Origin of the sequence: Moraxella nasibovis, assembly GCF_029581575.1 — a bacterium.
Lineage (GTDB): Bacteria > Pseudomonadota > Gammaproteobacteria > Pseudomonadales > Moraxellaceae > Moraxella > Moraxella nasibovis.
Map to the genome: position 1 here is coordinate 1,265,067 of NZ_CP089975.1, position 57,671 is coordinate 1,322,737.

The 57,671-nt window shown below is 47.2% G+C and carries 50 protein-coding genes, 1 other RNA gene and 1 pseudogene (1 of these 52 only partly in view); 25 read left to right on the forward strand and 27 right to left on the reverse strand.

The window, feature by feature from the left end:
* Positions 1-57 precede the first annotated feature (57 nt).
* The 4 genes from trmA to hrpA form a co-directional block, all read right to left on the reverse strand.
* Complete coding sequence (gene trmA, locus LU290_RS06060; protein WP_277807721.1) at positions 58-1,179, reverse strand: tRNA (uridine(54)-C5)-methyltransferase TrmA; 1,122 nt, start codon at positions 1,177-1,179, stop codon at positions 58-60.
* A 356-nt stretch (positions 1,180-1,535) separates the two neighbouring features.
* Positions 1,536-2,681: a beta-ketoacyl-ACP synthase III gene (locus LU290_RS06065; protein WP_277807722.1), complete on the reverse strand. Its 1,146-nt coding sequence runs from the start codon at positions 2,679-2,681 to the stop codon at positions 1,536-1,538.
* Between the two features lie 246 nt (positions 2,682-2,927).
* Positions 2,928-3,428 (reverse strand): thiol peroxidase, encoded by a 501-nt coding sequence (gene tpx, locus LU290_RS06070; protein WP_277807723.1) that lies wholly within the window; start codon positions 3,426-3,428, stop codon positions 2,928-2,930.
* 58 nt (positions 3,429-3,486) lie between these two features.
* A complete protein-coding gene (gene hrpA / locus LU290_RS06075) occupies positions 3,487-7,659 on the reverse strand; it encodes an ATP-dependent RNA helicase HrpA (protein WP_370688522.1) in 4,173 nt (1,390 codons plus the stop codon).
* A 266-nt stretch (positions 7,660-7,925) separates the two neighbouring features.
* Here hrpA and LU290_RS06080 point away from each other — a divergent pair, with 266 nt between their 5' ends.
* From LU290_RS06080 to LU290_RS06090, 3 genes are all read left to right on the forward strand, one after another.
* Positions 7,926-8,678, forward strand: coding sequence for a hypothetical protein (locus tag LU290_RS06080; RefSeq protein ID WP_277807725.1), 753 nt, complete (start codon positions 7,926-7,928; stop codon positions 8,676-8,678).
* Positions 8,679-8,811: 133 nt separating this feature from the next.
* Positions 8,812-10,080, forward strand: a complete 1,269-nt coding sequence (locus LU290_RS06085; RefSeq protein ID WP_277807726.1) for a beta-propeller domain-containing protein — start codon at positions 8,812-8,814, stop codon at positions 10,078-10,080.
* A gap of 32 nt (positions 10,081-10,112) precedes the next feature.
* Positions 10,113-10,427, forward strand: coding sequence for a hypothetical protein (locus tag LU290_RS06090; RefSeq protein ID WP_277807727.1), 315 nt, complete (start codon positions 10,113-10,115; stop codon positions 10,425-10,427).
* A 4-nt stretch (positions 10,428-10,431) separates the two neighbouring features.
* Here LU290_RS06090 and LU290_RS06095 read toward each other — a convergent pair whose 3' ends face one another.
* Positions 10,432-11,373, reverse strand: coding sequence for a purine nucleoside phosphorylase YfiH/LACC1 family protein (locus LU290_RS06095; protein WP_277807728.1), 942 nt, complete (start codon positions 11,371-11,373; stop codon positions 10,432-10,434).
* Positions 11,374-11,377: 4 nt separating this feature from the next.
* Positions 11,378-12,406: an RluA family pseudouridine synthase gene (locus tag LU290_RS06100; RefSeq protein ID WP_277807729.1), complete on the reverse strand. Its 1,029-nt coding sequence runs from the start codon at positions 12,404-12,406 to the stop codon at positions 11,378-11,380.
* 196 nt (positions 12,407-12,602) lie between these two features.
* On the opposite strand from LU290_RS06100, the gene LU290_RS06105 reads away from it, so the two are divergent.
* Together LU290_RS06105 and LU290_RS06110 are read left to right on the forward strand one after the other, a co-directional pair.
* Positions 12,603-13,676 carry an outer membrane protein assembly factor BamD gene (locus tag LU290_RS06105; RefSeq protein ID WP_277807730.1) on the forward strand — a complete coding sequence of 358 codons (1,074 nt, stop codon included), beginning with the start codon at positions 12,603-12,605 and terminating at the stop codon, positions 13,674-13,676.
* A gap of 97 nt (positions 13,677-13,773) precedes the next feature.
* A complete protein-coding gene (locus tag LU290_RS06110; RefSeq protein WP_277807731.1) occupies positions 13,774-15,864 on the forward strand; it encodes a DNA primase in 2,091 nt (696 codons plus the stop codon).
* 23 nt (positions 15,865-15,887) lie between these two features.
* Here the strand turns inward: LU290_RS06110 and LU290_RS06115 are convergent, their stop codons facing one another.
* From LU290_RS06115 to xthA, 5 genes are all read right to left on the reverse strand, one after another.
* Positions 15,888-16,556, reverse strand: a complete 669-nt coding sequence (locus LU290_RS06115) for a glutathione S-transferase (RefSeq protein ID WP_277807732.1) — start codon at positions 16,554-16,556, stop codon at positions 15,888-15,890.
* A gap of 138 nt (positions 16,557-16,694) precedes the next feature.
* On the reverse strand, positions 16,695-17,189 hold the full coding sequence (locus LU290_RS06120; protein WP_277807733.1) for a flavin reductase family protein: 495 nt from the start codon (positions 17,187-17,189) through the stop codon (positions 16,695-16,697).
* 107 nt (positions 17,190-17,296) lie between these two features.
* The gene (locus tag LU290_RS06125) at positions 17,297-18,331 is read right to left on the reverse strand and encodes a methionine synthase (RefSeq protein ID WP_277807734.1); all 1,035 of its coding nucleotides are present in this window, start codon (positions 18,329-18,331) and stop codon (positions 17,297-17,299) included.
* 223 nt (positions 18,332-18,554) lie between these two features.
* Entirely contained in the window at positions 18,555-19,532 is a 978-nt protein-coding gene (locus LU290_RS06130; protein WP_277807735.1) for a putative oxygenase MesX, read from the reverse strand.
* A gap of 210 nt (positions 19,533-19,742) precedes the next feature.
* Positions 19,743-20,558: an exodeoxyribonuclease III gene (xthA, locus tag LU290_RS06135; protein WP_277807736.1), complete on the reverse strand. Its 816-nt coding sequence runs from the start codon at positions 20,556-20,558 to the stop codon at positions 19,743-19,745.
* A gap of 133 nt (positions 20,559-20,691) precedes the next feature.
* Here xthA and LU290_RS06140 point away from each other — a divergent pair, with 133 nt between their 5' ends.
* Positions 20,692-21,147, forward strand: a complete 456-nt coding sequence (locus LU290_RS06140) for a hotdog domain-containing protein (RefSeq protein ID WP_277807737.1) — start codon at positions 20,692-20,694, stop codon at positions 21,145-21,147.
* 171 nt (positions 21,148-21,318) lie between these two features.
* Here the strand turns inward: LU290_RS06140 and LU290_RS06145 are convergent, their stop codons facing one another.
* The 3 genes from LU290_RS06145 to LU290_RS06155 form a co-directional block, all read right to left on the reverse strand.
* The gene (locus LU290_RS06145) at positions 21,319-22,185 is read right to left on the reverse strand and encodes an SDR family oxidoreductase (RefSeq protein WP_277807738.1); all 867 of its coding nucleotides are present in this window, start codon (positions 22,183-22,185) and stop codon (positions 21,319-21,321) included.
* A gap of 246 nt (positions 22,186-22,431) precedes the next feature.
* Entirely contained in the window at positions 22,432-23,388 is a 957-nt protein-coding gene (sohB, locus tag LU290_RS06150) for a protease SohB (protein ID WP_277807739.1), read from the reverse strand.
* A gap of 187 nt (positions 23,389-23,575) precedes the next feature.
* Positions 23,576-25,438: a potassium/proton antiporter gene (locus LU290_RS06155; protein WP_277807740.1), complete on the reverse strand. Its 1,863-nt coding sequence runs from the start codon at positions 25,436-25,438 to the stop codon at positions 23,576-23,578.
* Between the two features lie 514 nt (positions 25,439-25,952).
* Between LU290_RS06155 and aspS the strand changes: the two genes are divergently transcribed.
* Genes aspS through LU290_RS06170 form a run of 3 tightly spaced genes read left to right on the forward strand, consistent with a single transcriptional unit; the run spans position 25,953 to position 29,436 of the window.
* The gene (aspS, locus tag LU290_RS06160) at positions 25,953-27,749 is read left to right on the forward strand and encodes an aspartate--tRNA ligase (protein ID WP_277807741.1); all 1,797 of its coding nucleotides are present in this window, start codon (positions 25,953-25,955) and stop codon (positions 27,747-27,749) included.
* Positions 27,750-27,763: 14 nt separating this feature from the next.
* Positions 27,764-28,687 (forward strand): lysophospholipid acyltransferase family protein, encoded by a 924-nt coding sequence (locus LU290_RS06165; protein WP_277807742.1) that lies wholly within the window; start codon positions 27,764-27,766, stop codon positions 28,685-28,687.
* Positions 28,684-29,436, forward strand: coding sequence for a glycosyltransferase (locus tag LU290_RS06170; protein ID WP_277807743.1), 753 nt, complete (start codon positions 28,684-28,686; stop codon positions 29,434-29,436). Before LU290_RS06165 ends, LU290_RS06170 begins: the two co-directional genes overlap by 4 nt.
* Before the next feature lie 58 nt (positions 29,437-29,494).
* On the opposite strand, the gene LU290_RS06175 is transcribed toward LU290_RS06170, so the two are convergent.
* Positions 29,495-29,665: a hypothetical protein gene (locus tag LU290_RS06175; protein WP_277807744.1), complete on the reverse strand. Its 171-nt coding sequence runs from the start codon at positions 29,663-29,665 to the stop codon at positions 29,495-29,497.
* A 189-nt stretch (positions 29,666-29,854) separates the two neighbouring features.
* Positions 29,855-31,351: a DUF3360 family protein gene (locus tag LU290_RS06180; protein WP_306417095.1), complete on the reverse strand. Its 1,497-nt coding sequence runs from the start codon at positions 31,349-31,351 to the stop codon at positions 29,855-29,857.
* Between the two features lie 428 nt (positions 31,352-31,779).
* Between LU290_RS06180 and LU290_RS06185 the strand changes: the two genes are divergently transcribed.
* The 4 genes from LU290_RS06185 to LU290_RS06200 all read left to right on the forward strand — a co-directional run bounded on the left by LU290_RS06185 (position 31,780) and on the right by LU290_RS06200 (position 36,512).
* The gene (locus LU290_RS06185) at positions 31,780-31,980 is read left to right on the forward strand and encodes a DNA gyrase inhibitor YacG (RefSeq protein ID WP_277807746.1); all 201 of its coding nucleotides are present in this window, start codon (positions 31,780-31,782) and stop codon (positions 31,978-31,980) included.
* A gap of 31 nt (positions 31,981-32,011) precedes the next feature.
* A complete protein-coding gene (locus LU290_RS06190) occupies positions 32,012-33,181 on the forward strand; it encodes an aspartate aminotransferase family protein (protein WP_277807747.1) in 1,170 nt (389 codons plus the stop codon).
* Positions 33,182-33,318: 137 nt separating this feature from the next.
* Positions 33,319-34,905: a phospholipase D-like domain-containing protein gene (locus tag LU290_RS06195; RefSeq protein ID WP_277807748.1), complete on the forward strand. Its 1,587-nt coding sequence runs from the start codon at positions 33,319-33,321 to the stop codon at positions 34,903-34,905.
* 221 nt (positions 34,906-35,126) lie between these two features.
* Positions 35,127-36,512 carry an MFS transporter gene (locus LU290_RS06200; RefSeq protein WP_277807749.1) on the forward strand — a complete coding sequence of 462 codons (1,386 nt, stop codon included), beginning with the start codon at positions 35,127-35,129 and terminating at the stop codon, positions 36,510-36,512.
* A 295-nt stretch (positions 36,513-36,807) separates the two neighbouring features.
* On the opposite strand, the gene rpiA is transcribed toward LU290_RS06200, so the two are convergent.
* The 7 genes from rpiA to LU290_RS06235 all read right to left on the reverse strand — a co-directional run bounded on the left by rpiA (position 36,808) and on the right by LU290_RS06235 (position 42,156).
* Complete coding sequence (gene rpiA / locus LU290_RS06205; RefSeq protein WP_277807750.1) at positions 36,808-37,473, reverse strand: ribose-5-phosphate isomerase RpiA; 666 nt, start codon at positions 37,471-37,473, stop codon at positions 36,808-36,810.
* Between the two features lie 138 nt (positions 37,474-37,611).
* Positions 37,612-37,708: signal recognition particle sRNA small type (gene ffs, locus LU290_RS06210), an RNA gene on the reverse strand.
* 94 nt (positions 37,709-37,802) lie between these two features.
* Positions 37,803-38,306: a SixA phosphatase family protein gene (locus tag LU290_RS06215; protein ID WP_277807751.1), complete on the reverse strand. Its 504-nt coding sequence runs from the start codon at positions 38,304-38,306 to the stop codon at positions 37,803-37,805.
* A gap of 5 nt (positions 38,307-38,311) precedes the next feature.
* Positions 38,312-39,625, reverse strand: coding sequence for an NAD(P)H-dependent glycerol-3-phosphate dehydrogenase (locus LU290_RS06220; RefSeq protein WP_277807752.1), 1,314 nt, complete (start codon positions 39,623-39,625; stop codon positions 38,312-38,314).
* Between the two features lie 92 nt (positions 39,626-39,717).
* Positions 39,718-40,287, reverse strand: coding sequence for a nitroreductase family protein (locus tag LU290_RS06225; protein WP_277807753.1), 570 nt, complete (start codon positions 40,285-40,287; stop codon positions 39,718-39,720).
* A gap of 36 nt (positions 40,288-40,323) precedes the next feature.
* Positions 40,324-41,421 (reverse strand): cell division protein ZapE, encoded by a 1,098-nt coding sequence (zapE, locus tag LU290_RS06230; protein WP_277807754.1) that lies wholly within the window; start codon positions 41,419-41,421, stop codon positions 40,324-40,326.
* A 90-nt stretch (positions 41,422-41,511) separates the two neighbouring features.
* On the reverse strand, positions 41,512-42,156 hold the full coding sequence (locus LU290_RS06235) for an alpha/beta hydrolase (protein ID WP_277807755.1): 645 nt from the start codon (positions 42,154-42,156) through the stop codon (positions 41,512-41,514).
* Between the two features lie 390 nt (positions 42,157-42,546).
* On the opposite strand from LU290_RS06235, the gene LU290_RS06240 reads away from it, so the two are divergent.
* Entirely contained in the window at positions 42,547-42,897 is a 351-nt protein-coding gene (locus LU290_RS06240; RefSeq protein ID WP_277807756.1) for a hypothetical protein, read from the forward strand.
* 85 nt (positions 42,898-42,982) lie between these two features.
* Here the strand turns inward: LU290_RS06240 and LU290_RS06245 are convergent, their stop codons facing one another.
* Positions 42,983-43,639, reverse strand: a complete 657-nt coding sequence (locus tag LU290_RS06245) for a phosphoadenosine phosphosulfate reductase domain-containing protein (RefSeq protein WP_277807757.1) — start codon at positions 43,637-43,639, stop codon at positions 42,983-42,985.
* Positions 43,640-43,826: 187 nt separating this feature from the next.
* Here LU290_RS06245 and sat point away from each other — a divergent pair, with 187 nt between their 5' ends.
* The 9 genes and pseudogenes from sat (at position 43,827) to LU290_RS06290 (ending at position 51,556) form a co-directional block, all read left to right on the forward strand.
* Positions 43,827-45,086, forward strand: coding sequence for a sulfate adenylyltransferase (gene sat / locus LU290_RS06250; protein WP_277807758.1), 1,260 nt, complete (start codon positions 43,827-43,829; stop codon positions 45,084-45,086).
* A gap of 278 nt (positions 45,087-45,364) precedes the next feature.
* Positions 45,365-45,568 (forward strand): hypothetical protein, encoded by a 204-nt coding sequence (locus tag LU290_RS06255; protein WP_277807759.1) that lies wholly within the window; start codon positions 45,365-45,367, stop codon positions 45,566-45,568.
* Between the two features lie 57 nt (positions 45,569-45,625).
* Positions 45,626-45,943, forward strand: coding sequence for a hypothetical protein (locus tag LU290_RS06260; protein ID WP_277807760.1), 318 nt, complete (start codon positions 45,626-45,628; stop codon positions 45,941-45,943).
* A gap of 302 nt (positions 45,944-46,245) precedes the next feature.
* Complete coding sequence (locus tag LU290_RS06265) at positions 46,246-47,310, forward strand: sulfate ABC transporter substrate-binding protein (protein WP_277807761.1); 1,065 nt, start codon at positions 46,246-46,248, stop codon at positions 47,308-47,310.
* A 193-nt stretch (positions 47,311-47,503) separates the two neighbouring features.
* Complete coding sequence (gene cysT / locus LU290_RS06270; protein ID WP_277807762.1) at positions 47,504-48,385, forward strand: sulfate ABC transporter permease subunit CysT; 882 nt, start codon at positions 47,504-47,506, stop codon at positions 48,383-48,385.
* 87 nt (positions 48,386-48,472) lie between these two features.
* Positions 48,473-48,958: a GNAT family N-acetyltransferase gene (locus LU290_RS06275; RefSeq protein WP_277807763.1), complete on the forward strand. Its 486-nt coding sequence runs from the start codon at positions 48,473-48,475 to the stop codon at positions 48,956-48,958.
* Between the two features lie 74 nt (positions 48,959-49,032).
* Positions 49,033-49,881 (forward strand): sulfate ABC transporter permease subunit CysW, encoded by an 849-nt coding sequence (gene cysW, locus LU290_RS06280; protein ID WP_277807764.1) that lies wholly within the window; start codon positions 49,033-49,035, stop codon positions 49,879-49,881.
* A gap of 75 nt (positions 49,882-49,956) precedes the next feature.
* Positions 49,957-50,664 (forward strand): annotated as a pseudogene (locus LU290_RS06285) (sulfate/molybdate ABC transporter ATP-binding protein); the annotation flags it as partial.
* A 106-nt stretch (positions 50,665-50,770) separates the two neighbouring features.
* Positions 50,771-51,556, forward strand: coding sequence for a hypothetical protein (locus LU290_RS06290; RefSeq protein ID WP_277807765.1), 786 nt, complete (start codon positions 50,771-50,773; stop codon positions 51,554-51,556).
* Between the two features lie 204 nt (positions 51,557-51,760).
* Here the strand turns inward: LU290_RS06290 and LU290_RS06295 are convergent, their stop codons facing one another.
* Complete coding sequence (locus LU290_RS06295) at positions 51,761-53,485, reverse strand: amino acid ABC transporter ATP-binding/permease protein (protein WP_277807766.1); 1,725 nt, start codon at positions 53,483-53,485, stop codon at positions 51,761-51,763.
* The gene (gene cydD / locus LU290_RS06300) at positions 53,482-55,263 is read right to left on the reverse strand and encodes a thiol reductant ABC exporter subunit CydD (RefSeq protein WP_277807767.1); all 1,782 of its coding nucleotides are present in this window, start codon (positions 55,261-55,263) and stop codon (positions 53,482-53,484) included. The genes LU290_RS06295 and cydD overlap by 4 nt, the downstream gene beginning before the upstream one ends.
* 279 nt (positions 55,264-55,542) lie before the next feature.
* On the opposite strand from cydD, the gene LU290_RS06305 reads away from it, so the two are divergent.
* Entirely contained in the window at positions 55,543-56,544 is a 1,002-nt protein-coding gene (locus LU290_RS06305; RefSeq protein ID WP_277807768.1) for an ion transporter, read from the forward strand.
* A 103-nt stretch (positions 56,545-56,647) separates the two neighbouring features.
* Positions 56,648-57,124: an MgtC/SapB family protein gene (locus LU290_RS06310; RefSeq protein ID WP_277807769.1), complete on the forward strand. Its 477-nt coding sequence runs from the start codon at positions 56,648-56,650 to the stop codon at positions 57,122-57,124.
* A 187-nt stretch (positions 57,125-57,311) separates the two neighbouring features.
* On the opposite strand, the gene LU290_RS06315 is transcribed toward LU290_RS06310, so the two are convergent.
* Positions 57,312-57,671, reverse strand: the 3' portion of a protein-coding gene (locus LU290_RS06315) for an efflux transporter outer membrane subunit (protein WP_277807770.1). 1,236 nt of this gene lie beyond the right edge of the window; only the last 360 of its 1,596 coding nucleotides appear in the window; its start codon lies off the right edge, out of view — the gene reads right to left on this strand; the stop codon is at positions 57,312-57,314.

A 57,671-nucleotide genomic window follows, 5' to 3' on the forward strand; every position in this document is an offset into this window, starting at 1 on the left:
ATGCTTTTACAAACTTCCGCCTAAATTTACACAAAACAGAGCCATCACTGACCACCATCAAGCACGGCGAGTCAGCCACACGCCACTTTCAATGTGGTGTGTGTAGGGAAACTGGTCAAACAGCGCCATGCGTTTGATGTCGTGCGTTTGCGTGAGCGTTTGTAGATTGTCAAACAGCGTGTCTGGATTGCACGAAATGTAGATGATGTTGTCAAAATTTTGCAAAATCTTTAAAGTTTCGCCATCAATGCCTGCTCTGGGCGGATCAACAAACACCGTATTAAAGGCATAATTGTTCATCTCAATGCCAGCCTCCGCCAGCCGTCTAAATTCACGCTTGCCTGCATGAGCCTCGCTAAATTCTTCGGCAGAAAGCCTTGCAATGTCAATGTTGGCGATGTTGTTTTTGGCAATCGCCCATTTGGCGGCATGGACGGACGATTTGGCAAGCTCGGTCGCCAGCACTTTTTGAAAATATTTGGACAGTGGCAAGGTAAAATTGCCATTACCGCAGTACAATTCAAGCAAATCTTGTTTATTTTCAATGCCGTCCGCCACATCGCAGGCAAAGTTTAACATCTGCGTGCAAACAAAAGCATTGGGCTGGCTAAATCCGCCTTCAATCTGCCGATAATAAAAGTCGGTTTCTACACCTTTGATATCGACTGTCATTTTTTCGGTAACAAAATCATCAGACAAGACAATTTTTTGCCCACGACTGCGACCGATGATTTTTACGCCCAATTTATCCGCCAAAGACTGTGCCACGCCCTGCCATGCTTCGTCTAATTTTTTGTGATAAATGAGCGAGACAAGCATTTCGCCGTGTAGCGTGCTTAAAAAATGCACTTCAAAAATCCGCTCTGACAACAGCGAATTTGCCTTTAATTCATCAAGCAGCACCGGCATCAGCTCGTTAATCTGGCGACTGGCGATGGCAAATTCATCAAGACGCACCACCGTTTTTTTGCCCGCCTCATCACGCTCAAACATCGCATAAAACAGCTCATCGTCCGTATGCCAAATGCGAAACTCGGCACGCATACGAAAATGGCTGACTGGCGATGGATACACTTCAAGTGCAGGCGGATTAAATGGTGCAAATTGCTCGCCAATTCGGGCGATTTTTTCGGATAATTGGGCTTGATAAGTCTGGTCGTTCATCACAAGTGCGGTCATGTTCGGTTCTTAAATTAAAAAATGGCAAAATTACCACAGAATTATGTGAAATTGTAGGTTGGGCTCTTCTTGCAAAAACCCAAAAAAATCAATGTGTTATGCCAAAAATTTTGGGTTTTACTGTCGTTCAATCCAACCTACAAAAGTTATATTACTTTACTGATTTGTCTGGCTTACAGTTAATCCTTTATTATAACACAGCCTGATTGATGCTAAGGATTTTTATCCAAAGATTTTTTAAGGCGGTATCTACCATATGGATTATGTTAAATAAATTTGATGAACCAAAAAATAAGAGCGAAACTACTCGCCCTTATTTGATGATTTCCACGATGGTGGATTGGTGTGAATATTTATCACACTTTTTTGACAATCACCGAACCGATGGAATAACCTGCCCCAAACGAGCAAATCACCGCCAAATCGCCACTTGCCACGCCGTCTTGACAGCGGTGAAAGGCAATCATCGGACTTGCCGAACTGGTGTTACCAAATTCGTCAATCACCATCGGAGCAAGTGATTTGTCGGCGTCCTTACCCATCACGGTACGCAAAATCAAATCAATCATGTTAATATTGGCTTGGTGTAGCCACAGTTTTTTGACTTGGTCGGTGCTGATGTGGTTTTCTGCCAAATGCGTGCTGATGATTTCAGAGACTTTTGGGCAAACTTCACGGAATACTTTTCGACCTTCTTGTAAAAACAGCTTGTCGGTGACAGGCTCGTCCAAATCTGGGTACATGGCGGATTTGGTGTGCAAAAACTCACTTCTGTCCATAAAGCCAAATTCGTTTTTGATGTTGGTGGAAAACTGCGTCCACAGTTTGCTGTCAATGATTTCGTAGCCTTTGGGTGTGTCCAGCTCTTCAATGATGGTCGCTGCCGCCACATCGCCAAAGATGAAATGACTGTCTCGATTTCGCCAGTTTAGATGGGCGGACGTAATCTCGACATTGACCACGGCAATGCGTTTGCCAAGCCCTGCTTTAATCATGCCGACCGCTTGGGCAATACCAAAAGTCGCCGCACTGCACGCCACATTGGTATCAAAGGCAAAACCGCCTACCATACCCACAGCGTGCTGAATCTCAATGGCGATGGCAGGATAGACACGCTGAAAATTAGAACAAGCACAGATAATGCCGTCCAAATCTTTGCCTTCTAAGCCTGCATTAGCAAGGGCTTGGTTAAGTGCATCTACGCCCATCTCTGCCATGATGGATAGCTCCTCACCCAGCTTTCTGGCAGGGACTGTCGGCGCCATAATCTTAGGGTCTAAAATGCCTTTTTTATCAATGACATAGCGAGATTTAATGCCCGATGCCTTTTCAATAAATTCTACCGTAGAATGCTGCAAAGCGACCTTCTCGCCTGCCTCAATCGCTGCGGCATTTTCACGGTTGTAGTCATCAACATAAGTGTTAAACGCCGTTACCAGCTCGTCATTGCTGATTTTGTCTTTTGGGATATGCAGACCTGTAGCGGTCAGATAAATTGCCATATTGAGTCCTTAATTTTGCTTTTAAAATTGGTTTTAACTTTGCCTAGTTTATCACAAAAAGTGTAAGCATTTGTAAAATTTTATCACAACTTCTAAAAATTAGTGAACATTTTTACACTAAATTTACCATTTTTTTTAAATCAACCGACCAACTCTTAATATTTTTTGGGCTTGACCGCCTTGACGCACCAATAAAAAAGCCATGCCACATCGCACGGCTTTTTTGGGGATTTTTTTAATAATCCATTAGGCAAGCACTGCCAACGCAGCTTCATAATTTGGCTCGTTTTTGATTTCACTCACCAGCTCACTGTGTAATACAACATCATTTTCATCAAGCACGATGACCGCACGAGCCGCCAAGTTTGCCAATGCACCAGAAGTGATGGCAACGCCCAGCGTTTCAAGCAAATCAAAATTGCGGAAAGTTGAAAGTGTCTTCACCGCCTCAATGCCCTCTGCCCCACAAAAACGAGCCTGAGCAAATGGCAAATCTGCCGAAATACACAACACCACGGTATTATCAAGCTCGGCAGCTTTTTGGTTGAACACACGCACCGAAGTGGCACACACGCCCGTATCAATGCTTGGGAAAATGTTCAAAACTTTACGCTTACCAGCAAAATCCGCTAGGCTCACCGCAGACAAATCGCTTGCTACCAGATGAAAATCAGCGACCGTCTCGCCTGCTTTTGGAAAATTGCCTGCGATGGTGATGGCATTGCCACCCAAAGTTACTTGTGTCATAAAAGCCTCCAATAAAAATGACAAAAAGTTAAGGTTAAAAGAAAATGAATTAAAAATCCTACTTAGTATTTAGGCTTGCCCACAGTTTTTCAAGGCGTTTGTCCGAGATGGCAAATTTGGTTTTCATTGGCTGTGCAAACAGATTGATGCGATATTCCTCCACCGCCCAGCGATATTCGGCAATTTTTGGATCATGCACACGGTTGGCAAGTCGCTCCATATGCACATCAAGCGCATACACGCCATCAAGATCGGCATCTACATTATGCGTCAGACGATCAAGGCGAACATTGAGTGCTTGCAAATAACGGGGGTATTCTCGCCAATGCGCCACATCTGTGCGATAAATAAAGTCCGACAAGCTCAAATCATCAAGCTGATCTTCCACATCTTCAATGCTCTCGCCAAAAATCTCACCATCAAGCATGAGCAGCTTACCACGAGCCGTCTGCCAGCTGGTATAGATGTCTTTGAGCGTCTTTAATACCGCCTGCCCTGCCAACAAAAACTCCGCCAACACCGTCTGGCAAGTCTGGGCAAATTCACTCTCATCAAAAGGCAAATGCTCCACCAGCCAAGCGGTTTCATCATCAATCAGACCGCCAATGTGCAAGCGAGCCGCTTCACTGCTGCTGTCAATAAAGCGTGGTGCGTGGTCATACAAACACGCCTGCAAAGTGGCATCAACAACAATGGCTTTGAGTTTTTCTAAATCGCCAAGCGGTGCAAAGGCAAGTTTAAAGGCTTTGTCAATCTGTCCTGTGAGCTGTTTTTGCTTAGCTCCCAGCTTAGATTTGATCAAAGCAAGTATGCCGTTTTTGTGCGTATGTAGGGCGGATTTTAGCTCGGTAAATTGGGCGATGGACACCGCCACGCCTGCCTTATCCGCCTTTAACGCGGAAAATTCTTGCATGACCACGCCTGATGTGTGCTTGTTACGGACAAAGTTAAAATGTGCTGGAAACTGATGGTGCAAGCCCTCTTCTATCATCACCTCTTGGCGAATCACACTGGTATGGCGAGATTTTAGGCGTGCCAAATCACGGCTTTTTTCAATCACATGATTTTTGTCATCTACCACACAAATCAGCGGGCGCAAATAATCATCTACCTTAGACGGCTCAAAATCATTGGGACTGACACGCACGCCAAGCCTTAATAAATTATCCGTCAGCTGGTCAAGCAAACCCACGCCGCTATTGACGCTCAGCTTAGCAAAAATCTTATCGGTCGTATCAGGAATTGGTACAATCTGACGGCGCAATTCTTTTGGCAAGGTTTTAAGCAGTTGTAAAACCAGCTCATATCGCCAACCTGCAATCCCCCAAAGCAGTGCCACCGCATCAATCTGCGACAACGCCTTGACTGGCACACGCACAGTAACGCCATCGTCATCAGAACTTGGGTCAAACACATAAGATAACGGCAATTTTAGACCGCCCATTTGCCAACTTTCAGGAAACTCATGATTGGCATTGACCGCTTCATTTAAAACATCGTCATCACTAAAAAACAAGAAATTCGGATCTTCGCTCGCTTTTTCGTGATAAAACTCTTCAAACGCCTTGCGACTGGCGATATGACTTGGGATTTTTTCATGATAAAACTGATACAACCGCTCTTCATCAACAAGCAAATCCCGACGACGAAGTTTGTCTTCGATACGCTCCACATCTTTGATTTTGGCGGTATTATGCGTCAAAAACTTGGCAGAAAATCCATAATTGCCCTCCACCAGTGCATCACGAATAAAAATCTCTCGTGCGTGCTCAATGTCCACAGGCTCATAGTTTGTCAACTCTTTGGCAACCACCACCAGCCCAAACAAGCTGATTTGCATATAAGCACGCACACGCCCTGTTTTTTTCGACCAATGCGGTTCAAAGTAATGGTATTTCAACAAATCGCCTGCTGCCGACACAATCCATTCTGGCTCAATCTTGGCATTGCACCGCATATAAACCTGCGAAGTCTCCACCACTTCAAACGCCATCAACCAATCCACGCCCTTTTTATGCAAAGTACTGGCAGGAAAAATGCGAGCCTTTTGACTTCTTGCCATCAAATACTCGCCCAGTGCGTCCGTCTTATGTGCCAAAAAAGACAGCAACGCCGTCAATAACGCTCGATGAATGTTGGCATATTGTACCGCCGCCTGATCTACCACGCCGTTTGTGCTGATGGCTTTTAGAGCAGACAGACTAAGACTGCTTTTGTTTTTGGTTGCTTTGGTTTTATTCAGCGACAGACGCACGCCTTTTTTGGTATCAGCCTTTACCAAACTGCGGTCATCTTGATGATTGTCCGCCTTATCATCGGTTTTTTTAATTTCAAAACCAAGCTCTGCCATCATGCCTGATAACTGCTCGTGCGTCTTTTGCCATTCACGAATGCGAGTGGCACTCAGATAATGCTTTTTGGCAAAATTTCGCCGTGCGTTACTGCTTAGCACTTGATAGTCATTCAACTCATGTGTGCCAAACAACGCCTGATACAGCTCCAAATAAAACAAAAAGTCCGAATGCTCACGGCGGAATAATGCGTGCTTTTGATCAGCCTGCATTTGCTTGTTGCTTGGACGCTCACGCACATCTTGTACCGCAAGTGCCGAGACAATGATGAGCATGTCAGACAAACAATCAAAATGATCGCCTGCAATGAGCATTCTTGCCAGTCGTGGGTCAATCGGCATTTTTGCCATCATCTGACCGATTTTGGTTAAGGCGGTGGGCGTTGATTTGCGTTTTTTGATGGCAGTCTTGGTCGGTGCGTCTGTGATCGCCCCAAGTTCAAGTAGCAGTTTTTTGCCGTCATTCACCAGACGAAAATCAGGCGGCGTGATAAAGTCAAATGCCGACACATCGCCAAGATTTAGCCTTGTCATCTGCAAAATGACGCTTGCCAGATTGGTACGCAAAATCTCAGGCTCGGTAAATTCTGGACGAGCATTAAAATCTTCTTCAGAATACAGACGAATGCACACGCCATCGCCAATACGACCACAGCGACCCTTACGCTGATTGGCGGCAGCTTGGCTGATTGCCTCGATGGGCAGTCTTTGAATGCGAGAGCGGTAATTATAACGACTGATACGAGCAAATCCCAAATCAATCACATAGCGAATGTTCGGCACGGTCAAAGCGGTCTCGGCGACATTGGTAGCAATGATGATTCGCCGACCCTTGCCCGATGGCTGAAAAATCCGCTGCTGCTCAGCAAAGCTTTGTCTGGCAAACAACGGTAACACTTCGGTGTGAGCAGGTGCGTGCGTGGTTAAGATGTCTTGTAATTCACGGATTTGGGCTTCTGTACTGGCAAAAATCAAAATGTCCGCTTGGTGCGGATGTCCTTTTTTGGCAGCATCATCAAAACACTCTGCCACTGCCGCCGTCAATGCTCGTGGCAAATTATCCTCTGCCTCATCAAACGCATCGTCATCGTGACTGCTGATGATCTGATCGGTCAAAGGACGATAACGCACCTCCACAGGATAGCTGCGCCCCTCCACGCTAAATACAGGGGCAGGCACGCCATCTTTGGCAAAATAATTGGCAAATCGCTCGGTATCTAAGGTTGCCGAGGTGATGATGACTTTTAAATCTTCTCGTTTTGGTAGCAGACTCTTTAAATAACCCAAAATAAAATCAATATTCAGACTGCGTTCATGTGCCTCATCAATGATGATGGTATCATAGCGAGTCAAAAACCGATCCGTACCCAACTCGGCAAGCAAAATACCATCCGTCATCAGCTTGACAATGCTGTGCTGACCGCCTTCTTCGGTAAATCGCACCTTAAAGCTCACCGTCTGCCCCAAACGCTCGCCCAGCTCATCAGCGATACGACTTGCCACCGAGCGTGCCGCCAGTCGGCGTGGCTGAGTATGTCCGATTTGCCCTGTCGTACCACGACCTGCCAGCATGGCAAGTTTGGGTAGCTGCGTGGTCTTACCTGAGCCTGTCTCGCCTGCCACGATGATGACTTGATGATCTTTGATGGCTTGTATTAAGACTTCCGCTTCTTTGGTGACGGGCAAGTCAGGATTGAGCTTTTCGCCAAGATCGCTAGGAATGGCGTTTTGTCTGGCGATGACTGCTTGGGCGGAGCGTTCGGCAATCTCATCAAATCTGGCTTGCTTTTTGACTTTTTCATCGCCGTGAGCGTGTTTGATTTCTTGGCGAAGTCGGTTTAAATAGTGGCGATCTTTGGCTAAAATGGCTAACTCTTTCATCATGGATTCTTTTGTATTCATTCAAATTTTACTTCATTTATTATAGATGCTGATGGATGGGATAAACTTGGGTCGGCGCTTGGATTTGATTTTTGAAAAATTGATGTGTTATTGTAATGCACTTTGGCAAGGCGTGCAAATCTGTGCTAAAATATGGCGTTAAAGCAGGCTTTATTTTTTGATTGGGCTTATAATCAAGATTCGATTGTCATATCAAAAGCAATCAAAATAAAGCCTTGCCATCGAATAAACCAGCCCAAGCCAACATGTCAAATTCACACGCCATGAGCCAGTCAAACGCCCAAATACTCAACGACACCACGCCAAGCCCTCTGGCGGTACTGGTCATCATTTTGATGGTCGTGCTGATTCATGCTTTCGCCATCATCATCGCCATGTCCGCAAAGCCAGCACCTAAGATGCCAGTGAATGTCTTGGAAGCGCAAATTCTCTCGGCGGCGGACGCCAAGCGCATGAGTACTCAGAATCAAGCACGCATGAGCACTCAAAGCACCCAAGAAAATCCTACTAATAATGCGGTCGTGCGCCCAAAATTTCAAGAACGCCGCCCTCAACCATCATCAAGCTCGCCTGTTTTTCAAAGCTCGTCGGAGTCGTCTTTTGGCAGCGACGAAAGCTTTTATCATGATTTTGACAGCCCATCTTACCCAGACATTGAAAAACAAGCCCAAAGTCAAGACAGCACCTTGACCGAGCAAACGGAACAAGAAAATTCAGCCAAACCATCCGTATCAAGCGACGACATCAAAAAAGCCAAGACCTCAGCTGCCTCACGCGTCATCGCCGCATGGCAAAATCACGACGATGTTGGCGGCAAGACACTCACCGTCACCATCACACTCGATGATGCGGGCAATGTGACCAATGTTCGCATTGGCAAAGGCGACCAAGAGCTTGCTCAAAGTGCGACAGCAGCGATTTATGACAGCGCCCCATTTAGTGAATTGGCAGGTATCAGCAAAAGCCTGACCATTCAGTTTGTCAGCAAGCTACAATGAGACCACTCAATGAGACCGCTTTGGCTAAAATGGCGTTTTAAAAGGTGTTTTAGTCAATCAGCTTATACACCAATCAACTTACCAAACAAATCATCTTAGGATTTGCAAACTCATCAGAATAAAGGAAAGTCACATGAGCATCACCACATCGCCACTTAAGATCATCGCATTTGGCGTCATGACAAGCTTTGCCTGTGTCAGTCACGCTGAAGATTTGGTGCTTGAAGTTAGCAAAGTAGGCATCACCAACCCCCATCAGATCGCTTTTATTCCCTTTACAGGCAATACCGCCATCAGCCCGCTGGTGCTCGATCAGCTGGCGCAAACCGATCTTAAAGCCAGCGACGATAAGCTCCCCTCCAAGGCGACCAGTGTCGATGCGGTGCTCGCCAATATTCACGCATGGCGCAACACAGGCTATCGCTATGTGGTGCTTGGCGACAGTCGTAGTATTTTGGGCAATAAAGTCGCCACCAACTTTCAAATCATCGACCTAAACACCGCCAGACAGCTGGGTGCAAATCACACGCACATCTCAGGTGCCAGCCAAGCCGAGCTTAATACCGCCGCCAGCGACATCAGTAGCAAGATCTATCAAGCCATCACAGGCAAAGCCTCTGATCTGGTCGGGCGCATCGCTTATGTCGAAGAAACTGGCGATCTTCGCCAAAAAACCTCTCACCTAAAAATCATCGATGTCGCAAGCAAAACCACTCGCACCATCGACACCGTTCAAGGCGCCATCTTGACACCCACTTTCTCACCAGATGGCAGCCAGCTTGCCTATACGGTGCTAGAAAATGACGCCCTACCTGTCATCTATCTATATCAGCTAGAAAGCCAAGTCAAAAGTCTTGCCACGCCATTTAAGGGGCATAATCTCTCGCCAAGCTTTTCACCCGACGGCAGCGCCTTGCTGTTTTCAGGCAGCCATGACAACCACAACCCCAACATCTATCGCCTCGACCTAAACGCCAACAGACTCACCGCCATCACCACTCTTGCAGGCGCTGAGAACTCACCTTCTTATCTGTCTGGCAATCAAATCATCTTCACCGCCGACAATGGCACACGCACCCAGAGCATCTATCGCATGGCGCTAGGCTCAAGCCCTACACGCATCACAACTGGCAGCAGCCCAAGGGTCAGCCGAGACGGCAGCCAGCTTGCCTACACGCAAGGCTCAAATCTCATCGTCTCACATGTAAACGGCTCAAACCCAAAAACCATCGCCAGCATCGGCACCGAAGGCACGGCAAGCTTTTCGCCCAGCGGTCAAAGCGTGGTCTATGCCAGCCATGGCAAAAGCAGCCAGCTTGTCATCAAAAACCTAGCCAGTGGACAGACCACCATCTTGCCCACCACAGGCATCGTCAAAGACCCTGCATGGTCCGCTCAATGACAATCCAAGCTTTCAAGCAGACGAGATGACAAATGACGCAAGACGATACGGCAAATCCGATGGTTAATTTGACAATCAATTTAGCAATGAATCTGGCAAAAAAAGCCTGCCCATTTCTACTGGCAGGCTGCATGGTGGGCTGTCAGCACATTCAAGTGGCTCGCAGCCCCATTCCTGTTACCTTGACACCAAACGCCGCCCAAAAAGCCGCCTTAGCAAGCAATCACAGCACTCCCTCGCACGACCCCATCATTCTTAGCCCCACCAACCAACCCATCAAAAACAAATCCGACGCCAAAAAGATACCGAACACGACAGAGTTTTTTTTGCTAGAAAGTTGGTTTTAGGCGGTCAGGTAAGTCTCACCACCACGGTCGCCATGCGTCCTGTGGCAGGTTTTTTGGCGTGCGTCTGAGCCCGATAAGAATAAAACCGAGCGTCCCGATAGGTGCATGGCACTTGCTCATTGACCACATTTACGCCAAGTTTTTGTAGCTCAAGTCTGGTTAATTGGTGCAAATCAATCAGACATTTATCTGCCGTCTTGCCATCGGTAATGATGGCAGAAGTTAAGGCATTTTCATCAAGTGTCGTCAGCTGTTTTTGGCAAACTTGACGCACGATGTCTTGCCCCAGCGTACGAGTAATTTCATAAGATGGCTGTTGAATGTGCGCACCGATCACGGCAGAAAAACTCACATTAGGGTGTGTTTGTCGCATTTTTTGTAGCGTATGAGCAATGATGCCATTGGTCAGCCCCTGCCAGCCTGCATGGATACAGGCGATTGGCACATCGGCTTGTTCATCGTTATTCAAATCATTATCCAAATTAGCATCCAAATCGGTATTCAAATCTGTATCTGGAAAAATCGCCACTGGCACACAGTCTGCCGTCATGATGGCAAGCGCTTGCCCTGCCGTCTTTGTCAAAATTGCGTCTGCATTCGGCGCGCTCAAAGAATGTCCAGACGCATTGTCCAAGTCCCAAACCACATCGCTGTGCGTTTGGTTTAACCAAAAAATCCCATCTACCTGCCCAAAATTTTGCAAAGTATCTAAGAGCTTGGCACGGTTGGCAAGCACCGCTGATGCGTCATCGCCCACATGTAGCCCTAAATTAAAATCGCCATAAATGTCATCATCAGCAAATTTATCAAACACGCCTGCCACAGTCTGCACCACCAAAATGCGTGGCGTATGATGCAGGATAAGCAGATTGTTTAGACCATTATTGTTTAGACCATTGTTACCGTCCGCCTGCGTCATGCTGTGGGTATTTACGCTGTCATTCATGCCATCAATCCTGCTTTAACACATCAATCAAATCTTTCATGTCATCAGGCAAATCGGCACAAAACTCCATTTTTTCGCCTGATTTTGGGTGAATAAAGCCCAATCTATAAGCATGCAATGCCTGACGGCTAAAACCCTGCACCGCTTGGCGACACGCTTCTGACAGACCCGACTTAATGGGCTTACCATAGACCGCATCGCCCACCAAAGCAAAGCCCAAATGCGACAAATGCACACGAATCTGATGCGTCCGCCCTGTCTCCAAACGCACATCTAATAGGCTGTATCTCTCGCCCAAACCCTGCGCCTTTAAAATGTGTGTTACCGCAGGCTTGCCAGAATCACGCACCGCCATCTTGGTACGCTGGGTTTGATGGCGAGCAATGGGCAAATCAATGGTTGCATGACGCAAAATGTCGCTTGGCACGCCTTGGCAGACGCACTGGTAATGGCGATAGACGCTTTTGTCTTTTAATTGCTCAGTCAAATCAAGCTGTGCCGACTTACTGCGTGCCACCACCAAAAGCCCAGTCGTGTCCTTATCAATACGATGCACCAGCCCTGCTCGTGGCAGATGGGCATTGTCTGGATAATGATATAATAAGGCATTGACCAGCGTGCCAGTGCGATTGCCCGCCCCTGGATGCACAACCAACCCTGCAGGCTTATTGATGACAATCACATCATCATCTTCATACACCACATCCAGTGCGATGTTCTCTGGCAAATCCGCCGAGTGGTCTTCTAGCACCGCTTGCAATGTCAGCACATCATCTGCTTTGACACGGTATTTGGGCTTTTGTGGGGCTTGATTGACCAAAAGCTCGCCATTTTCAATAAAGCTCTGCACCTGCACCCGAGAAAACTCAGCAAACACCGTTGTCGCAAGTTTATCCAAACGCAGACCAGACTCGTCCGCCGTCACCACATGGCTCAAAGCAACCGTCTGCCCATCTGTGCTGTGGTCCGCTACACCAAAGCCATCGTCCAATTCGCCATCAATTTCATCAGGCAAGTTTGTATCTATCATCATTTTTAAATTACAATTTTAAGTGACAAAAATTACCTAACACTTTATCACATTTGTGTGTTTTTTTCTGACAAATTTAGCATAAAAAATCCACAAAATTCCTGCAAAAACCGACAATTATTGTTTTTTTCATGACAAATTGTGGTAAACTAGCCCTAATTCACCTACATCAACCCATTTTAAAGATTGCGGAGCTTTCATGAAATCATTACAACTAAAACTCATCACCGCCCTAGTCGCCAGCAGCATGGTCATGACAGGCTGCACCACTTTAAAAGGCGCATTTGGCAAAAAAGAAGAAGTCATCGCCACCGCCGAGAAGTCCGATGTCAGCTACTATCAAGACGCCCAAAACGCCCTTGATAAGGGTCGCAATCGTGAAGCGATCACCGCTTTGACGAACATCCGCACTTTCTATCCGACAGGTCGCTATGCTGAGCAAGCACTGCTTGACTTGATCTACGCTCAGTACCAAGCCGGCGACTTTGAGGCGGTCACGCAGAGCACGGCAGAGTTCATGCGCTCATACCCCACCAGCCGTAGCATCGATTACGCTTTGTATGTGCAAGGCGTGACGCACATGGGCGGCTCGCCAAAGTCTTCACGCCTGTTTAGAATGGATCAGTCACAGCGTGACACTTCATGGCTACGACTGGCTTTCAACGATTTTCACTCTCTGGTCAGCAATTTTCCAAACAGCCAATACGCCCCGGATGCCGCTCAGCGCATGATTACCCTTTATAATGATTTTGCTGAGCATGAGCTGACCGCTGCCCGCTGGTACATCAAGCGTGATGCGTATTTGGCGGCTGCCAACCGAGCCAAATGGGTGTTTCAATACTACCCACAGTCTGAGGCTGTGCCTGAGGCAATGGCGATTTTGGCATACAGCTATGACAAACTTGGCATGAGCGACACCGCCAATCAATACAAAACCCTGCTGCAAATCAACCACCCACAATACCTAACTGGCGCAGGCGAGGTACGCTTGCCAAACCAAGGGGCGTCATCATGGGGCAAACGCACACTGTCCATGATCACGCTTGGCAAACTAGGACGCAGCAAAGACAGCTTTGAGGCGACTGACAGCAGCTACACAGGTGCAACACGCACCCAAGTCGTGCGTCAGGCGGCAGGTCTGACCCTACCTCAGATCAGCGAAAGCCAAGACATCGAAAGCACCCCTACCACCGAGCGACGCTTACCGCAAATCGGACTAGGTCTGCCTAAGCAGGAGGCTGATGCAGGTCGCACCAATGAAGTGCCACGCTGACAGACAGCCCTTCATTCGCCATACAGCCAATCCCATAAAAACATTTATGGGATTGATTGTCTTTTTGGATTAAAAACCCAGCAACGAAAGGTGCGTCATGCGAGTTCCTGAATCTGTCATAGAGCAGCTAAATAGCCAAGCCGATTTGGTGGGCATGATTCGCCGCCACACCGTTTTAAAGCCTGCTGGGCGTGAATTTAAAGGCTGCTGCCCATTTCATGGCGAAAAAACACCGTCCTTTTATGTCAATCCACAGACCAATTTATACTATTGCTTTGGCTGTGGCGCTAAGGGCAATCCCATCACCTTTTTAAAAGAATTTGAGCGCCTAAGTTTTGTCGAGGCGCTGACCGTTTTGTCTGAACAAACAGGCATTGACCTGCCCAAAGACGATGCCTTTGAACAGTCCATCAAATACAAAAAAACCACCAAGCCCAAAACCACTGCCAAAGCAAATCGTCAGCCCAGCACCGACCAATCAACCACAGTTCATCAGTATTCTAACAACGATCAATCCTTTGGCGGGCAAACACTGTCCGATATTGACGATGTCTATCGTGATGATGCGGTTTACCATGACTATCTAAGCGGTAATCACACAGCCGCCTTTGATAATGACACCAGTCCTAACGCACCCACGCATGATGAGTCAGATGCACAAGGCGATTTGTACAGCTTACTTGGTAACATCTGCCGATTTTATCAGCACAAGCTGCACCAAAATCCTGCGGCGATGGCGTATTTTGCCTCTCGTGGCTTGACCCAAGAGACCATCACTACTTTTGAATTGGGCTACGCACCAAGCGGCTGGCAACACCTAGAAGAAGCCTTTCCACAGGACATCGAAGGCTTAAAAATCCTTGGTCTGACTCGCACTTCACAAAAGGGGCGAGATTTTAATCTGCTTAGAGACCGAGTCATTTTCCCCATCAAAGACAAGCAAGGGCGTGTGGTGGGCTTTGCTGGACGAGCCTTGGGCGATGAAATGCCAAAATACATCAACTCGTCAGAATCGCCCGTCTTTCAAAAGCAGTTCATCTTATACGGATTGTACGAAGCCCGCCAAGCCAAAGCCAGCAGCTACATGATGGTGGAAGGCTACATGGATGTCATCGCCTTGTATCAGGCGGGCATTTATGGGGCGGTCGCACCGATGGGTACTGCCGCCAACGAAGGACAAATCGCCAGTTTGTTAAAATACAACGACAGCCTGACCATGTGTTTTGATGGCGATGGCGCAGGACAGCGTGCCGCTTGGCGTGCCTTGGAAGTCGCTGCCCCCATCTTAGCCGACGGCAAGCAGCTCAAATTTCTCACCCTGCCAGACAATCATGACCCAGATACCTACCTCCAAGCACACGGTGCGGATGCCATGCGCCTGCAGATGGAAGAGGCTCTTAGCACCTCAGATTACATTTTTAATGTATTAAGCCTGCGCTATGATTTAAGATTTCCTGAAAATAAAGCGGCGGCAATGGCAAAGCTTAAAGAGCTGACCGCCAAATTTCCCAAAGGGTCGAGCTTTAAATGGTGGCTAAACAACGACATCTATCAAAAGCTTGGCGCCAAAGACCAAAAAACTCGCTATGTCATCGATAAGGCAAACTACGAAGCCAGCGTCAATCGCAACATTTTGCTGTATCTGTGCCTGCTATACGCACCGCACCTGCTTGATGACGACCCGTTGTCTAGAATCTTGACCAAATCTGGCGTGGTCGATGTGCATGTCGATTTCATCGAACGCCTTGAAAAGCATGAGCTACACTTGCCAGAATTACCCACATGGCACAGCATTGGCGACGATGCCCTAACCGAGCTTGTCAGCACCATCACAAAGCTTGGCAAACTTGGTGACGCCATCTCGCCGCTGACCAAAAGCGACGACCCACAAGTGATCAATGGGCAGGCGCATTTTATCATGGCAAGCCTACCCAATGATGCCCTGCAAGATGTACTGGCCGAATCATGGCGGGGGTTTTTTGGGCAGATGACCGCCGAACGATTTGAAAATATCGGCTTGTTTTTTGATGAGCTGCTTTGTCAAAAACTGCTTGAAATTTTCAAAAAACAACACGAGCAAAGCAAAAACATCATTCTTTCAGAGATTCATAAGCGCCGCCTGCTTGCCTTGCAGCACTGGGACAAAGCCCAAAAGAGCAAACTTGCCACCGCTTTGGATAAAAGATAGCAGCTGCCATTTGTACCAAGCCATCAGGCAAACAGCGCACCGCCCTTAGCAACCGCTGCTTGATGCTCAGCTCTTGCCTCGCAGTCTGCCATCCAGCGTCTGATGTGCTGCCAGTCGCCAAGCCCGCCACGGCTTTGTAATGCCTTTGCGGCAAAATAAGTCTGAATGTCTGCGCCTGTAAACTGACCTGCCAGCCACTGTCTTTGTGCCAAATGCGCATCGAGCAAACCAAAGCTTTGACGAATGTTGCCTGAAATCATCAAAGATTCCACCTTATTGGCAATCGCCTTTGCCACAGGGCGCACTAAAAATGGCGATTTGGTGGCGACTTTTGTCATCACCAGCCGCATCACCAAAGGCGGCATCATTGAGCTTTCAGCAAAATGCAGCCAAAAAGCATAATCCTCCCAGTGCGACGCATCGGGCGACAGCTTGCCTTGTGTGTCATAATATTTGAGCAGATATTCAATGATAAATCCCGACTCGGCAAGCGTACACCCTCGAACATCATCCACCAAAATGGGCGCCTTACCCATCGGGTGAATGCCCATCATCTCTTTGGGCGCAAGAAAATTGGCGTTACGCGTGTGAGTGACAAGCTCATAAGGCGTGCCATACAGCGCTGACAGCTCCTCAAGCAGCCACAAAATACGAAACGAGCGAGAGTGATTTAGGTGATGTAAAGTCAGCATGATGCCTCCAGACTCAATCAATGTCTAAAAAATAAAAAAGCAAAGCTCATTTTACCACGAAATCTTGGCGATGGCACGCAGACAGCCGATCCTAAAAAAACACCCCAAGCTTAACTTAGGGCATTGATGGCAAGGCACTCACACGATCGCCGTCTGCTCACAAGTCTTGTGATAACTTCGATTAAAATAAGTTAAAGCCTCGTGGCTGTCGCTGTGCTTGATGTCGATGATTTCACAAATCATCACGCCATGCGTACCAACCTCTTTAATCTCTTGAATCTTACAATCAAAACCAATCAAAGCATCGGACAGTAGCGGCGCACCTGTTGTCAAGGTCTCCCAAGTGCCATGCTCAAAGCGCTCATCAGAGTTGAGTCGTGATGCAAAGGTGTTGGAAAGGTGTGACTGCTCAGCGGCCAAGGTATTGACCATCAGCACCCCATTTTTGACAAAATTATCATAAAAACCAATGCTTGTATTCATGCACACGAGCAAAGTCGGCGGTGAGTCGGTCACGCTTGCCACCGCTGATGCCGTAAAGCCATGTCTGCCTGCTGCACCATCGGTCGTCACCACATGCACCGCCGTGGTCAGCTTTGCCATGGCGTCTTTAAAATCTGCTACATCTACCATTGTTATTTTCTTAAAATTTATTTTATTTATCAATCAAAACCTTTCACCCTTCGACAAGCTCAGAGTGAACGGTCTTGGTGGCTTTTAAAACCAAATACTATGAATGATTATTTACCTGCAAGCTCATTGCGGATAATTTCGGCACCTTGAGTCAAGGCGTTTAATTTACCACGAGCCACGGTGCGAGAAAGCGGTGCCATACCGCAGTTGGTGCTTGGGTATAGATTGTCCGCATCGACAAATTGCAAGGCTTTACGCAAAGTATCCGCCACTTGCTCTGGCGTTTCGATTTCGTTGGTCGCCACATCAATCGCCCCAACCATGACTTTTTTGCCACGAATCAGCTCAATCAAATCCATTGGCACTTTTGAGTTTTGGCATTCTAGCGACACGATGTCAATGCTTGATTTTTGTAAGAATGGGAAACTTTCTTCGTATTGACGCCATTCGCTCCCTAGCGTTTGTTTCCAGTCGGTGTTGGCCTTGATGCCGTAACCATAGCAGATATGCACCGCAGTTTGGCATTTTAAGCCCTCTACCGCACGCTCAAGCGCCGCCACGCCCCAATCGCTCAATTCATCAAAAAACACATTAAACGCAGGCTCGTCAAACTGGATAATATCCACGCCAGCCGCTTCTAATTCTTTGGCTTCTTGGTTTAGGATTTCGGCAAATTTCCACGCCAATTTTTCACGACTCTTATAATGACCGTCATACAGCGTGTCAATCATCGTCATCGGGCCAGGCAAAGCCCATTTAATCAGCTTATCAGTATGCTGACGCAAGAATTTGGCATCTTCCACAAACACCGAATTTGGACGAGACACTTCACCCACCACGCTTGGCACGCTCGCATCATAGCGGTTGCGGATACGCACGGTTTCTCGCTTGTTAAAATCCACGCCGTCCAAATGCTCGATGAATGTCGTTACAAAGTGCTGACGAGTTTGCTCGCCGTCGCTCACAATGTCAATGCCTGCACGCGTTTGCTCAGCCAGCGACACCAAAAGTGCGTCTTGCTTGGCTTGCAATAATTCTTCGCCCTCAAATTTCCAAGGCGACCATAGCTTTTCAGGTTCGGCAAGCCAAGACGGTTTTGGCAAACTGCCTGCGGTAGAAGTTGGGAGTAAAATTTTGCTCATGATGTTATCCTAAAAATGTTTAAAAATATCTGCTCTGGTTTAAAAAGTGCGACAAAAAGAAAATCATTCGTGGTGAGCTTGGCAAACCTAAGATTTTTCCACCCTTCGACAAGCTCAGGGCGAACGGAAAATCTTATTAACACACCTGATTAAACCACCAAAATATCAATCTTTTAAAAACCCAAATCAGCCGACTCATCATCGGCTGACTTGATGTTATGAATTATTTTTCGGCAAGCCAAGCGTCCAAAATCTCTTTGTAAGGCTTGATGAATTTTTCTTCGGCAAGTTTGCCCTGCTTAATCGCAAGCTCGGTACGCTCCACACGGTCGTATTCTACCAAAGTCAGCGAATAATCGTCATAATTTAAGCTGCCTTTATAAGTCTCGCCTGCAAACGAGTTGGCATTATAAATCTCTGGACGATAGATTTTTTGGAAGGCTTCCATCGTCGCAATCGTGCTAATCAGCTCAAGATTGGTGTAATCGTTCAGCAAATCAGCCGTTTCATCATAGTAGAATGCATACGGAGCAACCGAGCCTTTTGGCATGAAGTAACGCACTTTTAAGCCCATTTTTGCAAAATACTCATCGGTCAATGAATAGTCATTTTGCACATATTCCACGCCCAAAATCGGATGCACATTGGTCGTGCGATGATAAGTGCGAGTGGTCGCCACGCTCAGGCAAAGCACTGGGGCTTTTTCATTACGAGCCTTGTATTCTGGCGAGTTTAGCACATATCTGTACAATTTGCCGTGCAACTCGCCATAGCCCTCTGGCACAGTAAAGCTCGGCTTGTCTTTGTTATGGTCAAGCAGTAGCACGCTAAAATCATAATCACGCACAAATGATGAAAAACTGTTGCCGATGATGCCGCCAGTGGTTTTGCCTGTTTTGTGGTCGGTGACATAAGTTTTTAGCCATTCAAGTACTGAAAAATACTCACCCTTGCCCTCTACATCGATGTCGATAGAAACGATTTCAAGTTGCACCGAATAACGGTCGTTGGTTGGGTTGTCCCAGTTTGCCAAATCGTTAAAACGGTTGTTAATCATCGCAATGGCTTTTTGTAGGTTTTGTTTGCGATTTTCGCCACGAGCCAGATTGGCAAAGTTGGTCGTCAAACGAGTGCTGCTCGCTGGCTCGTAGTTTTCATCAAAAGTTTCGGTATGAACTCGACAGTTAAAATTTGTGGTCATGTGACACCTCGTGCGCCTGTTGTTTTGGAATGTGTGTATTAAACCACAATTTTCTATTGAATAAAAGTGATATATTTTTGAAAAATGATGAAAATAATTCAAGTTATCAGCCTTTACTCCAACAAGCACTGTCAAAATAAGCCAAAAATCATAAGTCTCATGGTTCAGTGGCTTTTAAAAGTGCAGCATTCAACAACCCAAATCTACCGATCAGATGGCAAACTTCGCCCAAATCGGTGCATGGTCGGACGGTTTTTCAAGCCCACGAATGTCATAGCTGATGCCCGCTGCCACACAGTCATCAATCAGACTGCCAGTACAAAGGATGTGATCGATGCGCAGACCTCGTTTTGGCTCATCCTCAAAGCCACGAGAACGATAATCAAACCAGCTAAATTCGTCGGAATTTTCTGGTTTGAATTTGCGGTAAGTGTCGTGCAGCTCACGGCTCATCAGCGCCTCATACCACTCTCGCTCCTCTGGCAAAAATGAGCAAGTGCCGTTTTTTAGCCAGCGCTTTGCGTTCACCTCGCCAATGCCGACATCGCTGTCTTTGGGCGAAATGTTCATATCGCCCATGACGATCAGCTCTCGACCCTCGGCTTTTAGCTCATCGATGTAGCGGTTCAAATCAGCATAAAACGCCCTTTTCATGGGAAACTTGACCTCATGTGAGCGGTTTTCACCTTGTGGAAAATACCCATTGATCACATCAATCGTACGCCCATTGATGTCAAATCTGGCATGAATCAGGCGGCGCTGTGCCTCTGGGTCGGCAAATGGAAAGCCCTTTTGCACAAAAATCGGCGCAACTTTTGATAAAATCGCCACGCCATAATGCGACTTTTGTCCAAAAAATGACACATGATAACCCAATCCCTCCACATCCGCCAATGGAAAAGCCTCATCGTGCACTTTGGTCTCTTGCAGTCCGATGATGTCAGCACCAAGCACATCACGCACCGCCATCAGCTGATGCGGTCTGGCACGCAGCCCATTGATATTAAAGCTTACAAAAGTTGTCATACATTACTCGTCATTCGTCGTTGATTGGTGGGTTATTTTAGCAAATTTTTTGCTTAAATTTTGATTATTTTTATAAGACTTTTTAAGTTTTTCGGTGTACAATAGTTCATCATTTCAAAAAACAAAGATAACCATGAACGCACCAATTTTCAAAAAACATTACAAAGTCTATATCAATCACACAGACGCAGGCGGCATCGTCTATCACGCCAACCACTTGACCTTTTTTGAAAACTGTCGCAGAGATTGGCTAAGCTCACTGGGCTTTGATGGTTATTTTTTTGACACTGATGGTGTGGCAGGTGGCACAGACGGCTCATCAGGCAGGGTACATTTTGTGGTAAGTCAGGCAAATTTGTCCTACAAATCCGCCCTATTTGTCGATGATGTACTGGTGGTGAGTGTGCATGAGATGACTCAAAAGCCTGCAAGTCTCATCTTGACGCAGCACATCTATCGCAGCGACAAGGATTTTCATGAAGGCAAAATCGCAGCCACAGGTGTGATCACATTGGCGTGTGTGATGAATGTCGATGGTACCATTCGTCCGCATCGCTTGCCCAAAGCTTTCACCACTGCCAAGCTTTGAGCATAAAACCATCAAACCAAGGCTTTGCTGGCGGTCAACAATCCCTTCGACTGCCGCATTTTTGCCGTATCCTTGCCATATCCTTGGCTCAGTACACCAAACAAAAAAAAGACAAGCAATGCTCATCTTTTTTGGTTGGTAAGTTCATTTGATGTAGTTTTTTAAGATAATTTACAAAAACTTAGTAATCAATCTTAAAGGCAGATACTTCATGCCAAGACCGATTGGCAGCCAAGGCCAAGCTGGCACATAAGCCTCATCGACTTTCGCCTCGATCGCCTTGATGATGACCTCCGCTCCTTCCTCTTCCCCCACCTCAAAAGGCAGATATTTTGCGCCGATATTTAGGTCTGTGCGTACATAGCCTGGATAAATGGTCGATACGGTGATGGGGAGCTTTTCGCTGATGGTGTCAGCACGAATACCCTCAGCAAGCGCCGCAAGCCCTGCCTTAGCAGCGGCATAAGTGGTGAGATGGCGTGGCAGACCTCGCACCGCAGACATGCTAGAAATTACCACCAGATGACCGCTGTTCTGACGGCGAAAAATCTGCATGGCAGACTCACACTGCGCCAAAGCTGAGATGAAATTGGTCTCGGCGGTCGCACGATTGATGGCAAAGCGCCCATGACCAATGACACGACTGTCACCGACGCCAGCATTGACGATGATCTTGTCAATCTTGCCACCATCTTTTTGAATCATTTCATTAAACGCATCAAATACTGTAAACACATCTTCATAGACGGTCACATCCAAAGTCTGCACATACACCTTGATGCCAAATTCAGCCTCAAGCTCGGCTTTTAGCGCCTCCAAGCGCTCCAAGCGTCTGGCACAAATCGCCAAATCATAGCCCAAAAAAGCAAACTTGCGTGCCATCATCGCCCCAAGCCCACTGCTTGCGCCTGTGATCAGCACGGTCTTTCCCTGACCGACGCCACGAATGTCGTTCAAATCCTTGATTTTGTTAAATTGGTTGGCGACCACTCGCCCAAATTTATCCACTTTTGCAAACACTTCTTCAAGCTTTTTCATGCAAATCTTTCCAAAAAAAGTTATATCAAACAAGCACCAAACGCCATTTTGTTATTTTAACAAACCAATCAAAGCCCAAGCACGCAGGTCGGCAAACCAGCGCACAAGCCAAAAAAAAGAGCAATATTAAGCTGTAAAATAAAAAAATAGCGAAATAAATATTTTCGCTATTTTAACGCATTTTTTGCTAAAATTCTAATGATTTAATGTGCACACTCACTCACTAAATCAATCATCGTGCTGCACTCAGGGGCGACCAAGCTTATGGATAAATCTGCCAATCGATGCACCCGCCGACTCGACCGCCATTTCCACAGAAGTCGCCATTTGCTCGCTCAGACCCAGCTTTTCTGCCAAAGTTGGCTTGCTGCGTGAATGCAGCGCAAAGACATTATAATTCTCCATCAGTGTCAATAAATAGGCGTCCGAAGTACCGATGTCATCCACCAAATTCAGTGCTTTGGCGTCCTCACCAAACCAAAATTCACCCGTCGCCACCTGATCGATGTCAAGCGATGGGCGGTGTTTTTTAACATGCTGCTTAAACAGCTCATGAATACGATCGATGTCCGCTTGATATTTGGCACGATCCTCATCGGTGTTTTCGCCAAATACCGTCACTGTGCGTTTGTATTCGCCTGCGGTGAACATCTCATAGCCGATGTCGTGCTTTTTCATCAGCTCGTGAAAATTGGGCAGCTGGCTCACCACACCCACCGAGCCGATGACGGCAAAATTTGAAGCGATGATTTTATCCGCCACACACGCCATCATGTAGCCGCCACTGGCAGCGATTTTGTCCACGCACACAGTCAAGGTCAGCCCTGCCGATTTGATGCGCTCTAGCTGAGCTGCCGCCAGACCATAGCCATTAACCTGACCACCGCCAGACTCCAAACGCAGCACCACCTCATCTTTTGGGCGAGACGCTGCGATGATGGCGCTCACCTCCTCACGCAGATGCGCCACTGCACTGGCTTTGATGTCGCCATCAAAATCAAGCACATAGACTTGCTTATCACTTGCAGGCTTGGCGTCTTTATCCGCAGATTTGCCAAATGGTAGCTTAGATAAGCATGATTTTTTGGCAGATTTACCCTTGGTATCTTTGACTTCCTCAAACTGCTTTTGGCGCTTTTGTTTGACTTTATTTAGGTGAATGATTTGTAATTCTACGGGTTTTTTGGATGAATGAAATAGCATGATTTTATTCCACAAATGTATTGGTTTGATGTTGTTGATTGATTGTTAATTGGCGATAAAATGAGCAGTAAGCTTAAAAATTGTCAAATCCCAGTAGCGCTTTGAATAGTGTCAATTCAAGCTCATCTGTATCAATGTCCCATCCTACTAAGGCATCAACATTTTAACTCCCTTAGCCAGCCCTCAATTAGCTTTCACTGTGATTTTTAAGACCGATGCCACGCAGTCGGCCACGCCCATCGACATCACGCACGATGAGTGACCACGAATCATTCAGGCGCACCTCATCACCCTTGACAGGCTCGGCCTTAAAATGATCAAGCATGAACTCCTCGACCGTCTGATGGCTGGCAGCACTCAGTGTGCCAATCAGTTCATCATCGATGCCTTTTAGACCCCCTGATGTACCTAAGGGCGGCGTAAAGATACTGTCTAGCGCGCTGGTGACAGGCGCAATGGTCTTGCCAAAGCGGTTTTGGTTCTGTGAGCGAGTCGCCAGATTATAAAAAGGCAAATCACGGATGCGGGCATGCGGTGACAACAGCCAATCACCATAAAACTCACTGGTCTTTTGGTACTGAGTGGCTGAGTTATTAAATACCTTAGCAATGCTTGCCGCCCAGTCGCCAGACAGCGCATACCATACGATGTCGCCGACTTTAAGCATGGTGTCTTCGTCAACGCTCACCAGATAGCCATCTCGCACCACCGCAAAGACAGCAATGTCTCTTGAATTGACCTTTGTAGAAATGCTTTGCGGATGACGACCGATGGCAAACGCCCCCGCCTTGACCTCAAATTCGTACAGCGTGATGTTCGCCTGATCACCCACCCAAATCTCATGCTCAGCCTTAGGCTCAGCATCGGTCGGCACCCACACATGAAAGGCTCGTGACATGAAAGGAATGGTCGCCCCTTGCGCCAATAATGACAAAATCACCACGCCAAAGACGATATTAAACGCCAAATCCGCCCCAGCCACGCCACTCATCACAGGAATGAGCGCAAGCGTAATCGGCACAGCGCCACGCAAACCCACCCACGAAATAAAGCCAATCTCTCTTGGACGAAAACCAAACGGCAAAAGGCTGGTCGAAACAGCAAGCGGACGCGCGATGAACAACAAAAATAGGAAAATGATTAAGGAATAATGCCACTCTTCTAGCATTTTTGATGGCGAGACAAGTAAGCCAAGCACCACAAACAGCACCGCCTGAGACAGCCAAGCAAAGCTGTCCATCACACGCAGCACATGCTCAGTGGCACGCACTTTGGTATTGCCAATGGCAACGCCTGCCAAATACACCGCCAAGAAACCACTGCCGCCAAAAAGGTTGGTCGCACCAAATACCGCCATTCCCGCCGACATGATCAAAATGGCATACATACCCTCTGCCAGATGCACTTTTGGTAAAAGCTTTGACAGCGCCCAGCCTGCGATCGCCCCTGCCAAAAGACCAACACCAATCTGCTGCACCAGCATGATTAAAATATCCCAAGCGCTTTGGCTGGCAGGGTCAAGGTTCATGGCGATCATCACCGTCACCAGCAAGATCGCCATCGGGTCATTTGCGCCTGATTCAAGCTCCAAGGTCGCCTGTACACGGTCGTTGAGTTTTACGCCGCCATTTCTAAGCAAGCTAAATACCGCCGCCGCATCGGTAGAGCCGACGATCGCCGCCATCAACAGCCCCAAACGCCAATCGACATCCAAAAGCCAAGTCACAAACACACCAAGCGCCAGCACGGTGGCAAACACCCCCCAAGTCGCCAAGACAATCGCAGGCTTTAAGCCCACACGAAACGACTTAAAAGAAGTCCTAAGACCACCATCGAGCAAAATGCACGCCAGCGCCGCCTGTCCGATGAAGTTTGCCATCGAGTATTCTTCAAAATGAATCCCCAGCACACCCTCTTCACCTGCCAGCATTCCCACGCCCAAGAAAAACAGCAACAGCGGCACGCCAAGCCTTGCCGACAGGGTACTGGTCATGATGCTGATAAAAATCAACATTGATGCAACAAGATAAATGATGTTCAAGGTATCCATTAGCTTGGTATGTCTCCCCAAATGGTGCCAAAACGGCAAATACGGCGGTTAAAATTTAACCTACAATCCTAACACATTATCCAAGCCAATTGCCATCATAAATTCATTTATTTACACTTATTTTACAAGAATTTACATTTTAAAAAATGCGAATCAAATAAGCCTGCCACTTCATCACAAATTTACCTGCAAAATTCTCCATAATCTTAATCCATAATCTTAATTAAAAAACCAATGTTAAACCCAGCGAATAATCTGGCAAAAACCATCAAAACAGCTCTCCTTTCAAACAATCATCACAAAAACCACCGCTTTGCCGAATTTAAGATCCATTTTAAGACCCACAAAAAGATTTTTTGTAATTTTCACAAAATTTTATGAAATTTTAATTAACATTTAAGCGCAATTTTGCTACAATCTCAAAGTTATTTTAATCATTTTAAAAAATCGCCTTTTTGGGATTCACCAAGAAACTTCAAAAAGCGGTATTATTTTATTTTAAGGCAATGAACTTATGATGCGTAGTCATTATTGTGGTCTTGTGACCGAAGAGCTTATCGACCAAACCGTTACCATCGCAGGCTGGGTGCACCGCAGACGAGACCATGGCGGCGTGATTTTCCTAGACATGCGTGACCGTGAAGGTCTGCTACAAGTCGTCATCGATCCAGACACCCCAGAAGCCTTTGCAACGGCAGATTCTGCCCGCTCTGAATACCTACTAAAAATCACAGGTCGTGTGCGTCGTCGCTACGCAGGGACAGAAAACAACAACATGACCAGCGGTCAAGTTGAGCTGTTGGGCAAGGAAATCGAACTGCTTGCCAAAGCAGAAACTCCGCCATTTCCGCTAAACGATGACAATGTGACCGTCTCAGAAGAGCTGCGCCTAAAATACCGTTTCTTGGACATTCGTCGTCCAGAGATGCAAGAGCGTCTGCGTTTTCGCTCAAAAGTTACCAATCTAATTCGTAACTACCTAGACGACAACGGCTTTTTGGATGTAGAGACCCCAATCCTAACCCGTGCCACCCCAGAAGGCGCAAGGGACTATCTGGTACCAAGCCGTGTGTCTAATGGCGAGTTTTATGCCCTGCCGCAGTCGCCACAGCTATTCAAACAGCTACTGATGGTGGGTGGTATCGACCGTTACTACCAAATCGCTAAGTGTTTCCGTGATGAAGACTTGCGTGCCGACCGTCAGCCAGAATTCACCCAAATCGACATCGAAACATCATTCCTAGATGACAACGACATCATGGACTTGATGGAAGGCATGACTGTTAAGCTGTTTGATGAGCTTTTGGGCGTGAAGTTTGACAAATTTATCCGTATGCCATATAGCGAAGCCATGCGTGATTATGCGTCTGACAAACCAGATTTGCGCATTCCATTAAAGCTTGTGGATGTCGCTGACATCATGCAGAATGTGGAATTTAAAGTATTCTCAGCACCAGCCCAAGACCCGAAAGGTCGTGTGGTCGCCCTGCGTGTGCCAAATGGTGCAGAAATCAGCCGCAAGCAAATCGACGACTACACCAAATTCGTTGGTATCTACGGCGCCAAAGGTCTTGCCTACATCAAGGTTAATGACGCAAGCAACATCAACAACGGCGTTGATAAAGAATCAGGCTTACAATCACCCATCATCAAAAACATGACTGATGAAGTGTTGGCGGAGCTTATCAAGCGTACTGGCGCTCAGTCTGGCGACATCATTTTCTTTGGTGCGGACAAAGCCAAAGTCGTCAATGATGCGATGGGCGCACTGCGTGTCAAGCTTGGTCATGATCTAAATCTATTGACATCAGAATGGGCGCCGCTGTGGGTGGTTGATTTCCCAATGTTTGAAGAAACAGACGATGGTAAATGGACTTCTGTGCATCACCCATTCACCCTACCAAAGTCAAGTGTCGAAGAAGTCAAATCCAATCCAGGTGAGGCCTTGTCTGTCGCCTATGACATGGTACTAAACGGCACAGAAATCGGTGGCGGTTCATTGCGTATCTACACGCTAGAAATGCAAAAAGCCATTTTTGAAGCGCTTGGCATCGGCGAAGAAGAAGCCGAAGAGAAATTCAGCTTCCTACTAAACGCACTAAAATACGGTGCGCCGCCGCACGGTGGCTTGGCATTCGGTCTTGACCGCCTGATCATGCTAATGACTGGTTCATCATCAATCCGTGATGTGATTGCTTTCCCAAAAACCAAGACAGCAGAATGTCCGCTGACCCAAGCCCCTGCTGCTGTGGACAACAAGCAGCTGCGTGAATTGGGCTTGCGCATCCGTGAGAAAGAAAAAGCGCAATAATCAGGCTCTTTTTCATGATTAAGATGATAAAATTCGTGCCACTGCCGCTACTTCGCATGGTGGCACGGATTGGCGCATCATTTGCACGCATGAATCATGCCAGCATCTATCGCAGCATACGCAAAAATCTTGCGATCGTGCGTCCCACTTTGTCTGATGATCAGCGAGCGCACCTAGCAGAGCAGGCATTAGCCAATCAGCTCATCAGCAGCGTCGATAGCCTAAAATGCTGGGCAATGCCGCCAAGCTGGTCCATAAGGCAAATCAAAAGCGTGCATGGTTTAAAGATTTTACAACAAGGCTTGAGCAATCCCAATGGCATGCTTGCCATCGTGCCACACATCGGCACTTGGGAGATGATGAACGCATGGCTCAATCAATTTGGCGAGCCTGTCATCATGTACAAGCCTGTCAAATCTAAGATCATGAATGAATTCATCTTAGAAGGTCGTCAAAGACTGAACGCCACACTCGTCCCTACCGACAGCACTGGCGTGAAGGCCATCTTTAAAACACTCAAACAAGGCGGGTTTAGCATCATTTTGCCTGATCATGTCCCTGATCTCTCAGGGGGTGTGGTTGTGCCTTTTTTTGGCATACCGACATTGACCAGCACACTTGCATCCAAGCTTGCCCAAAAAACAGGCTGCGCTCTGGTAGGGCTTAGCTGCATACGCTGTGATGATGGCGATGGCTTTGAGGTGTTTTGCCATGACTTGAATGATGCCGCTTTGTACGACAAAGACATCCAAGTGGCGACGACCGCACTAAATCACGCCATGCAAGGCATGATTGAGGCGCATTTTACTCATTATATGTGGGGTTATCGCCGTTTTAAGTTCACGCCATTTGGCGACAATCCCTACCTGCTCGATGAGAGCGAGCTGCACACACAAGTGCTTTCTTATCACGCCACACAGAATAAGGACATGGCATGAGTACAACCGATACCAACTACATCATCTGCATGAAGTGGGGCACAAAATACGGCGCTGAGTATGTCAATCGTTTATACAACATGGTCGAGCGCAATCTCACCCTGCCTTTTACTTTCGTCTGTCTGACCGATGACCCCGCAGGGATTCGCCCAGAAGTGCAGTGCTATCCGATTCCAGAGCTGAATTTGCCAAGCAACATTCCTGAGCGTGGCTGGAAAAAACTGACGACTTTCAAGCCAGATTTGTACGGCTTAAAAGGCACGGCGCTGTTTTTAGACATCGACATTGTCATCGTGGATAACATTGACTGCTTTTTCACCCATCAGGCACAGCATGACGACAGCGTGATGATCATTCGTGATTGGAAAAAACCGTGGCGAATGGTGGGTAACAGCTCTGTTTATCGCTTTAAGGTGGGACAAAATACCCATCCAAACCTGCTGTCTTATTTTGAGAATAATTTTGAAAAAATCCGCTCAGAAGTTCGTCATGAGCAGGCATTTTTATCCAACTATCTGCGAGAGCATCATCATTTGGAGTACTGGGATCCATCTTGGTGTGTCAGCTACAAATATCACTGCCTACAAAAGATTCCTATGGCATATTTTAAGCCACCCGTCAAACCCAAAGACGCCAAAATCATCATTTTTCATGGCGAAATCAACCCGCCAGATGCCATCGCAGGTGGTGGTGGCAAATGGTATCGCCATGTCTTGCCAAGCGACTGGATCAAAGAAGCGTGGCAATAACGCCAAACAAAAAGCACCCAAAAAAAGGTGCTTTTTTATTGATGTCTAGACTTTAAAATTAACGCTTAAACATATCGCCTTGACGATTCTTTTTGACATATTCAATCATACAATCACGCAATAGCTGGCTTGCTGTGCGATTATTGTCGCGCGCCGCTTGCTTAAACTGCTCAACCAAGTTCTTATCAACGCGCATATTAAATGTGGTCTGTTCGCCGTGTGCTGCCATGTTAGCCCCTTTTGGTGAAATCTGATGAAAAATTAGGGTGAAATTATATCAATATTCATAAAAATTTCAAGCATTTATGCACATTTTTTATGATTTTTCAAAACTTATTGTTCATGCTGTTAAGCCGTACTAAAAAAACCGCCCAAATTATGAGCGGTTTTTGCAAAGCCCTGCGATCAAGGCTGTCAATCAAACACGAAATTGTGGTAAAAACGCTGGAATACCAGGGAACATACCCACCGCACCCATCGCCAGACACAAGATGACGAAGCCGACAAGCGGAATCATCACACGACCCGACAACCCCAAAGAGCGGCTGCGCTCTTTATCGCCGATCAGACCTAAGTTATCCAAAAGCATGGTCAGTGACCAGCCAAAGACAGGATTGACAAGCGCCGACGCAAACACGACGATGGCGGCAGACTGGGTGGTTTTACCCTTACGAGTCATCTCCATGCCCGCTTCAAGCAGCGGCACAAATACCGCCACGATCAGCGCCGTTGAAAGCACAGGCTGCCACACCGCCAGATCCATCGGATAGCCCCACAGCGCCACGACGATACAAAAAACAGCCGTCAAAATCGCCCCCGCAGGAATCGGACGCTTGGCGATGGCTGCTGGCACGACATAAGTACCCCATGATGAAGTGAAGTTCGCCCCGCCCAGCGCTGAGCCTACCACTTGACGCACCGAGCAGCCGACCATCGTGTCATCAATGTTCATATAGGTGCGCTCAGAGCGTGGCGGATAGCTGATTTTTTGGAAAACTTGATGACCCAAAAAGTCAGGCGACCACATCGCCACCGCCAGCACCGCAAAAGGGAATGCCACGATGTAGGCTTTTAGATCAGGCAAGCCCAAAGTCCAGCCCGTGTCTTCGCCCCACCAGTACATTGGGTTGAGCGGTGGCAAGCCAGGACCTGTCTTAAACTCAAACGGCGCACCCAGCATGAAGGCAAGCACGCCTGCCAAAGTACAGCCGATCGGCACCGCCAGCCAACGCTTTTGCCAATGTTCAAGCAGCGCATACATGACGATGGTCGCCACAATGATGATGAAGGCAATGTGCGGCAAGCCAATCCCTTCCGCCCAAGCGATCATCGCTTTCACCTGACCGATCGTCCCAACAAAGCCCAGATATAAAAGCAAGCCCCCTGCCACACCATTACTGGTCAGGCGTGCCATCAGACTACCGCCCTTGCACAGAGCTAAGATGATGCCAAAAACCCCCATCAAAACACCAAAGGCAAGCGGATGCCCACCTGCCGCCACCACGATGGGAATCAGCGGCACCAGCGGACCGTGCGTACCAGGCAGATTGGAAGTTGGTAAAAGAAAGCCAGACAAAATCAGCACAAAAAATGCCGCAATCAGCATCTCATAGCGCACATTTTCAAGGACGAAAGCATCGGACAGTCCCAATGGCGCTGCGAATGCCGCCGCCATCGCCCCGACCATGACAATCTTGCCAATGGTGGCAGCCAGCGCAGGAATGGTGTCTTCGAATTCAAAACGATAATCACGAAAAGGTAGGTTCACACGCCAGCGTTTTGGCTGCATGATTTGTAATTCGTGGTTTAGGTATTCGCTGCGTGTGGCAAAGCTTGAGCTTGGCTTGTGTAGCTCGGCATAGCTTTTACCGCCCAAATCACTAAGCGTACCATTGCCCGCAACAGAATCTTCGATTGCATCACTCACAATACATACTCCTTAACATTGTGATGACTAAGGCGCCCAAATCCCTGTTCTTTTCATCTCCTTGATGCCAAAAGAACACATTTGAACACCGCTCATGGTGATGAGCATGGCGCATCTGTATTGTGTGCATTTCGAAAAATAAGCAAACCTAAATGACCAAATATTCTAAAAGATATCACAATCAACACGGCAAGACTTAGCACCTTTTGCCGCAATTTGTTCATTTTTTGAAATATATCTAAACAGTATTTAAACTTTAAATACAGAGCCATCCATGTTCGCCCATGATTATAGCTTGCTTTTTCGTCCATGTCATGCTTTATTTTTCAAAAATTCAAATAAATTTCATCACAAACCATAACAAAACAGCACTTTATGATACAATAAAGCGACAAATTATTAAGCAAAAGTACTCAATGACCAAAGTTCTAACCTACCCTTGCCCCACCTGCAAAAAACCCAGTGCATGGCATGACAGCCCAACAAAACCCTTTTGTTCCAAACGCTGCCAACTCATCGATCTTGGCGAATGGGCATCGGAAAACTACAAAATCGCCAGTGATCAGTCGCCATTTAGCGATGAGATGACGGCGACAGACGCTTTAAGTAAAGATTAAAATTATTCGTATTTGAAAATAGGAATCGCTCATGAGCTATTTGATGCCAACTTATGCCCGTCAGCCCATCAGCTTTGTGCGTGGCGAAGGCGCTTATTTATATGACGACAAAGGCACAGCTTATCTGGATGCACTGACAGGCATTGCGGTGTGTGGACTTGGGCATTGTCACCCTGCTGTGACCGCCGCCATGAAAGACCAAGCCGAGACGCTCATTCACACAAGCAATCTTTTTGGGGTTGATTGGCAAGAAAAAGCTGGCGAAATTTTGTGCCAAAAAGCAGGCATGTCGCAGGTATTTTTTGGCAACTCTGGCGCAGAAGCGAACGAGTGCGCCTTAAAATTGGCAAGATTTTATGCACATAAACAAGGCAAGCGTCGTCCAAAAGTCATCGTGATGGACAACGCTTTTCATGGACGCACTCTACTTACCGTAACCGCCACCGCCAACCCAAAAGCACGAGAAGGTTTTTTTACCTTGGATGACGATTTTATCCGAGTGCCGTTTGGCGATGCCGCCGCCGTGCAAGCACTCAGCGGTGACGCAGACATCTGTGCGGTATTCGTTGAGCCAATTCAAGGTGAAGGCGGTTTGCATACGCCACCAGCAGACTATTTAAAAGCCTTAGCAAACATTTGCGATGACAACGACTGGCTATTCATGCTTGATGAAGTGCAAACAGGCAACGGACGCACGGGCAAATATTTTGCTTATCAGCACAGCGATGTCCGCCCTGATGTGCTGACCACCGCCAAAGGCTTGGGCAATGGCTTTCCTGTGGGGGCGTGTATGGTCGCAGGGCGTGCCGAAGGTCTGTTTGGCTATGGCTCGCATGGCTCGACTTATGGTGGTACGCCATTTGGCAGCCGCATTGTCTGTGCGGTGTATGACGCATTAACCCAAGAAGTGCTGGACAACGCCAAAAAGCAAGGCGAAACCATCAAGCGTACCATGCTTGAGCGTTTTGGCGAGCGTGGCGTGAGCATGCGTGGGCTTGGCATGATGATTGGCGTTGTCATGCCAGAGGGTACAGACTGCAGCCGTTTGGTGGATTTGGCAAGGGATAAATATCAGCTCATCATCAATGTCACAGGTGGTAATGTCATTCGTCTTTTGCCCGCGCTCAATCTTAGCGACGCTGATACAGATCTTTTGCTTGATAAACTGGGCGATCTCATTGATGAGCTGCTTTGTGCTTGATGTCACAAACTGGCGGCATGGGTCATGTGAATTTCCATGCTGCCAGATGACCATGTGCAAAAATCATCAATTTAGCATCAACAACCTTAAATTCAAAACCTTTAAAATTAAGAAAAATTTAAAAAATATTTAAGCTCATGCCTTGTTTTCGCTTACCTTCTGCCTTACTCATGCTGAGCGCACTGACGGCTTGTCAAAGTCTGCCTGACATCGCTCATCTACCAAAAAGTCAGCTCATCACCGAGCAGGTCAAGGTAAATCGACAAAAGCCCATAGACATAGCGCCAGACGCCCTAGATCAAGCCATCGATGAGCAAATCGCCCACCATCGTCATGCGTCAGGCTACTATCCGATCGCAACAGGGGCGAATGCCTTTGCCGCACGCAGCGTCCTGACGGACATGGCGACGACGACCATCGACATACAGTACTACATTTGGCACAATGACGAGGCGGGTCGTATGATGATTCACGACTTGTGGGAGGCGGCTGAGCGTGGGGTGATGGTGCGGCTGCTGCTTGATGATTTTAATGGCTCGCCTAAGCTTGACGAGCTTTTACTCGCCTTTGCCAAGCACCCAAATGTCGCTGTACGGCTGTCAAACCCCTTCTCTCATCGGAAATTTCGCTCAGCAAGCTTTTTGACTGAGCCTACCAGAATCAACCGCCGAATGCACAACAAAAGCATGACCTTTGACAATCGCCTAAGCATCATCGGTGGGCGCAACATCGGCAATGAGTATCTAAATAACGCCAAGCACAACAATTTTTCCGACATGGATGTGCTGCTCATCGGTGCTGTGGTCGATGATGTGACGACAAGCTTTGAACAATACTGGTCATCCCCCACCAGCTACGACATCGAGACACTCGCCAAGCCCACACCTAAGACTTTAAGCGAGCTGCTTGACGAGCCACCCAGCACCGTGTCAAGCAATGAGCAAGTGCGAGCGCTACGCACCTATCGACAAGCGCTTGCAAGCTCGACCATCGGCGAAGATCTGATCAATAAGCGTGTGCCTTTTCGCTGGGCGATGATTGAATTTTTGGCGGATGATGCCAAAAAGCTTAGCAACGACGCTGCACTCGATGCGCACTTGGTCAGCCTATTGCAGGCACGGCTAGGACGCCCCATGCAAAAGCTTAGCATCATTTCGTCCTATTTCGTACCCACCAAAGAAGGCGTGCGCACGCTTAGGCGACTTGCCAAAAGCGGTGTTGCGGTCAGTATTTTGACCAACTCTTATGACGCCACCGATGTCGGTGCGGTACACGCAGGCTATGGGCATTGGCGACATGACCTGCTGGATGCTGGGGTGAATTTGTATGAGCTAAAATCCACCGCCATCAGCATTGATGACAACAAACTTTGGCGCAGCAAGCAGACCAGCACCACCAGCCTGCACGCCAAAGCTTTCGCTGTGGATGACGCTCAGGTATTCATCGGCTCATACAACATCGATCCACGCTCCGCCAATCTCAACACCGAGCTTGGCGTCATCATCCATGACGGCAGGCTTGCTCAGCAGCTGCACGGCGCTCTACACAGCCAAAGAATTTTAAACCAAGCCTACAAAGTCGTACTCACCAAACAAAACACCCTAGAATGGCACACGCTAGAACATGGCAAATACACCATTCACAAAAGCGAGCCAAACATGAAAATCAGGCATCGTGCAGGGGTTGCGGTGATGAGTCTCATGCCCATAGACTGGCTGCTGTGATGGCTTGTGCTGATGTCGCCATGAGCAAATATCGCCAAACAAAGCACTTTTAAATTATTTTTGACAATAATTCAACAAATAGATAAATATTTAAGCCAATCTTACTAATTTTTGGTATAATCGCAAACCAAATCCATCTTACCAAACCGCATTTAGGCTCACCGTCATCAAAGTCCAACAAAGACCAACATGTCGCTTTAAACCTAAGCCCTGAGTGACTCATGCAACTAAACACGACCGAACAGCTTGGCACCAAGCACTTTTATATTCTTGCCATCACAGCACTATGCTCAGCGATGGCGTTTTTTGACTTTATTTTATTCGTCTATCTTGCCGATCTTTTTTCATTGGTATTCTTTGGCGATCGTGCGGATGTCTGGGTGCAGTTTTTGCAGACTTTCTTTTTGCTGGCGACTGGCTATCTGGCAAGACCGCTGGGCGGGCTGTTGTTTGGTAAATATGGCGACACTTACGGCAGAAAGCCTGCTTTCATGCTTAGTATGCTTGGCACGATGATATTTACTTTTGTGGTGGCATTTTTGCCCACTTATCAGCACATTGGCATCATCGCGCCGCTGCTTTTGGTCATTGCTCGATTTGGTCAAGGCATTGCCATCGGCGGCGCACTGCCATCCGCTTGGACTTATGTCGTTGAGCATCTACCCATCAAGAACATCGGTCTGGGCTGCGGCATCATTTGCGCAAGTAGCGTGCTGTCTTTTTTGGCGGTCATCAGCGCCATCAGCTTTCTGCAAGAGACACTGACCTCATCACAGATGCTCAGCTACGGCTGGCGAATCTTGTTTTTCGTCAGCGGCATTTTAAGCCTCGTCTCATCTTTACTGCTAAAAAATCTCTCCGAGACCGCCATTTTTGAAAACATTGCCAAATCCAGCAGCCATCTGGACTCGTATGTGGACAGCGTCAGCCTAGAAGAGCAGCACAGCCCAACGCCTGCATACACCCCCTCCAAAGAAATGTCGTTTCGCCCTGCCAGCCTCATCGACATCTTGCAGTCCATCATCAAGCATCATAAGTTTGCGCTTGTCATCGCTTTTATGATTTCACTCATCATCGCAAGCTTGTCGATGTATCTGCCTGTGCTGATGACGCCGATTTTGGCAGAAAACTATCTGATTTCAAGCGAATATCTGTTTTTTGGTAGCATCATCGGTCTTATCTTTTTGGTGCTAGGCTCGGTGATGTTTGGCTATTTGACAGACAGATTTGGCGCAGGTCGTGTGATGACTTTTGGTGGGGCGTTTTTGATTTTACAAGTGGCGATATTTTTCCACCACCTACAAAATGGCGGCGAGCTGATTTTACTTTGCTTTGCTTTACTTGGGCTGTCCAATGGTCTGATCGGCGCCCTACCATCGGTGATGACACGGCTATTTCCCGCCAAGGTGCGCATGACAGGCATCGGCATCTGCTACAACATCGCCAGTGCGCTCATCGGTGGTATTTTGCCATTTTTACTCGGCTATGCCAGTTTTTATTTCTCGTTTGCGCCCGCCTTGTATTTGGCAGCGGTTGGCGTATTGGTGATATTTTTGAGTTTCTTTGTGTATTATATGCCACGCTCAGAGCGAGATTTGGATCGATGATTGGCTTGATCGATGATTTATCATCAAAAAGGTTAACACAAAATAATGTGATGTCGTAGATGCCATAGGTTGATATCATTAAAAAATTAAACAAATTCAATGGCTTGCAATTAAAACGGTGGGTTTAACCCACCCTACACGACTTTATCGATTCGGTTGTTATAACAAGATTTTTCCAAAGGTGTTTAACATTTAGCATCTACCATATGGATTATGTTAATTAAATTTGACAAACCAAAAAAGGCGCACCGATTGGCACGCCTTTTTAATGGCACAATTTTAATGGCACAATGATTTAAAATTTCACTGTTTCCACGCCAGCATCACTGGCTTTTAGCATGATGGTTGCTGACTGATGAGCAAAAATACCATTACACACCACACCCACGATGTTGTTCAGCTGCTCTTCTAATGCCTTAGCATCGCTGATGTCTAGGTCGTAAGTATCCAAAATGATGTTGCCATAATCGGTCACAAAACCTTCACGATACACAGGCTCGCCACCCAATTTGACCAGCTCACGAGCCACATACGAGCGAGCCTGTGGCAATACTTCAACCGCCACAGGAAATTTGCCTAATTTTTTAACGATTTTTGATTCATCTACCATACAAACAAACGACTTGGACGCAGCAGCGACAATCTTTTCACGAGTCAATGCCCCGCCACCGCCTTTGATCATGTTGCCCAAGCCATCAATCTCATCCGCCCCATCAATGTACAAATCAAGCTCGCCCACACTGTTCAAATCATAAATCTCAATGCCAAGCGCACGCAACTGATCTTCGGTAACTTTTGATGACGAAACCGCCCCCTTAAGATTGACCTGTGGCAACAGCTCAATCAAGCAATTTACCGTACTGCCCGTACCCACGCCCAAAATCATGCCATCTTCAATGTGGCTTAGGGCGGCTTTGGCGGCGGCTTGTTTTTGTGCAAGTTTTGGGTCGATGGTCGTCATACTTTACCTTTTTAATCACTAAATGATGAAACTTTAAAAAAATCTGCTCTATTTTACGCCAAAACGCCAAAAAATCATAGAAAAATAAAAAACAATAATAAAATCAATGACTTATGATTTTAAAAGGCAAAAAAATGACTTCATCAGCACATCTTCGGCACACTTTGTATCTACTACCGTTGCTACCTTCCGGTCCTGGCGGGGTTCATAGTACACAGTTGCGAAGCTACCGATGAAGCCAAGCCCTTATTATACTTAAATATTTAAAATATGCAAGGCTTTTTGGTAAATCTTAGCAAGATTTGGCAAATTTGGGATAAAAATCCACTTTAAGGCTGTGTTGGGATAAAGTGTGCGGTCTGCGTTGCCAAGCCTTCGCTGATGACGCTCGTCTGCAACACTCGGCATTCTGCCAACTCAAACGATGCTGGCGACAAACCCTCTAAAATCGCCGTCATACGAGCGACAATCGGCATGTGGCAGACGATCGCAACGGTCAAATCGTCCGTATCCGCACCGAATTTGTGACGAATGGCACAATCAATGTCATCAAGACCCACCACAGGATCGTCATCAGGCGTGATGCTGCTGATGGTGATGAATGCTGGATGTTGCCCGACAGCCACCAAAGTGTCTTGTAGGATTTTGGCGGTTTGGTCGGCACGATGATAAGGGCTTGCGATGATCGCATCAATGGGAAAATCTTGGGTGTGCTGACATAAAAAGTGAGCCGTCTGAGCAGCCTGCTTTCGCCCAAATTCGGTCAAATCACGCCCTGCATCATCTTCGCAATATGGGGCTGCTTGACCATGTCTGATAAAAATTAATTTCATCACGCTCATTCCTTATCCAAAGTATCGTCAGATTTTGGCTTGGCGGTTTTGCTCGCCTGCAATACTTCATCAAACTCTTGGCTTAGGCGTGCGTGGCTCTCATCATTAGGCAAGACGAATTCCACATCACTACGAAACCCAGTTTCCATCAGGTTTAATGCCACGCCAAGCGGTGCTTTATTTTCGTACAGCACCGCATGAAGTGCGTGCGTGATTGGCATATACACACCCAGTGCTTTGGCTCGTTCATGCACCTGCAAGATGGTATTGACCCCTTCGGCAGTCTGTCCGAGTTTTTTGATGGCATTATCCAGACTCATACCTTTGCCAAGCATATTGCCAATGCGATAATTACGGCTTAGCACCGAATTACAGGTGGCATATAGATCGCCCACGCCAGACAAACCCAAGAAAGTCAAAGGATTTGCCCCTGCTGCCACACCAAATCGGCTCATCTCCGCCAAAGCGCGAGTCAGTAGCATGGCTTTGGTGTTATCGCCCACATCGTAAGCTGCTGCCATGCCCATGGCGATGGCATAGATGTTTTTTAAGGCGCCGCCCAGCTCCACACCTTTGACATCATCTGATGAAAACACCCGAAAAAACGCACTGTGCAGCGCTTCTTGGACGGCTATACGCAGCGGCTCAGATGGCGATGCGATGACGGTGGCAGACGGCATATTATCCATGATTTCCACCGCCAGATTTGGTCCGCTCATCACCCCAAAATTCACCTGTGGCAACTCTTGGGTAATGATGTCGCTCATCAAGGCAAAAGTATCTTTTTCCATGCCTTTGGTCAATGACACTACCGCCTGATGGGTAATCAGCGGTCTGATCTGGACAAGCAGCTCACGAAACGCCGAGCTTGGCACCGCCACAAAGATGATGTCCTTGCCTTGGACGGCAGATTTTAGGTCATGGCTGAATTTTAAAGTGTCATCAAGCTTGTGGTTGGGCAGGTACTTTTTATTGATGCGAGTTTTTTTCATCGCCTTGACAGTCGCCCTATCACGCACCCACAATGTCGCATCACAGCCGTTTTTTGCTGCCATGTTCGCCATCGCCGTACCAAAACTACCGCCACCCAAAAACACCAGTTTTAAGGGAGTGTCACTGGCGGCGCTTTCAGCGTCCAGCCCCAAAGTCGCAGGGTCGATCTTTTTCTTTTTAAGCCCTGTCAGCTCGGCAATGCTGGCGATGATGGATTTGTTCTCACCAGCATCTTTGATGGCATTGACCGCATCATCAATGCCGCTGCTGGCAACATCGACGATTTTTTTGACTTTTGGGTTGTTGATCGGCTTAGGTAATTTCATAAATGAGCCTTATACATAGCTTTTTTAATTCGATGGCTTTTTGGTTAATTGGGGTTCATTGGTGGTTTAGCCAAGCGTTATTCAAGGCAGAATCAACGGTGGCGGTAAGTCACAAAATCACCCAAATCCTGCTCATCACGGCACGGCATCTTGATGTCGCTTGAACCCACATAGACAAAGCCGCACACCGTGTCTTTATCCGCCACTTCAAAGTAAGTCTTGACCTCTGGCGCATTGCACAAAGGACCTGTTCGCCACACCGTGTGATAGCCCAACGATTCAAAGGCAAGAAGCATATTTTGAATGGCAGCACCAGCACTGAGCAGCTGCTCAAATGGCGGCACTTTTTCGTGTTCCTTGATGTCGGTGGCGACCGTAATAATCATCGGCGCACGCTGCGGCATGTTCAGCAGTTTTTGGCGAGTCGGTTCATCAAGCACGCCGTCACTTTTTGCCTCTGCTGCTGCTAGTAGCACCTGACCAAACGCCGTCAGCGCCTCATCGGTCAGCACGGTAAAACGCCAAGGTTTGAGCTGCTTATGATCAGGGGCGACCATGGCGGCGTTTAGCACCGCATCCAGCTCGTCTTGATTTGGCATGGGTAAGACCAATTTGCCGATACTGCGGCGCTGATGAATGATATCAAGCACGGGATTTTTCATAATTTATCCTTAATTTTCAATGAGTTATATGCTAATTCATTCCACACGGTGCTGCTCTGCCAGATAGTCTTCTGATTGCATTTCAAGCAGGCGAGAGCGAGTCCGCTCGATCTCAAAGGCAAGCTTTTCGCCCTGATACAGCTCCAAAATCGACTGCTCAGCACGCACAAGCAGCTTGACACGGCGGTCATAAAACTCATCGACCAAATAAATAAATCGGCGCACCGGATCCATCAGCGTGTCGGTCAAAGCAGGCACATTATCCACCATCACGGTGTCAAAATCATTGGCAATCTCAATAAAGTCTGCCGCCGAACGAGGCTGCATACACAGCGCTCGAAAATCTGCCAAAAGCATCGTCTCGGTGCGCTTGATGATCTCAATCTGCCGTCCACCCACCGTGATCGGCGCCGTCGTCACCGTCTGCCCTGCCGCCAGCGTATCAAAGCGCTCCGACAGCCAGCCTGCCGTCTCATCCGACAGCGGGTAGCTGTACAGTTTGGCTTGCTTCAATAGTCGCAAACGATAATCCACGCCGATGTCGATGTTCATGACGGTGGTGTATTTTTCGACCTGAGCGATGGCAGGCAAAAAGCGATCACGATGAATACCGTTTTTATACAGACCTGATGGCTCAATGTTAGAAGTCGCCACCAAAGTGATGCCACGATCAAACAGCATGGTGAAAAGATCGCCCAAAATCATCGCATCCGACACATTTGACACAAAAAATTCATCAAAACAAATGACGATCGCCTCGGCATGAATGATGTCGGCGACTTTTTGTAGTGGATTGACCTGCCCTTGTAATTTCACCAACTCAGACTGCACACGCTGCATGAAATGATGAAAGTGCATACGCATTTTTCGCTCGATGGGCAGACTTTCATAAAACATGTCCATCATCCAAGTCTTGCCACGCCCAACGCCGCCCCACATGTACAGCCCTTTTGGCGGCTCAGGCTTGGACTTGAACAGACTGGCAAAAAAGCCCTGCTTGGCGCTGCCATTGGCTTTGATGATCTCATGGTGCAGATTGTCCAGATAAGTCATCGCTTGTAGCTGCACAGGATCTTCACTAAAATTTCCTGTCGCCAGCGCCGCTTGATAGCGCTGTAAAGGGGATAAGCTCATTGTTTGTCCTTTTTCAATTCATGTGTCAGTTTATGTGTTGATTTGTGTAAATCTATACCTTAAATTATCAAACAGCTTTCCATCAGCCCATCACAGCAGCGTGTGATGCTCCAAAGCCTGCCTTAGCTCGACCAGCTTGCCATGAAAAAAATGCCCTGTCTCAATCACTGTCGCAGGCAGATGATTTTGCTCGGCAAAGCGTTCCATCGCCTCAGGCGGCACCAGCTCATCTTGATCGCCATAGATCATGAATGCATGATCGGTCTGCCAAGTCAGCTCATCAGCGCCCGCCCGCTGTACCGATGGCGCAATGAGCGCAAGATTTCGCAGATGCACCTGTGCCAAGCTGTCATCGCTTGGTAAATGATGGGCGACTTTGGCAGCGATGTAGCCACCAAATGAAAAACCGCCAAGCCACAAGCGCCGAGCCTTCGTCTTCGTCAGGGCAAATTTTAGCACCGTCAAAGCATCGTCGAGCTCGCCCAGACCTGTGCCGACACTGCCTGTCGATCGCCCCACGCCACGAAAATTAAAGCGAAAAACATCCATGCCTGCATCTCGGCAAAAGCGAAACAGCGTGCTGACTACTTTATTATTCATCGTGCCGCCTTGGGTGGGATTGGGGTGGCAAATGATGGCAAAATCATCTCGTGCCGAGCGCTCGCCGTCTTGCAAAATCATTTCTACTTCCAGCACGCCTGCGGGTGCGTCTATTAGGACGGTTTCTTGATTCATGAGTTTATAATTTTACAATGAAATTTTTGTATTATAACACATTTTGTGGGCTGTCAGGATTTTTGGGTGAAGTTTTTGAGCAATTTTATCCAGTGGTTTTTAAGTAGTGCCAACAAACAAAGACAAGCCAAGGATAAAGCACGCCCAACTTGATAAGGTAAGGCATGACAGATGTGCAACTGCGTTCACAAATCTACGACAGTTTTTATTGGATATTTGGATATAATGATGCTTACAATATAATGATGCTTACAATAATGCTTGGGAGTGCTTGGGTAAAAATAATACTTGGGTATCTTTGGCGCATTTATTGGTACTGAGTGTATTGGTACTGAGTGCCAAATCAGCATTTAAAATAAAAATTTTCAAACTTAAATAAAGGACATTATCATGAAAAAACTCATCGCCCTGACAGCAGGCGCACTCATCTTGACCGCCTGTGCCAGTACGCCAACATCACCCGTCATCGCTCGTGCTGACGCTACTTTTGAGACCACAGGTCTTGGCAAAACCAAAGTCGCCGCCAAGCAAAACGCCCTCACCACCGCCCAAAAACGCTGCGGACTTGCCACGCCAGTCGTCATCAAAGATGAGATGGTTTATAATGGCGTCATCGACGAGCGTGCAGGGCGCATGATCGAGCAAGGCATCGGTGTGGTCGGCAAGGTGTTGGGCACAGGCTCGGTGGATCTTAGCCGTGATGACGACTACGAGTACACGATGAATTTTAAATGTCAGTAATCCATACTGACGGACCGTAAAGCTGCAAAAACATAAAAACAACCAAAAATCCACCAATCTGGTGGATTTGTTTTTTTACCAAATATCAAATCTGGGTGTGCAATCCGCATTCACGGTTGGCAAGGGCTTTGGTGGGGTCAAAATAATCCAGCTCGCCATAAGTAGCAATGCTTGGCAAGCCATTATTGACCAGATACTCATTGAGCGCCTCGCTTTTTAGATGATAAAGCGGAGCGACCTTCAATACGCCATCTTTGGAAAGACTTAGCACATCTAAATTATTTCTAAATTCAGTCTGTTCGCTACGAATGGCGGTAAACCACACATCAGGATTGAGCTCACTCAAAGCACGGCGAAATGGCTCCAATTTGACCTGCTCGGTAAATTCCTCATGCAACGGGCTGTCCACCTCAGGAATACCCCCAAACAGCACATCACGATAACCACGAGTCTGCCTAGGGATATAAGTGATGACATTTAAGTTTAAATCCTTGATCAGCTTTTGGGCGTGCTTGTAGGTCGCCTCCGTATTGTAGCCGCTATCGACAAACAACACGGTGATGTCTGGGCGAATTTGAGCGACAAGGTGTAAAATCACCGCCTCATAAGGGCGAAAATTGGTGGTGATGATGGGATTTTTGGCAATAGACAGCGCCCATGAGACGATTTCTTGGGGTGATTTGCCTGATAAATCGGCATTGTGCTTATCAAGGTTGGTTTCGGTGACGATGGTTTTTGACATAAGATTTCTCCTTTTGTTTCATATCATGATTTGCCAACAAGGTGCATCGGCAAACTCACTCCATCTTAATGCCACACGACCCATTTTAAAAATTCCATATGGCGATAAATTTAGGCAGCTATTGCATAGCAAATTTACCAAAAAAACCGTTAGGCTATCAGCATCTTTTTAGCCAATAGGATTTTTTATGAGCAACATTCACACCTTATCCGCCCAAAACAAGCTTGCATTTAGCGACCAAGACATCTATGAAGAGCTTGTGCCACCGCACGGCAGTCCCACCCTTAAACCCCTTGTATTGACAGGCGATGAGCTTGCCAACGCCCTACAAACTGCCGAAAATTTACCCAAAATCACGCTATCTAGCCGAGAGCGAGGCGACCTTATCATGCTGGGCATTGGCGGTTTTACGCCACTTGACGGCTTTATGGGGCAGGCTGATTATGAAGGCGTGGTGGCAAACATGACGCTCAAACAAGGCGGCGTTGATGGCGAATATAAAGGCGTATTTTTCCCCATTCCCATCACGCTCTCCACCGACAAGGCAGTCGCTGACACCCTAAAAGTTGGCGATACGGTCGCCCTTGTATCAAGCGATGACGATGGTGGCGAAATCATGGGAACGCTTACCATCAGCGACATCTACGCCCCTGACAAACACGCCGAATGCCAATCCACCTTTGGCACGACCGACCCCAACCATGTGGGCGTGGCACAAGTATTAAATAGTGGCGAAGTGTATTTGGGTGGCAAAGTGGCGGTATTTAGTCAAGGCGAATTTCCCACCGAGTATCCAGAAATTTACCAAACCCCTGCTCAAACTCGTGAAATTTTTAAACAAAAAGGCTGGAAAACCATCTCCGCCTTCCAAACCCGCAACCCCATGCACCGCTCACACGAATACCTTGCCAAAATCGCCTTAGAAATCGGTGATGGCGTGTTGGTACATTCTTTGCTTGGCAAATTAAAAGCAGGCGACATTCCTGCCAATGTGCGTCAAGAAGCCATTGGCGTCTTGATTGACAAGTATTTCAAACAAGACACCGTCATTCAGGCAGGCTACCCCTTAGATATGCGCTATGCAGGTCCAAAAGAAGCCCTGCTACACGCCCTATTTCGCCAAAATTATGGGTGCAGTCATTTGGTGGTGGGGCGAGATCATGCAGGCGTGGGCGACTATTATGGAGCGTTCGATGCTCAAAAAATCTTTGACACCCTACCCAATAATGCCTTAGTTACCAAGCCCCTAAAAATTGACTGGACTTTTTATTGTCATGCCTGTGGTGGCATGGCAAGCACCAAAACCTGCCCCCACGATGAAAGCCAGCATGTCAAAATCTCAGGCACAGCACTTAGAAAGGCATTATCCGCAGGCGAGGATGTCCCAGAGACATTCAGCCGTCCCGAAGTATTGGCGGTACTCAAAAAATACTATCAAAGCCTGTAATCAACCCTTCGCCTTATTGATTAAAAACCGCTTATGCAAAATAGTAGGCGGTTTTTAATCATTGCCGAGTTACTTTTTGAACAATCCTAACATTACCTTTGTCAAGCCAGCCGCTTTTTGATAAACTATTTTTTTGGCAAGGGTAAGAAGTGCTTATCCCGTAGGCTCAGGTTAACGACAGCGTAACCCAGCATTTATGGTGCAACTCATTGAATTTGTTGGTTTTCGTTCCTCAACCCAACCTACGGGCTCTATCTAGATTGCCGGCAGGTGAAAGAGTGTCTATTATTAAAAGTGAAGCCATGTCTGTAGCTGCTAAATTAAAGTTAACTCGGAATGACCGTATTAGCAGGATGAATAACAGAGAGGTTTATTCTGATGGCGGTGGTTACTTATATTCCTTAGATACTCAACATGGCAGATGGGAAAAAATAGATGGGAAAACAGGTAAACATTTAGGTGAAGTCTTTTGCATAACCTAAAATCCGTACCCAATTCTCATGATCGTTCAGGTAAACATGATTTAAAGGTAAAGTAATATGAAATGGAAGAGATTAATAGACATCAATAATAATGATATTACACGAGGCGCTTTATTAAAATTTAAAAGCGAATATCCTTTTGAAGAAAACGTGGTTATGATGTTTTGTGAAATACCTAATGAGCTGGGTAAGTTTGGATTAATTGCAATTACTGGATCCAAATCTGGTGTTAATCCTTATTTTATTTTTTCAGATGATGTTGTTGATGAAAATAAAATTAGAGATTGGCTGATTGATAATTGGTATAATTTCTCTTTAAATGACAATATAGAGCAAGTTTTTTTTAGAGAATGTTTAAGATATTATGAAATATAAAATTAGGGGTGCAGCCCGTAGGCTCAGGTTAGCGACAGCGTAACCCAGCATTTGTGGTGTAAATCATTGAATTTTTTGGGTTTCGCTATCGCCCCATCCATCTACAGGCTGACTAAGTTGCAAAAATATCATCAAAGATTGCAGTCAAAAAAAGGACGGTTAAATCTCGTCCTTTTTTATGGAAGGCTAAACTACTCATTGTAAATTCCAAAAAAGAATAAGTATTTCCCATTTTAACCCTAAGCATTTAGCACATTTTATTTTACAATACGCCCAACCTTTCATTATTTTAGGTAATTATCATGAAAACAAAAATTCTAGCACTTACTGTCTCTGCCCTTGCCCTGACCGCCTGTGGTGGCGACAAAGCCCAAAACACCCAGCAAGATGCCGCAGCAGGTAACAAAGCCAGTGGCTCGGTAGAACTGCTCAATGTCTCTTATGATGTGGCACGAGATTTTTATAAAGACTACAACCCTTTATTCATCAAGCATTATCAAAGCGTCAATCCTGATGTTACCATCAATGTCAAACAGTCACACGGCGGTTCAAGTAAGCAAGCCCTATCGGTCAAAAACGGTCTGGAAGCCGATGTCGTTACCATGAACCAAGGCTCGGATGTGGAATTGCTTGCCGACAGTCAGCTTGTAGATGGCAAATGGCGACAAAATTTCCCAAACAACGCCATTCCATTCACCAGCACCATCGTGTTCGTGGTGCGTGAAGGCAACCCAAAAGGCATCAAAGACTGGAATGACTTGGCAGTCAAAGGCAATGAAATCATCATCGCCAACCCAAAAACCACTGGCAACGGTCGCTACGCATTCTTGGGGGCGTATGGCTATGGCTTGCACAGCTTTAATAAAGACGAAGCCAAAACGCACGACTTCATCAAAAATCTCATCGCCAATGTCAAAGTCTTTGAAAACGGCGGTCGTGCGGCGACCACGACTTTTGCTCAGCGTCAAATGGGCGATGTGCTGATTACCTTTGAAAACGAAGCCAATGTCATCAAAGAAAAATTCAAAGGCACCGAGATTGTTTATCCAAGCTACACCGTCAATGCCGAAAACCCTGTGGCGGTCGTGGATGCCGTTGCTGCCAAAAAAGGCACGGCTGACATCGCCAAAGAATACCTAAATTATCTGTACAGCGATGAAGGTCAAGAATTGGCAGTAAAATATTTCTTGCGTCCAAGCAACCCTGACATCCTAGCCAAATACCAAGACAAATTCCCAGCCATGCAAACCTTCTTCCCAAATGATGTGTTCGGCGACTGGAAATCCATCATGGAAACCTACTTCAAAGAAGGCGGTGTTTATGACAAATTGGCGGTCGGTGCGACGGGCGAAGGGGCTGCCAAATAATCCTGCCATGTCAGCCTAAATATCAGCAAATCCACCTTCATGGGTGGGTTTGTTATTTTATCGCAAATAAAATTGACAAACCTATAAATTCTAAAAAAGAAAAAGCATATTCTATTTTATCAATAGCATATTTTTGTCAATCTTTTAGAATACGCTACAATCTTTATGAATACACGATTATAAATACACGACCATGACCAACCAAACCAAAACCCTACCCAAAAACAAACAAAGACGAGTCATGCCCTTTTTTCGCCTAAGTTTGGGCGTAAGCGTATTTGCCTTGTCACTGCTGGTGATTTTACCCTTTGTGATGATGATTTTGACGACTCTACAAATGGGCTTGGATGACATCATCACCACCATCAAAGAACCGCAAGTGTTCGCCGCCATCAAATTATCACTGTCCATGGCTGCCCTTGCCACTTTGACCAATCTGGTATTTGGTACGCTCATCGCTTGGGTGCTGGTTCGTTATGATTTTTGGGGAAAATCGCTCATCAATGCTTTGGTGGATTTGCCTTTTGCCCTACCCACCGCCGTCACAGGCATTGCCCTTGCCACGCTTTACGCCCCAAACGGCTTGTTTGGCGAAGTGTTTGCCAAATTGGGCGTGGCTTTGACTGGCGAACCCATCAAAATCGCCTTTACGCCGATTGGCATTTGGCTTGCTCTTGTGGTGGTGAGCTTTCCGTTCATCGTACGAGCCGTACAGCCTGTGCTTGCCGAGCTTTCGGTGGAATTTGAAGAAGCCAGTGCCGTGATGGGGGCAGGTCGTTTGACGACTTTTATGAAAGTGATTTTGCCAGAGATTGCCCCTGCCATGCTCATCGGTGCAGGCATGATGTTTGCCCGTGCCACTGGCGAATACGGTTCGGTGATTTTTATCGCAGGCAACATTCCCATGCAGTCAGAAATCCTACCGCTCATCATCGTCTCAAAATTGGAGCAATTTGATGTGGCAGGGGCATCTTGCGTGGCATTATTCATGCTCCTTGTGTCGCTTGTGGTGCTGTTTGCCATCAACTTTGCCCAATGGAAACTCTCGGCACGGCTTGGGGCAAAGACTAATTAACAGCAATTTTTATCTTTTTTGGTAGGGTGCGTACCACGCACCAAAATTTATAAAAATCAAGTAGTTAGACTTTTAACGAGGAAAATAATGAACCTAACAGTTGCCAAACTTAACCAGAATGATTTTTCGGATTATTACCGATTGGTCGGTGATGAAAAGGTCATGGCGATGATTACCGAAAGAGCCATTCCATTACAAGAAGCTCAAACAGAGTTTGAAAAAAAATTAAAAAAGAATGAGATACACCCTGATTTTGGCATTTTTAAAATTCTGGGTAAGGAAAATGGCGAGTTTATTGGTTTGGCAAAATTGGAAATTCAAGCATCGGACAGCACCGAAGCTGAACTTGGCTATATGCTACTGCCTGAATATTGGGGAAAGGGCATTGCAGGGAAAATTGCCAAAGAATTGATAGCATTTGCTGGGCAACAAAAGCAATTAACACGGCTGTTTGCCATTATTGACCCAAAAAACCTACCTTCTCGTAAAATACTGACCAACAATGGTTTTGTTCATCAAGAATACAAAGACTTTGATGGGCTTGATGGCGAGATTTTGGCACTGAAGTTATAAGTGCGTCAGCGCACCCTACGATTATATTCGATAATCATTTAAATCATCATAAAAATCAATCACTTGGAACAATCATGGCAACCCAATCGACTTATGACTATCAAAATCACCCTGCGACCAAAGACCCGCTTTGGGTCAAATGGACGCTCATCGCTTTGGCGGTGGCGTTTATGGTTGTGATGCTCGTTGTTCCGCTCATCACGGTGTTTTATGAAGCCCTAAGAGAAGGCTGGGCGGCGTATGTGTCGGCACTGACCGACCCTGATGCTCTGCACGCCATCAAGCTCACCCTCATCACGACTGCCATCGTCTTGCCAATCAATACCATCATTGGCATTGCCCTTGCCTATCTCATCACACGCCACAAATTCCGTGGAAAATTCATCATCACCACCTTGCTGGACTTGCCCTTTGCTGTGTCGCCTGTGGTGGCGGGTCTCATGTTTGTGCTGATTTTTGGGGCGAACACGCTCATCGGTGGTTTTTTTGAAAGCCTAGGTATTAAAATCATCTTTGCCACGACAGGCATTGTCCTTGCCACGCTGTTTGTGACTTTCCCATTCATCGCTCGTGAAATCATTCCGCTCATGCAGTCCATTGGCGACAGCGAAGAAGAAGCGGCATTGACTTTGGGGGCGAGCGGTTGGCAGATGTTTTGGCATGTTACTTTGCCAAACATCAAATGGGCGCTGCTGTACGGCATTATCCTAACCAACGCTCGTGCGATGGGCGAGTTTGGAGCGGTGTCGGTGGTGTCAGGACACATTCGTGGCGAGACCAACACCATGCCACTGATGATTGAAATCGCCTACAACGAATACGCTTTCACCACCGCTTTTGCCATGTCAAGCCTACTTGCTTTGCTTGCTTTGGTAACTTTGGCGGTGCAAAATGTGATGAGCAACAAACAGAAAAAACGCTAAAAACACACCAATTTAACACGCATTTTGGCAAATACGATGCCATCAACTTTTTAAAATTGACAAACTGGAATCATCATGAGCATTGACATTCAAAACATTCATAAGCAATTTGGCAATTTCACCGCCCTAAATGATGTCAGCTTTGCCGTCAATTCTGGCGAGCTTGCGACTTTGCTTGGTCCATCTGGCTGTGGCAAAACCACCCTACTTCGCATCATCGCAGGGCTTGAGACCGCAGATTCTGGACGCATTCATTTTGACGGCGTTGATGTTACCGACACGCCTGTGCAAAATCGTGGCATTGGTTTTGTGTTCCAAAACTACGCCCTATTTCGCCACAAAACGGTCGCCGATAACATCGCTTTTGGCTTGACACTGCTCAAAGACAGACCCAGCCAAAGTCAAATTGACGCACGAGTCAAAGAACTGCTTGACTTGGTGCAACTGCCCCACACCAAAGATCGCTATCCGCACGAATTGTCTGGTGGACAACGACAGCGTATCGCACTGGCTCGAGCGATCGCCACAAACCCAAAACTGCTACTGCTTGATGAGCCGTTTGGGGCGTTGGACGCAAAAGTGCGTAAAGAGCTGCGTTCGTCTTTACGCCAAATTCAAAAAGACATCGGCATCACTTCCATCATGGTAACGCACGACCAAGAAGAAGCGGTGGCGGTGTCTGACAAAATCATCATCATGAATCACGGCATCATTGAGCAAATCGGTACGCCAGACGAGCTGTCCGACAAGCCAAGCAGTGATTTTGTTGTGGATTTTTTAGGGTTATAAACCGACTTTGACGCTGGGTATTTGTTGGTTTTTGGTGAATTTATTTGCCTAAAAACGCCCACATTTGCTACAATGAGCGAAATTTTGGACGCAGTTTCTCATGACAGACCATTTCAACACGCACACAGACACAGACAAGCCACAAGGGATTTTGGATCATTTTGCACAGATCAGCGGACTCGATGGCGACCGCCTGTTAGAAGATTTGTTTTTTAATTGGCAGCAGACACTGGGCGGCTTAAAGCACAGCTATGCCAGCGCCACCAGTCGCATCGTGGATGAAGTGAGTCTGCCTGTCAGCCAAAAAATCATCAACGACGCTCTAAATACCTATGTGGTGAAAAATGTCGGTCTTTTGCATGATTTGCATCTAGACATTCATGACGGATGGCTCAGACTTGCCACCACCGTCAATATTCAAGGCATCTTTGCCAGTGTCGCCAGTAACTTTGAGCTTGTGCATTTGCAGCTTGACCGCCACACTCAGCGTCTGGTGCTGCGCCAAATCAGCGACACCGAAGTGATCGAGCTACACACCAAAGCTTGGTGGCAAGCGCCTTTGGCAAAATTTGCCTTGCGTGCTTATCATACCATTTTTCGTAAAGACCCCCTGCCCATGATTTTAAGTAATATCAAAATCAAAGGCGTGCCATTCACCGAACACAAAGGCAATGTCATCTATCTGGAGATTGGGCGTTGGCTGGGCAAGGTCGATATGATCATGAATAACATCAAAAAAGTACAGATCAATCACGGCATTTTAGAAAAAGAACAGCTGATCTTAAAGGCTGAGCCGAATTTTTCGGAGATTTTAAGCTTTGGCGATCCCAATGCGCCTGTCATCACTGACAAAGACAATCCCGCCAAGACGAAAACAAACAAATGACATCAATCAAACAAAGGGGCGTTAAACGCCCCTTTGTTTATGCCAACACCCTTTTAAAATACCAGATGACAAGTCTGCTTTCATCAGCACAATTTTCAGCGCAAAATTTTTAAAACTCATCTATTTTAAAATTCTATTTTAAACCTTGCAAACTTAAAGTTTGGTAGGGTTTGATTTTATCATATTTGCAAAAACACATGAAAATCAGCCCACTTTAAGCACATCCACTTCATCCATCTCATCCCAAATCTGATGGGTTGATATGGCAAGCACACCGATATCGCCTGCTCGCTGCATGTCAGTCAAAGCATTCCAGACGATTTGGCGAGTGGTGATGTCTAGCCCTGCAAACGGCTCGTCCAGTAGCAGCACCTTTTTGGGCGATAAGAGCAAGCGAGCAAGTGCCACACGCCTGCCCTGACCACCTGATATGCCCATGCCGTACTCGCCCAGTGGTGTATCCAGACCCTTAGGCTGCTGCCTTGCCCAGTCGGCAAGATTGACTTTTTCAAGCACCGCCCACAGCTCATCATCACTGGCAGAAGGCTTGCCCAGTCTCAGATTATCCGCCAAAGTCTGGTCAAAAATATCGACATTTTGCCCCAAAAATCCCAAAGACTGAGCAAAGTCCACACCATCAATATCCACGCCATCCACCAAGATTTGTCCGCCCATGCGTGGCACTTCCCCTGCCAATGTGGCAAGCAAAGTTGATTTGCCCGCCCCTGACGCACCGACGATGAGCACGGGTCGCTCTGGGGTGAGCATGGCATGAATGCCATTTGCACCCATGATGGCACCTGGCATTTTTACCGACACATTGTTTAAAGTAATGATAGGACGACCTTGCACAGCGGCTTTATCATGAGCCATCTGCACACCCAAAAGACCATTTACCCGCTCTTTGGCATTGATGCTGCGACCATAGGACAAAGGCTCAGCCACAAGCGCCAAGACCACTTCTGTCACGCCAAACACCCCCAGCGTCAAGGCAAGCACGATGGCAGGATTTAGGGCGTGATGCGTGTTTAAGTTTGTCAAATCAAACACCGTCACACCCTGCTCAAAGACAAGAGCCGCCGCCAGCAAAAGCGCCACGACCGCCAGTGCGATGCTTGCCTGAATGAGCGCTTGAGCGCGTCTTTTTTTGCCAAGCACCTGCATGGTTAAAGCATGATGATCATCATCATAGCCCAAAAGCTTATCGACGCTGTCCTGCCAGCGACCCCAAGTCAAAAGCGCCGTGAGCGCAGGCAAAGTATTGACAAGCTGACTTTTGCGCAGTACGACAAGCTGACTTTCACGGCGAGCCAATGCCACACCATTTTTTAAGGTCAAAAAGGCAATGGCAAGCGATAGCATCATGCAGACCACCGCCATGACCGCTGTCGGTATGATCAAAAACACCATGAGCGAAAGCAGCGCCACCGCCATGACCGCCACGACCAAAGGCGACACCACACGCAAGGGAAATTCATCCAGTGTATCGATGTCTTTCACCAGTCGCTGCATGGTCTGGCTGCTGTCGCCCTGCTGAGTGCGTAGCATGAGTGGCAGCCTTGCCCAATGCGAGAAAAACTTCACTCGCAACTCTTTGAGCAAACCAAACACAGCATGATGCGACACCACCAAATCACCATAGCGAGCCGCCGTGCGCACGATTGCAAAGCCACGAATGATGGCAGATGGCACCAAATAATTAAAGGCATGCGAGCCAACAGCAATCGCCCCTGCCACGCCCGCCATCGTAATAAACCACCCTGAGAGCATGACAAGACCCAGCACCGACAGCACGGTCGCAATGCCCAAAAGCCATGCAACGAGCCATAAGAGCTTTTGACTTAGCAAAAGATCTCTTAGCCGAAACTTGGCGTCATGATGCGTTTGTAGGGAGATTTGGCGGTCAGTTTTCATGGGTTTGTCGCTCATTGTTGCACCGCCTTTGTATTTTGGTTAGTCAAATCATGCACCACATCAAAGTCCACGCCCGCTTTGTCATGCGTCACCCAAATCACGGTCTTGCCCACACTCACCTGCGCCAGCAGCGCTTTGATTCGCTCTGCCGTCTGGGCGTCTAGATGCTCAGTCGGCTCATCAAGCAGCCACACTTTGGCGTCTTGCAACAAAAGCTGAGCGATGGCAAGTCGCTGCCCCTGCCCACCAGACAGTCCACCGCCACGCTCAGACAGCACAGTATCCAAGCCATCTGGCAGCTGAGCGATAAGCTCCCACAGCGCCACTTCCTTTAAGACCTGTATCAGCTCATCATCGCTGGCGTCTTTTTTGGCAAGGCGTAAATTATCAGCGATGGACAATGGCAAAAGCGGCGCGCTCTGCGACAGATAGCCAAAATGCGTACGCAACTTTGCCACATCGATCTCATCATAGCGTGCCGACCTACCCCCTGACTCAATGATGACATCACCTTCAAAGTCGCCAAAGCCCAAAAGAATCTGCAAAATGGTGGATTTGCCCGCACCACTTGCCCCCATCAAGCCGTTCATCTTGCCTGCCTCAAAGGTCAAACTGGTGGGCGACAGCCGTACTCGACCATCATCACCAAAAGCGGTGATGTTTGATAAATGAAAACTGAGCGCAGAATCTGGCTCAAACACCACATCGCCTGTGCGTTTATTTTTAAAATTCAGCATGGGAGCGACTGCCTTAGCACACGCCACCGCCTGCCCTTTGACATGGTATTCGGCACCAAGTCGGCGAAGTGGCGCATAAAACTCAGGCACCAGCAGTAAAATAAACAGCGCTGCCCCATAAGTCGTCATCACCTCACCCTTTGCCCAAGGCAGCACACCCATCAGCCCAAAGCCCAGATACACCGCCACCAGTGCAATGGATAAAGCAGATAAAAATTCTAGCACCGCACTGTTTAAAAAAGCAATTTTTAGCACCGCCATCGTGCGTTTTCGGTAGTTTTCCGAGCTGATGCTCATGTCCGTGACAGCGATGTCCACCGCACCCAGACGAGATAAAGTATTGACCCCACGAATCCAATCCAAAAACCGACCACCAAGCTGTGCCAATGCGTCCATCTGCTCACGGCTTTTGCGAGCGGTGGCAATGCCAATAAACGCCATAAAAATCGGCACAAGCGGTGCGGTCAGCAGCAATATCAAAGCCGCCGTCACGCTATAAAATGCCACGCAACCCGCCAAGATGATGGGCGTGGTCACAGCAGTCATTTTTTGGACATGAAAGCGAGCATAGCCGATAAGATGATCAGGCTCATCGATGATCTTGCTTGCCAGTGCGCCATCGGCACCAAAGTAACGCCGAGCCTGCCCAAGCACCCCAAGCTTGTCATACAGTCTGGCTCGCACCGACTTGGCGACCGTCAAGCCTGCATTTGTCAAAAGCACATCTCGCCCATAGCCGATGGCGATTCGCCCAAGCAAACACGCCAAAAGCAAAGCAAGGCTTAGCATCAGCCCACTGCCCACCACCTCACTGGGCAAAGGTTCGCCACTGACAAAGCCTTCCAACCAACCACCAAAAATTCGCACCAACACACCCGCCTGCACCACAAGCACCAATGTCCCAAGCACATCCAAAAGCCATGCCATCATCATGGATTTTTTGACAGGTTTGAATGCCGCCTTTAAAAAGGCATTCGCCATGATGTCCTCTTGGGAGCGACCTTGGCGCTTGGGCTTGGCGGGTCTTGTGGTGGCGTGCGGAGGCTGGTGAGTCATATTGACGGCTTTTTAGGCAAAATAAATGTCTAATTATCGCTAAATTTGCCTAATTTTTCAAGACACAACGAGCAAAACAGACATTTTAACCTTATTTTTCATGGTACACAGCACAACAACACATCAAGACAGCCTCTTAATCTTGAAAAATATATCAGCATTAAGCAAAATACACCAATCAAGTCAAATAAAAGACACCGCCTCTAAGAACCCCGCCATGCTTTTTTTTAGTCATTTCATGTTAAAATAATCCACCCAACCTCATTCATTTTCTCAGTCATGTCAAGCTCACCCACCCTACGCCAAAAAGCTTACGCCCTACTTGAACATCATAATGACCACACACCCTCCTCAACATGGGCAACCATTCTTGATATAACCTTGGTTGTGCTGATTTTACTGAACGCACTTGCGGTGATTTTGGAGTCGATGGACAGCATCTATCGCCACCATCAAGATTATTTTTGGGCATTTGAGATTTTCTCATTGGCGATTTTTTTGACTGAATATGTCCTGCGACTGTGGGCGGTGGGTGAGCGCAACGACAAGCAACCATGGCAAGCTCGCCTAAAATGGGCAACAAGTTTTGGTGCGCTGATTGATTTGCTTGCCATCTTGCCAGTATTTTTGCTTGGCGTCAGTGATGTGGATTTGAGATTTTTAAGGGTATTTCGACTGCTTCGCTTATTTAAGCTGACTCGGTACTTTAAGTCTTTACGAATCTTATTAACCGTCTTGGAAAAAGAGCGGGCGTCGTTTGGGGCGGTGGTATTCATCTTGTCATTATTGATCGTGATGGCATCAAGTGGCATTTATCTGGCGGAATATGAAAGTCAGCCCGATACCTTTAACTCCATTCCTCATGCGATGTGGTGGGCTGTGGTTACACTCACCACAGTAGGCTATGGCGACATCACACCAATCACGCCTTTTGGTAAATTTTTAGGGGCAATCATCACCATCTTAGGTGTGGGCTTAGCCGCCTTGCCCGCTGGTATTTTGGCAACTGGTCTGACTCGTGAATTAGAAGCCCAAAAACAAGCCAGCTTGTATCAGCTATACGATGAGCTGATGGCACTGCCTTTGGAGGGGCTGCATGACAACAACAAAATCACCGCCATTGCCGACACCTTAGGCATCGACCGCAAAAACCTCCAAGAAACGCTCACCCAAGCACTTAGAGAAAAGCGCCTACTCCTCAAAGAAGAAGCACTGGCTAAGCGTGAAGAAGCATTGAATCGCCAGTGTTTTTGCCCTTATTGTGGTGGCAAGATGCCATGATACAGGTGCAGATGATTCTGGCAATCACCAAAATGTTTTGCTGTCGCTCATCAGATTTTCTGCTATAATGCGCATCCACATCGACATCCGTGAAAAGATAATTATGTTTGATATGAATCATGTACTATCCACCCTATTTGACTTTGATTTAGAAATCGTGCTGACGCACATCGTGCAGATGGTGGTGGCGTTTGCCTTGGTGATGCCCATCGGCTATCATCGAGAAAGTAGCCGAGAGAACATCGGACTTCGCACCTTTCCGATGGTGAGTCTTGCCAGCTGTGGATTTATGCTCATCGCCCTTGAAACCATCGGTGATGATGGCGGTATGGGCGAGCTGATGGCAGGCATCATCGGTGGTATCGGCTTTATTGGCGGTGGCGCCATCTTAAAAGAAAAAGGCACGATCGAAGGCACATCGACCGCAGCAGCGATCTGGTCGGCAGGCTGCATCGGTCTTGCTGTAGCGATGGGACGACTTGAAATCGCTGTGGTGGTGAGCATCTTTACTTATCTGATTTTTCGACTTGCCAATCCCATCAAAAAGAATCTTATCGAGCAGTTAGACGATGCCCATTAAACCAAAACTTAGCGCATCAAAGCGGGCTTATACCTGCTTTTTTTATCATTAAAAACTCTGATTAAGCTTGGCAAATTCACGATCTTAATGCGTAAAAAATCACAATTATTACCCCCCTCTTAATGCCCAATCAAACCCCCTCATAAAAAACGCCCATCCAAAGATGAGCGTTTTGTGTCATGGGCAATCACTGCACCAAGATGCCGTTTTGGTTGGCAGGCTCGATGACATTGACATTGGCAGGTGCTGGCTGCACCACTTCCAATGCAGGTGCTGACGGCTCAGCTGGCTGCACTTGCTCACTGCTAGCAAGCGCCGCTGTACGCATGGCTGCACGCTGCTTATCGATGTCGGCGATTTGCTCGGCGGTCAAAGTTGCGCCACCACCAAGCACTTGGTAGAGCTCAATTTGACTTAGAATCTTTTGCAATTCTAGGTTTAGAATGCTTTGCTGATTGCCAAACAAAGAACGCTCAGCATCAAGCACACTCAGATAATTATCCAGACCCGAACGAAAGCGAGCATGAGCAATCTGATAAGTCTGCTG

Excerpts from the sequence above, each read along its gene's own strand:
- trmA (WP_277807721.1), bottom strand. The coding sequence starts at position 1,179 with ATGACCGCACTTGTGATGAACGACCAGACTTATCAAGCCCAATTATCC.
- LU290_RS06065 (WP_277807722.1), bottom strand. The coding sequence starts at position 2,681 with ATGGCAATTTATCTGACCGCTACAGGTCTGCATATCCCAAAAGACAAA.
- tpx (WP_277807723.1), bottom strand. The coding sequence starts at position 3,428 with ATGACACAAGTAACTTTGGGTGGCAATGCCATCACCATCGCAGGCAAT.
- hrpA (WP_370688522.1), bottom strand. The coding sequence starts at position 7,659 with ATGAAAGAGTTAGCCATTTTAGCCAAAGATCGCCACTATTTAAACCGA.
- LU290_RS06080 (WP_277807725.1), top strand. The coding sequence starts at position 7,926 with ATGTCAAATTCACACGCCATGAGCCAGTCAAACGCCCAAATACTCAAC.
- LU290_RS06085 (WP_277807726.1), top strand. The coding sequence starts at position 8,812 with ATGAGCATCACCACATCGCCACTTAAGATCATCGCATTTGGCGTCATG.
- LU290_RS06090 (WP_277807727.1), top strand. The coding sequence starts at position 10,113 with ATGACGCAAGACGATACGGCAAATCCGATGGTTAATTTGACAATCAAT.
- LU290_RS06095 (WP_277807728.1), bottom strand. The coding sequence starts at position 11,373 with ATGAATGACAGCGTAAATACCCACAGCATGACGCAGGCGGACGGTAAC.
- LU290_RS06100 (WP_277807729.1), bottom strand. The coding sequence starts at position 12,406 with ATGATGATAGATACAAACTTGCCTGATGAAATTGATGGCGAATTGGAC.
- LU290_RS06105 (WP_277807730.1), top strand. The coding sequence starts at position 12,603 with ATGAAATCATTACAACTAAAACTCATCACCGCCCTAGTCGCCAGCAGC.
- LU290_RS06110 (WP_277807731.1), top strand. The coding sequence starts at position 13,774 with ATGCGAGTTCCTGAATCTGTCATAGAGCAGCTAAATAGCCAAGCCGAT.
- LU290_RS06115 (WP_277807732.1), bottom strand. The coding sequence starts at position 16,556 with ATGCTGACTTTACATCACCTAAATCACTCTCGCTCGTTTCGTATTTTG.
- LU290_RS06120 (WP_277807733.1), bottom strand. The coding sequence starts at position 17,189 with ATGGTAGATGTAGCAGATTTTAAAGACGCCATGGCAAAGCTGACCACG.
- LU290_RS06125 (WP_277807734.1), bottom strand. The coding sequence starts at position 18,331 with ATGAGCAAAATTTTACTCCCAACTTCTACCGCAGGCAGTTTGCCAAAA.
- LU290_RS06130 (WP_277807735.1), bottom strand. The coding sequence starts at position 19,532 with ATGACCACAAATTTTAACTGTCGAGTTCATACCGAAACTTTTGATGAA.
- xthA (WP_277807736.1), bottom strand. The coding sequence starts at position 20,558 with ATGACAACTTTTGTAAGCTTTAATATCAATGGGCTGCGTGCCAGACCG.
- LU290_RS06140 (WP_277807737.1), top strand. The coding sequence starts at position 20,692 with ATGAACGCACCAATTTTCAAAAAACATTACAAAGTCTATATCAATCAC.
- LU290_RS06145 (WP_277807738.1), bottom strand. The coding sequence starts at position 22,185 with ATGAAAAAGCTTGAAGAAGTGTTTGCAAAAGTGGATAAATTTGGGCGA.
- sohB (WP_277807739.1), bottom strand. The coding sequence starts at position 23,388 with ATGCTATTTCATTCATCCAAAAAACCCGTAGAATTACAAATCATTCAC.
- LU290_RS06155 (WP_277807740.1), bottom strand. The coding sequence starts at position 25,438 with ATGGATACCTTGAACATCATTTATCTTGTTGCATCAATGTTGATTTTT.
- aspS (WP_277807741.1), top strand. The coding sequence starts at position 25,953 with ATGATGCGTAGTCATTATTGTGGTCTTGTGACCGAAGAGCTTATCGAC.
- LU290_RS06165 (WP_277807742.1), top strand. The coding sequence starts at position 27,764 with ATGATTAAGATGATAAAATTCGTGCCACTGCCGCTACTTCGCATGGTG.
- LU290_RS06170 (WP_277807743.1), top strand. The coding sequence starts at position 28,684 with ATGAGTACAACCGATACCAACTACATCATCTGCATGAAGTGGGGCACA.
- LU290_RS06175 (WP_277807744.1), bottom strand. The coding sequence starts at position 29,665 with ATGGCAGCACACGGCGAACAGACCACATTTAATATGCGCGTTGATAAG.
- LU290_RS06185 (WP_277807746.1), top strand. The coding sequence starts at position 31,780 with ATGACCAAAGTTCTAACCTACCCTTGCCCCACCTGCAAAAAACCCAGT.
- LU290_RS06190 (WP_277807747.1), top strand. The coding sequence starts at position 32,012 with ATGAGCTATTTGATGCCAACTTATGCCCGTCAGCCCATCAGCTTTGTG.
- LU290_RS06195 (WP_277807748.1), top strand. The coding sequence starts at position 33,319 with ATGCCTTGTTTTCGCTTACCTTCTGCCTTACTCATGCTGAGCGCACTG.
- LU290_RS06200 (WP_277807749.1), top strand. The coding sequence starts at position 35,127 with ATGCAACTAAACACGACCGAACAGCTTGGCACCAAGCACTTTTATATT.
- rpiA (WP_277807750.1), bottom strand. The coding sequence starts at position 37,473 with ATGACGACCATCGACCCAAAACTTGCACAAAAACAAGCCGCCGCCAAA.
- LU290_RS06215 (WP_277807751.1), bottom strand. The coding sequence starts at position 38,306 with ATGAAATTAATTTTTATCAGACATGGTCAAGCAGCCCCATATTGCGAA.
- LU290_RS06220 (WP_277807752.1), bottom strand. The coding sequence starts at position 39,625 with ATGAAATTACCTAAGCCGATCAACAACCCAAAAGTCAAAAAAATCGTC.
- LU290_RS06225 (WP_277807753.1), bottom strand. The coding sequence starts at position 40,287 with ATGAAAAATCCCGTGCTTGATATCATTCATCAGCGCCGCAGTATCGGC.
- zapE (WP_277807754.1), bottom strand. The coding sequence starts at position 41,421 with ATGAGCTTATCCCCTTTACAGCGCTATCAAGCGGCGCTGGCGACAGGA.
- LU290_RS06235 (WP_277807755.1), bottom strand. The coding sequence starts at position 42,156 with ATGAATCAAGAAACCGTCCTAATAGACGCACCCGCAGGCGTGCTGGAA.
- LU290_RS06240 (WP_277807756.1), top strand. The coding sequence starts at position 42,547 with ATGAAAAAACTCATCGCCCTGACAGCAGGCGCACTCATCTTGACCGCC.
- LU290_RS06245 (WP_277807757.1), bottom strand. The coding sequence starts at position 43,639 with ATGTCAAAAACCATCGTCACCGAAACCAACCTTGATAAGCACAATGCC.
- sat (WP_277807758.1), top strand. The coding sequence starts at position 43,827 with ATGAGCAACATTCACACCTTATCCGCCCAAAACAAGCTTGCATTTAGC.
- LU290_RS06260 (WP_277807760.1), top strand. The coding sequence starts at position 45,626 with ATGAAATGGAAGAGATTAATAGACATCAATAATAATGATATTACACGA.
- LU290_RS06265 (WP_277807761.1), top strand. The coding sequence starts at position 46,246 with ATGAAAACAAAAATTCTAGCACTTACTGTCTCTGCCCTTGCCCTGACC.
- cysT (WP_277807762.1), top strand. The coding sequence starts at position 47,504 with ATGACCAACCAAACCAAAACCCTACCCAAAAACAAACAAAGACGAGTC.
- LU290_RS06275 (WP_277807763.1), top strand. The coding sequence starts at position 48,473 with ATGAACCTAACAGTTGCCAAACTTAACCAGAATGATTTTTCGGATTAT.
- cysW (WP_277807764.1), top strand. The coding sequence starts at position 49,033 with ATGGCAACCCAATCGACTTATGACTATCAAAATCACCCTGCGACCAAA.
- LU290_RS06290 (WP_277807765.1), top strand. The coding sequence starts at position 50,771 with ATGACAGACCATTTCAACACGCACACAGACACAGACAAGCCACAAGGG.
- LU290_RS06295 (WP_277807766.1), bottom strand. The coding sequence starts at position 53,485 with ATGAGCGACAAACCCATGAAAACTGACCGCCAAATCTCCCTACAAACG.
- cydD (WP_277807767.1), bottom strand. The coding sequence starts at position 55,263 with ATGACTCACCAGCCTCCGCACGCCACCACAAGACCCGCCAAGCCCAAG.
- LU290_RS06305 (WP_277807768.1), top strand. The coding sequence starts at position 55,543 with ATGTCAAGCTCACCCACCCTACGCCAAAAAGCTTACGCCCTACTTGAA.
- LU290_RS06310 (WP_277807769.1), top strand. The coding sequence starts at position 56,648 with ATGTTTGATATGAATCATGTACTATCCACCCTATTTGACTTTGATTTA.